37 protein-coding genes and 3 pseudogenes (1 of these 40 running past the window's edge) are annotated in these 57,671 nt (G+C 40.4%); 18 read left to right on the top strand and 22 right to left on the bottom strand.

Annotated features, from left to right (window positions below):
• Together ACM0OX_RS11785 and ACM0OX_RS11780 are read right to left on the bottom strand one after the other, a co-directional pair.
• On the bottom strand, positions 1-1,010 hold the 5' portion of the coding sequence (locus ACM0OX_RS11785) for an AAA family ATPase (protein ID WP_414515032.1). The gene continues 373 nt to the left of window position 1, outside the view; only the first 1,010 of its 1,383 coding nucleotides appear in the window; the start codon lies at positions 1,008-1,010; its stop codon lies beyond the left edge, outside the window.
• A gap of 190 nt (positions 1,011-1,200) precedes the next feature.
• Complete coding sequence (locus ACM0OX_RS11780; protein ID WP_414515031.1) at positions 1,201-2,802, bottom strand: alkaline phosphatase D family protein; 1,602 nt, start codon at positions 2,800-2,802, stop codon at positions 1,201-1,203.
• 258 nt (positions 2,803-3,060) lie between these two features.
• On the opposite strand from ACM0OX_RS11780, the gene ACM0OX_RS11775 reads away from it, so the two are divergent.
• Positions 3,061-3,963 carry an ABC transporter ATP-binding protein gene (locus tag ACM0OX_RS11775; RefSeq protein ID WP_414515030.1) on the top strand — a complete coding sequence of 301 codons (903 nt, stop codon included), beginning with the start codon at positions 3,061-3,063 and terminating at the stop codon, positions 3,961-3,963.
• A 2-nt stretch (positions 3,964-3,965) separates the two neighbouring features.
• On the opposite strand, the gene ACM0OX_RS11770 is transcribed toward ACM0OX_RS11775, so the two are convergent.
• The gene (locus ACM0OX_RS11770) at positions 3,966-4,646 is read right to left on the bottom strand and encodes a tetratricopeptide repeat protein (protein ID WP_414515029.1); all 681 of its coding nucleotides are present in this window, start codon (positions 4,644-4,646) and stop codon (positions 3,966-3,968) included.
• 651 nt (positions 4,647-5,297) lie between these two features.
• Between ACM0OX_RS11770 and ACM0OX_RS11765 the strand changes: the two genes are divergently transcribed.
• From ACM0OX_RS11765 to ACM0OX_RS11755, 3 genes are all read left to right on the top strand, one after another.
• Entirely contained in the window at positions 5,298-5,624 is a 327-nt protein-coding gene (locus ACM0OX_RS11765; RefSeq protein ID WP_094327544.1) for a YbjQ family protein, read from the top strand.
• Positions 5,625-5,960: 336 nt separating this feature from the next.
• Positions 5,961-6,593, top strand: a complete 633-nt coding sequence (locus tag ACM0OX_RS11760) for a hypothetical protein (RefSeq protein WP_414515028.1) — start codon at positions 5,961-5,963, stop codon at positions 6,591-6,593.
• A 442-nt stretch (positions 6,594-7,035) separates the two neighbouring features.
• Positions 7,036-7,365, top strand: a complete 330-nt coding sequence (locus ACM0OX_RS11755; protein WP_414515027.1) for a KGG domain-containing protein — start codon at positions 7,036-7,038, stop codon at positions 7,363-7,365.
• A 182-nt stretch (positions 7,366-7,547) separates the two neighbouring features.
• Here ACM0OX_RS11755 and ACM0OX_RS11750 read toward each other — a convergent pair whose 3' ends face one another.
• Both ACM0OX_RS11750 and sufR read right to left on the bottom strand, forming a co-directional pair.
• On the bottom strand, positions 7,548-7,808 hold the full coding sequence (locus ACM0OX_RS11750; RefSeq protein ID WP_414515026.1) for a hypothetical protein: 261 nt from the start codon (positions 7,806-7,808) through the stop codon (positions 7,548-7,550).
• 66 nt (positions 7,809-7,874) lie between these two features.
• A complete protein-coding gene (gene sufR / locus ACM0OX_RS11745) occupies positions 7,875-8,558 on the bottom strand; it encodes an iron-sulfur cluster biosynthesis transcriptional regulator SufR (RefSeq protein ID WP_414515025.1) in 684 nt (227 codons plus the stop codon).
• A gap of 411 nt (positions 8,559-8,969) precedes the next feature.
• Here sufR and sufB point away from each other — a divergent pair, with 411 nt between their 5' ends.
• From sufB to ACM0OX_RS11725, 4 genes are all read left to right on the top strand, one after another.
• Positions 8,970-10,409 (top strand): Fe-S cluster assembly protein SufB, encoded by a 1,440-nt coding sequence (gene sufB, locus ACM0OX_RS11740; protein ID WP_414515024.1) that lies wholly within the window; start codon positions 8,970-8,972, stop codon positions 10,407-10,409.
• Positions 10,410-10,510: 101 nt separating this feature from the next.
• Entirely contained in the window at positions 10,511-11,302 is a 792-nt protein-coding gene (sufC, locus tag ACM0OX_RS11735; RefSeq protein ID WP_114086126.1) for a Fe-S cluster assembly ATPase SufC, read from the top strand.
• On the top strand, positions 11,302-12,672 hold the full coding sequence (sufD, locus tag ACM0OX_RS11730; protein WP_414515023.1) for a Fe-S cluster assembly protein SufD: 1,371 nt from the start codon (positions 11,302-11,304) through the stop codon (positions 12,670-12,672). Before sufC ends, sufD begins: the two co-directional genes overlap by 1 nt.
• 14 nt (positions 12,673-12,686) lie before the next feature.
• Positions 12,687-13,949: a cysteine desulfurase gene (locus ACM0OX_RS11725; RefSeq protein WP_414515022.1), complete on the top strand. Its 1,263-nt coding sequence runs from the start codon at positions 12,687-12,689 to the stop codon at positions 13,947-13,949.
• Between the two features lie 691 nt (positions 13,950-14,640).
• Here ACM0OX_RS11725 and ACM0OX_RS11720 read toward each other — a convergent pair.
• On the bottom strand, positions 14,641-15,123 hold the full coding sequence (locus ACM0OX_RS11720) for a tetratricopeptide repeat protein (RefSeq protein ID WP_414515021.1): 483 nt from the start codon (positions 15,121-15,123) through the stop codon (positions 14,641-14,643).
• A gap of 282 nt (positions 15,124-15,405) precedes the next feature.
• Between ACM0OX_RS11720 and ACM0OX_RS11715 the strand changes: the two are divergent.
• Positions 15,406-15,573, top strand: a pseudogene (locus ACM0OX_RS11715) (uracil phosphoribosyltransferase); the annotation flags it as partial.
• Positions 15,574-15,884: 311 nt separating this feature from the next.
• Complete coding sequence (locus tag ACM0OX_RS11710) at positions 15,885-16,289, top strand: DUF2294 domain-containing protein (protein ID WP_414515020.1); 405 nt, start codon at positions 15,885-15,887, stop codon at positions 16,287-16,289.
• On the opposite strand, the gene ACM0OX_RS11705 is transcribed toward ACM0OX_RS11710, so the two are convergent.
• Together ACM0OX_RS11705 and ACM0OX_RS11700 are read right to left on the bottom strand one after the other, a co-directional pair.
• Positions 16,270-16,653: a response regulator gene (locus ACM0OX_RS11705; RefSeq protein ID WP_414515019.1), complete on the bottom strand. Its 384-nt coding sequence runs from the start codon at positions 16,651-16,653 to the stop codon at positions 16,270-16,272. The two genes, ACM0OX_RS11710 and ACM0OX_RS11705, sit on opposite strands and share 20 nt — an antisense overlap.
• A gap of 389 nt (positions 16,654-17,042) precedes the next feature.
• Positions 17,043-18,347, bottom strand: a complete 1,305-nt coding sequence (locus tag ACM0OX_RS11700; protein ID WP_414515018.1) for a CCA tRNA nucleotidyltransferase — start codon at positions 18,345-18,347, stop codon at positions 17,043-17,045.
• Between the two features lie 86 nt (positions 18,348-18,433).
• Between ACM0OX_RS11700 and ACM0OX_RS11695 the strand changes: the two genes are divergently transcribed.
• The 3 genes from ACM0OX_RS11695 (at position 18,434) to tsaB (ending at position 20,206) form a co-directional block, all read left to right on the top strand.
• Positions 18,434-18,682: a Ycf34 family protein gene (locus tag ACM0OX_RS11695; RefSeq protein ID WP_094351825.1), complete on the top strand. Its 249-nt coding sequence runs from the start codon at positions 18,434-18,436 to the stop codon at positions 18,680-18,682.
• A 173-nt stretch (positions 18,683-18,855) separates the two neighbouring features.
• On the top strand, positions 18,856-19,389 hold the full coding sequence (locus ACM0OX_RS11690; protein ID WP_414515017.1) for a 6-aminohexanoate hydrolase: 534 nt from the start codon (positions 18,856-18,858) through the stop codon (positions 19,387-19,389).
• Positions 19,390-19,549: 160 nt separating this feature from the next.
• The gene (gene tsaB / locus ACM0OX_RS11685; RefSeq protein WP_414515016.1) at positions 19,550-20,206 is read left to right on the top strand and encodes a tRNA (adenosine(37)-N6)-threonylcarbamoyltransferase complex dimerization subunit type 1 TsaB; all 657 of its coding nucleotides are present in this window, start codon (positions 19,550-19,552) and stop codon (positions 20,204-20,206) included.
• Between the two features lie 33 nt (positions 20,207-20,239).
• Here tsaB and ACM0OX_RS11680 read toward each other — a convergent pair.
• Positions 20,240-20,764, bottom strand: a pseudogene (locus ACM0OX_RS11680) (hypothetical protein); the annotation flags it as partial.
• Positions 20,765-20,866: 102 nt separating this feature from the next.
• Between ACM0OX_RS11680 and ACM0OX_RS11675 the strand changes: the two are divergent.
• Complete coding sequence (locus ACM0OX_RS11675; RefSeq protein ID WP_414515015.1) at positions 20,867-21,676, top strand: D-alanyl-D-alanine carboxypeptidase family protein; 810 nt, start codon at positions 20,867-20,869, stop codon at positions 21,674-21,676.
• 89 nt (positions 21,677-21,765) lie between these two features.
• Here ACM0OX_RS11675 and mrdA (ACM0OX_RS11670) read toward each other — a convergent pair whose 3' ends face one another.
• Together mrdA (ACM0OX_RS11670) and mrdA (ACM0OX_RS11665) are read right to left on the bottom strand one after the other, a co-directional pair.
• A complete protein-coding gene (mrdA, locus tag ACM0OX_RS11670) occupies positions 21,766-23,604 on the bottom strand; it encodes a penicillin-binding protein 2 (protein WP_414515014.1) in 1,839 nt (612 codons plus the stop codon).
• Positions 23,605-23,889: 285 nt separating this feature from the next.
• A complete protein-coding gene (gene mrdA / locus ACM0OX_RS11665; RefSeq protein ID WP_414515013.1) occupies positions 23,890-25,737 on the bottom strand; it encodes a penicillin-binding protein 2 in 1,848 nt (615 codons plus the stop codon).
• 294 nt (positions 25,738-26,031) lie between these two features.
• On the opposite strand from mrdA (ACM0OX_RS11665), the gene ACM0OX_RS11660 reads away from it, so the two are divergent.
• Complete coding sequence (locus ACM0OX_RS11660; protein ID WP_414515012.1) at positions 26,032-27,159, top strand: ABC transporter ATP-binding protein; 1,128 nt, start codon at positions 26,032-26,034, stop codon at positions 27,157-27,159.
• Between the two features lie 224 nt (positions 27,160-27,383).
• On the opposite strand, the gene ACM0OX_RS11655 is transcribed toward ACM0OX_RS11660, so the two are convergent.
• The 3 genes from ACM0OX_RS11655 to ACM0OX_RS11645 all read right to left on the bottom strand — a co-directional run bounded on the left by ACM0OX_RS11655 (position 27,384) and on the right by ACM0OX_RS11645 (position 41,321).
• A complete protein-coding gene (locus ACM0OX_RS11655; protein WP_414515011.1) occupies positions 27,384-29,282 on the bottom strand; it encodes a PAS domain S-box protein in 1,899 nt (632 codons plus the stop codon).
• A 130-nt stretch (positions 29,283-29,412) separates the two neighbouring features.
• Positions 29,413-35,298, bottom strand: coding sequence for an AAA family ATPase (locus ACM0OX_RS11650; RefSeq protein ID WP_414515010.1), 5,886 nt, complete (start codon positions 35,296-35,298; stop codon positions 29,413-29,415).
• A 158-nt stretch (positions 35,299-35,456) separates the two neighbouring features.
• Positions 35,457-41,321 (bottom strand): AAA family ATPase, encoded by a 5,865-nt coding sequence (locus tag ACM0OX_RS11645; RefSeq protein ID WP_414515009.1) that lies wholly within the window; start codon positions 41,319-41,321, stop codon positions 35,457-35,459.
• 385 nt (positions 41,322-41,706) lie between these two features.
• Between ACM0OX_RS11645 and ACM0OX_RS11640 the strand changes: the two genes are divergently transcribed.
• From ACM0OX_RS11640 to ACM0OX_RS11630, 3 genes and pseudogenes are all read left to right on the top strand, one after another.
• Positions 41,707-42,792, top strand: coding sequence for an ABC transporter substrate-binding protein (locus ACM0OX_RS11640; protein WP_414515008.1), 1,086 nt, complete (start codon positions 41,707-41,709; stop codon positions 42,790-42,792).
• Positions 42,793-42,820: 28 nt separating this feature from the next.
• The gene (locus ACM0OX_RS11635) at positions 42,821-43,714 is read left to right on the top strand and encodes an ABC transporter permease (protein ID WP_414515049.1); all 894 of its coding nucleotides are present in this window, start codon (positions 42,821-42,823) and stop codon (positions 43,712-43,714) included.
• A gap of 54 nt (positions 43,715-43,768) precedes the next feature.
• A pseudogene (locus ACM0OX_RS11630) lies at positions 43,769-44,497 on the top strand (Uma2 family endonuclease).
• Positions 44,498-44,582: 85 nt separating this feature from the next.
• On the opposite strand, the gene ACM0OX_RS11625 reads toward ACM0OX_RS11630, so the two are convergent.
• The 8 genes from ACM0OX_RS11625 to ACM0OX_RS11590 all read right to left on the bottom strand — a co-directional run bounded on the left by ACM0OX_RS11625 (position 44,583) and on the right by ACM0OX_RS11590 (position 56,945).
• The gene (locus ACM0OX_RS11625) at positions 44,583-48,203 is read right to left on the bottom strand and encodes a response regulator (protein ID WP_414515007.1); all 3,621 of its coding nucleotides are present in this window, start codon (positions 48,201-48,203) and stop codon (positions 44,583-44,585) included.
• 134 nt (positions 48,204-48,337) lie between these two features.
• On the bottom strand, positions 48,338-48,607 hold the full coding sequence (locus ACM0OX_RS11620; protein WP_414515006.1) for a four helix bundle protein: 270 nt from the start codon (positions 48,605-48,607) through the stop codon (positions 48,338-48,340).
• Between the two features lie 134 nt (positions 48,608-48,741).
• Positions 48,742-52,050: a GAF domain-containing protein gene (locus ACM0OX_RS11615; protein ID WP_414515005.1), complete on the bottom strand. Its 3,309-nt coding sequence runs from the start codon at positions 52,048-52,050 to the stop codon at positions 48,742-48,744.
• 125 nt (positions 52,051-52,175) lie between these two features.
• Positions 52,176-52,649 (bottom strand): chemotaxis protein CheW, encoded by a 474-nt coding sequence (locus ACM0OX_RS11610; protein ID WP_414515004.1) that lies wholly within the window; start codon positions 52,647-52,649, stop codon positions 52,176-52,178.
• A 122-nt stretch (positions 52,650-52,771) separates the two neighbouring features.
• Positions 52,772-53,134 carry a response regulator transcription factor gene (locus tag ACM0OX_RS11605; RefSeq protein WP_414515003.1) on the bottom strand — a complete coding sequence of 121 codons (363 nt, stop codon included), beginning with the start codon at positions 53,132-53,134 and terminating at the stop codon, positions 52,772-52,774.
• Positions 53,135-53,620: 486 nt separating this feature from the next.
• Entirely contained in the window at positions 53,621-54,820 is a 1,200-nt protein-coding gene (locus ACM0OX_RS11600) for a response regulator (RefSeq protein ID WP_414515002.1), read from the bottom strand.
• A 614-nt stretch (positions 54,821-55,434) separates the two neighbouring features.
• Positions 55,435-56,361 (bottom strand): N-acetylmuramic acid 6-phosphate etherase, encoded by a 927-nt coding sequence (murQ, locus tag ACM0OX_RS11595; RefSeq protein WP_414515001.1) that lies wholly within the window; start codon positions 56,359-56,361, stop codon positions 55,435-55,437.
• A gap of 140 nt (positions 56,362-56,501) precedes the next feature.
• Positions 56,502-56,945 carry a DUF3110 domain-containing protein gene (locus tag ACM0OX_RS11590; protein ID WP_414515000.1) on the bottom strand — a complete coding sequence of 148 codons (444 nt, stop codon included), beginning with the start codon at positions 56,943-56,945 and terminating at the stop codon, positions 56,502-56,504.
• Positions 56,946-57,671 lie beyond the last annotated feature (726 nt).

The raw sequence follows: 57,671 nt of genomic DNA, 5'->3' as shown, positions 1-57,671 counted from the left end.
TCTGACATAGTTTTAGCATCTATTAATGTCATCTCTCCAGGTTTCCATTCTTCTTCACAGTAAAGCATCGCATCAGTTTTAAGTCTACCAATTGGTTCTGCAAATACTGTTTTAATATCGCCTTCAGGGAAATCTTTTATATAGGCTGATAGAGTCGATTCGACTTCGGCTTTTTGTTTGCCATCCAATGCTGCTAGTACACCAGCAATATTAGAAGCATCGCTTTCTAAAATGTCAGATAAACGTGAATAATCGCGCATCTTAGAAGGAACGGGATTTAATATAAAAATGCTACTAATTTTATTGATTATGAGATTTATTAGCTTATTATAATCACCAACTAAACTAAAATGCTCATCATTCTTAGAGATTAGCTCAATCAGATCATTGGTTGTTTTTTTGATATCTTTTATTGTTTCAATAATTGCTTCAGTTTTTACCTCATTAGTAGTTATATTCTTTTTGAGAGCTATTTGCAATAGTTCTTGGTTGGCATTAGCATTATTTAATTTACTAACTACCAGTTTTAATTTATCATGTTCCTTTTGTTTTTGTGCAAAGAAGTGAGTGAATTCTGATAAATATGATCTTTCAGTTAAAGTATTATTATCATCTATTAAAATTTCATGACTAACTTGGGAATCTGATAATTTTTTTTGTCTTTCGAGATATTCTTGGACAATATGAACATCTGGTTTAGTTTGTATTGTAATACTATAAAAATAATCTGTATTATTATCTTCACCTTGAACTAGTAGTTTTAATATAAATTGAGTTTCAGGTTTAAGTGCAGCCCACTCTACACCACCTCGAATCGAGGAAAGAGTTTTATTTCCTTCTAAAGCTACTTCAATATCCTCACCTCTGACGATTCTTTTGAGCAACTCTAACGCTTCAGCTACATTAGATTTACCACTTGCGTTTGTACCAATCAGAACAGTCAATGGGTCAAGTGGAAGCTCCGCATAACGAAAACTCTTCCAGTTTTCTAAGATGAGTTGCTTAAGCATGATCAACTCCAAAACTCTACCTACTTAAATTTAGCTCCTATCAGTGGCGTTGGCAAAGCCCGCCGCAGGCATCGCACAATTTTTTTATCCTTCAACATCCCACCCAAAAAACAGCAAAGCCAGCAGAAAAAGTAAAAAATTGCGTAATTACTCTATCTAACTGGCTACATCTCACTATGATTTTCGCGATTTATTTTTCTGGCGGTAAATTTACACTGTAAACAGTCTTCCCAGCCAAGTTACGCAATGTTACCGTCATCACCTTTGTATTTCCATCAATTTTAACTCCTCCAAAGAATTGCAAACCTTCACTTGGCGGTCGATTTGCTTTTGTACCTGGAGGAAGACTTTGAAATACTAATTGTGGGCCAAAGGTATTCTCTAATTCGTTTGGCCCAAATGTACCAGAGTTAAGCGGTCCGGCAACGAACTCCCAAAAAGGCTTAAAGTCAGTAAACTTTGCTTTAGCGGGGTCGTAATAATGGGCTGCTGCATAATGTACATCAGCAGTTAACCAAACAACATTCTGGATATTCTTGTTTTTGATAAATCGTAGTAAATCGGCAAGTTCTAATTCTCTTCCTAAAGCTGGGCCATCTCCATTAGCCCAAGCTTCAAAATCAGTGCTACCGTCTTTAACTATCAGTCCTAAAGGCATATCACTAGCAATCACTTTCCATGTTGCTTTTGATGACAGCAATTGTCTTTTCAACCATTGCACTTGTGTTTTGCTCAAAAAGTCTGTTTTTTTACTTGCTACTGGCTGATTATTGGGAGAGTTTGGCCCCCGGTAGGTGCGCTCATCCAACATGAAAATGTCTAATAATGGGCCATAGTTGAAAGAACGATAAATTTTCGCTTTCTCTGGATTATTGCTTTCATATCCAATAGGCAAATATTCTAAAAAAGCTTGTCTTGCTCTTTGAGCTAGCAAGTTAACATCCTTAACTGTATAACGGTCATCGTTAAGGATAATTTGCCCAGGATACCAATTGTTTCTTGTTTCGTGGTCGTCCCACTGTGCCAATATGGGAACTTCAGCATTGAAACGCTTGATATTTTTATCCAGCAAATTGTAGATATAGTTACCGCGATATTCTGTGAGAGTTTCTGCTACTTTTGATTTTTCTGGTGTGGTGATATTTTTCCAAATAGTGCCGTCGTCCAAAGTTACTTCTGATTGAATCGGGCCATCAGCATAAATATTATCGCCAGAATGGATGAAAAAGTCGGGATGAAGTTGGCGCATGGTTTCGTAAATTTTCATCCCACCGAAATCAGGATTAATTCCCCATCCTTGACCAGCGGTGTCACCACCCCACACAAAGAATACATCTCGTCCAGATTTGGGGGGAGTTCGGAAAGTACCATAAAAAGGAGCGCTGCAAGTACGTTGATAATCTAAATCTTGGAAAATCACCCGATAAAATAATTTTTGGTCTGGTGGTAGATTCTTCAGATAAAGTCGTGCTGTAAAGTCGCTATTTTTTAAAGCATTAGGCCCGACAACTCGCTGCACATTGCGAAAAGATTCGCTGGTAGAATATTCTACAATCATTTTGGCAGGGCGATCGCTCCGACTCCAAATCACGATGCTATCGTTAGATATATCTCCGCTAGCTACGCCATAAGGTATGCCAGGACGCATTTTATCAGAAGTGATAATTACAGGTGCTTCGCCAAAAACTGGTGATTTAGCGACAAAATTTGTCGAAATAATTCCACCAGCCGTGATAGCTGAATGTAGCAAAAACTGACGCCGATTTAGCTTCAATGGGTGATGAGATTCCATACTAAATAACAGCAACCTTAAACTAAAGTATTACAGGATAAGTGTTTACCACACCTTGTTATGTCAACAAGTAAAGATTGAGTTATCTAAGGGTTAATAAAATATATTTAGTTTGATGTAATCAGAATGGTAGTCTTGATTATGAGCTGGTGTGAGCAAATTTATCCATGACCGAACAGAAAAGGATACAGAGCAACTAAATTTATTTATGAACTGGTTAATTTTTAATTTTTAATTTTTAATTCGGAGCGAAGCGACGTGACTGCTGCTGTCTTTCTAGAAAATGTCTACAAGTTTTACAACAATGTACCTGTAGTCAATGACCTATCATTCCAAATTGAAGCGGGGGAGATATTTTCTCTACTTGGCCCGAACGGTGCGGGTAAATCAACCACAATTCGGATGCTGACTACACTCACGAAACCGTCCCAAGGACGCATAGAAGTAGGTGGATATGATGTGACAAGCCAAGCAACGTTGGCAAAACAAAGTATTGGCGTAGTCTTGCAACAAGTCAGTGTGGATAACGATTTAACCGTCTGGGAAAATATGGAACTGCACGGGAGACTACATCACATTAGTAACCCGCAGCGACAAAAATTGATTAATCAATGGCTAGAGTATGTTGAGCTAGCAGAAAAACGTGATGATTTGGTAAAAACCCTGTCTGGGGGTATGAAACGACGGTTGCAGATTGCGAGAGCCTTATTGCATCAACCGCAAATTTTGTTTTTAGATGAACCAACGGTAGGATTAGACCCCCAGACTAGGCGACGCCTCTGGGAAATTATTCGGGATTTAAATAAACAAGGAATGACGATGCTACTGACGACCCACTATATGGATGAGGTCGAATTTTTGTGCGATGCCTTTGGTTCTACCAAGCCAGGACGCATCGGTATTATGGATAGCGGTAAGCTGATTTCTTTAGGAACTTTACAACAGCTGCGTTCTGCTCACGGTGAAGGTTTGGTGATGAAACAATTAGGTGTATCTAATGTGGGAAGTGATGGCGCTCGTAATTGGGAATATCTGTTTTTCCCATCTTTGGAAGCAGCAAATATCTACTTGAATGAACAGCCCGATAAAACCGGAATGATGGTGCGTCCCTCTAATCTGGAAGATATTTTTGTGGAATTAACGGGACGCCAGTTAGATTAACCTCATCCTCCTAACTGCCGCAGCATGGCTTCTACCCTTTCTACGCCATCTGAGTCATTGCGTCGTTTGTACAAGTCACGGGCTTTCTGAAGCAAGCTGTTTGCTTGTTTGGCTTGTCGTCGCTGTTTATACATCGAACCCATCAACTCATAAGTCTGGGCGTTGTTTTTATCCAAGTCGATTGCTTGTTGGTATGCCCAGGTAGCAGCAGTATAGTCTCCCATACGTGATTGTGTCACAGCCAATCCTAAATAAGCGTTGACGTTGTTACGGTTCAGCTGTATCGCACGACGATAACCTTCCTTTGCCCCACGTGTGTCGCCCAAATTGGCTTTGATGTAACCCACAGCGTAGTAAAAATCACTATTGTTAGGACTGATACCGATCGCTTTACGATAAGCTGCTAATGCTGCCTGGTAATTTCCCTGTTGAGCGTATAAATACCCAATACCTGAATGGATTTTAGCATTCTTCGGATCTAAACTAGCTGCTTGCTGATAAACAGCGATCGCACCACCATAATCCCCGGCATTCACTAACCTCCGTCCTTCCTCCAGTAATTGCTTTAGCTCTGGGTTTTTGGCCTGCGCCACTAATACTTGAGCTTGAGCTACTGAAGGTATGGTGAAAGTAAAACATCCTAGTAACACCACACTAAACATGAATGATGTTGGTTTGTACACAGTAAATTTCCTGAAATTTTAGAGGACTTTTTTCTTGTACATTAAAACAAAAATATGGACTTTTGAAAACTGTATTTCTTCGTATTGATTCAGATGTTAATAGTTCATTCTTCTTTCCTTTACATTTAGCACTACATAACAGAGTTTTTACTGAAGGATGAAGTGTAAGCGATCGAGCAGCAGGTGAAGATGCCATACATATAAACCAGTACTATAGCAAAACGACACATTTTTTAATCAGTAGTTATACGTGTTGCCCAGAAAAACTCAACAGGCATTTGACTTAATCCTAGATGATGATGCACCAAGCTTATAGGCTTTGACATTTATTCCTATTTTTATTTCATTTCAGAGTTTGCTGATTCTGTATCCAATTTTTCTGACATTGTTAATCCTTGATACTACCATTTGAGAAGTTATCATCTAGGCATTTACATCCTTTTTGGTCATTCAAAGATAAAATAAATTTAAACTGTCAAATGTTGCATTAATCTGTTTAGGACAACACTAAACCCCAAAGCGCAATCTAAAATTGTGTGAGAGGATGTTCGTCAAACCTATATTCTGTAATAATAATTACAATTATTAAAATATTTATCCAAATACTTTAATAATAAATATCAAGATATATCCCATATAGGAGGTTAATTTATGATTATAACTACCACTGATGTCATTCAAGGAGCCGTGATTGAGTCATATTTAGGCATTGTGACAGCAGAAGTCGTCTACGGCAGCAATTTCTTACGGGATTTTTTGGCTGGGATTCGAGATATTATCGGTGGACGCACTGCTAGCTATGAGCGTCTATTTGAGCAGGGTCAACGCAAGGCACTGGAAGAATTAGAGCAACGCGCACAACGTTTAGGAGCAAATGCTGTAATTGGGATTGAAATTGATACTGGCACAATCAATCTTGACCAGTCAGGAGTTCTTTTGCTGATTACTGCCACAGGCACTGCTGTGAGGATGCGTTAATTTTTGATGATTTTTAATTTTGACATTCATTACAAAGCTTTAGTTAGATTAAGTCCAATAGCATACATCGTTAAAGCTGGTTTCTGATAGCTAGCTAATAGTTATATTTTAAGTTAAGAGTTTTTAGATGGAAGTTTTAGAAAAAATACATAAATAAACACTAAATTATATTAAAAATTGTTAAACAAAGTTTGTTTTTTCTGGCTAAAGATAGACCTATTAAATCTTTCTATCGATAGAGATTAAAACAGAACATTTAGTTATTTAATTTGAAGCATAAAGGATGAATATACCTGAGCAGGAACTTTGCTGAAACAGCACTGGAGAACATAAGCGATGTCATACGTAAATCGGACAGGAAATGACGTTATATCTACTGATACTGTGGTAGCAGGTCGAGTAGCCGAATATCACGACCGTGTTCGCTGGGGGCCAATTATTGCTGGTTTGTTGGTTTCTTTGGCTACACAATTAATTTTGAGTTCTATCATTGCTGCGGTTGCGGCAGGCACAGTTGCAGGTTCAGGTGCACCCAGAACAATTGCTCCTAATGCTGCGGGTAGTGCGGGGCTTTGGTCAACTATCGCTTTACTAATTTCCCTATTTACTGGTGGTTGGGTTACAGCCCGCGCTTGTGGGCCGATGAACCGCAATACAGCTCTTCTTAACGGTGCAATTCTTTGGGCAACGACTTTGGCAGTTAGCTCATGGCTTTTAGCAAGTGGAGTATCTGGTGCTTTTGGTGTTGCTGCTTCTAACGCAGGAGAAGTCATAAACCAGGTACAACAGCAAGGTGGGGTTAATGTACCACAAGCAAATATAAGTGCCCAACAAGCTCGTGAAACGGCAGCTAATATACGTTCGGGATTGTGGTGGTTTGTGTTTGGTTCTTTGTTGGGTTTAATAGCCTCAATGATTGGAGCCGTAACTGGCGCTCGTAGTCCTCGGACTAACAATTACAATGCTTAAATAATTGTTTGACAAAGAAAATGTTATTTATTTTCAAATAAAAGCACCTTTTTTAAGGTGCTTTTTATTTATTATTTAAGGTTGGCGTTTCTAGTGTCCGATTAATTCTTATATCGCAATACGGTTCAGTTAAGGCTAAAACTCTGTTATCCAAGTCTATTTTTTAACGAACCGCCAAGACGCAGAGAGAAGAAAGAGAAGGAAAAAATTGCTTAACTGAACTGTATTGTCTTATATCGTAAAATTAATCTTTACTGATACCTTTAGTTGTATATCCAAAGTTAAGTATCAGTATCGAATGTTTCTTTCCAAAGAGTCATGAATATCGAATATTTGATTAGCTAATTTAAAAAGGTCAATTAATTGATGAAAGAGAAAACCTGGTCTAGGTTTTCGCTTGCTCAAAAAGTAAAAAATTTAGTTACTTACAAGGAGTACTATCATGGCAGACACAAGCAAACGTGGTTTTGCTTCAATGGATGACGACAAGCAGCGCGAAATAGCAAGCAAGGGCGGACAAGCTGCCCATGAGAAGGGTACCGCTCACGAGTTTACATCTGAAGAAGCTCGTGAGGCTGGACACAAAGGTGGTGAAGCTGTAAGTCAGGATAGAGAACACATGGCTGAAATCGGTCGTGAGGGAGGCAAGAGTTCTCACAGCGGCGGTCGGAATCAAGATAGTGATGATGGTGATAGTGAAGAGAAGGGTACTCAAGGAGGTACACGAGAACAACATGCTGAGGCAGGTCGGCAAAGTCACAAAAATCAATAAATAGACTCATCGTCGGGTACTTAAAAGGTTCCCGCTCCAATATTGGAATTTAGGCAAAATTGTCAACATATCTTATCTGTGAATATCGCGCTTCTAAGAAACATTTTTGTTCTTTAAAAGCGCGATATTTTGTATAGTTATTTTTATCTAAATAAATGTAACGAAAACTTGACTACCGCAGATCACCATTTCAGATATGAACCTTCAATTCCCTGCTCGCGACGAATTTTGCCATCTTTTTCAAACCAGGAAATTACTTGCTGTGTTGTCAAATCTTCAATAGCAACACCGTACTCTTGGGCAATATGCTTCAAAAGCTTCAGTGATGAAATTGTCAATCTTGTTAAAAACTTTTCTGGGGAAGACAACAACGCCGCATCTACTTTTGCTGACTCTTCCAGGGTTAAAAATTGTGCTGATGGTTGCTGTGGTAGTACATCCATAAATGAAAAAATGAAATGCTATCTCAAAGTTAGTTGGATATTGGGCATTAAAAAAAGGACAAATGACTAATGACGAACTTGTACTAAATAGCCACAACGATGTTCGCCATCAATAATCCAGTGGGTGCGTTCTACGGTACAATCTGGTAATACGGCAGCAAACATTTCTAATTCGTGGCCACAGATACTCGGAAAAGATTCGGCAACGTTAGAAATTGCACAGTTATGCTCCATTAAGATAAAGCGATCGCACTCAAAGGAGTCATTCACATCAACAGCGTGATACTCCGCCATGAAGCCTTCTGCTTTTCTTAACTCTACTAAGTTGGCTACACGTTCTCGCAGCGAACCATTACCCACGCGATCGCGGTATTCTTTAGCTTTACGCTGCCACTGTTTCTCTAAAATCGATTTAAATTGGTCGTGTCCTACCGTTTCGGCTAAGGTGTCTAGCAACGAAACCGCAAAATTTCCGCTTGCATCACCAAAGCGATCGTTCATTGTTCGATGCAAGCGATCGCGTCCTTGACGACTCAATTCATAAAGATGCTGCGGCCGCCCCATCCCCGCAGCCTGTACTGATGTAGAATACAAAACTAGCCCTTCCGTCTCCAAATCTTTGAGATGGCGACGAATCGCTTGGGGGGTAACGTCTAAAACTTCAGCTAGCTCCAAAGCCGTTGCTTTTTCGTGTTTGTGCAGATACTCAAGGATATCTTGCTTGGTTGAGGACTGGTGGGTAGTCGCCATCTTCATTTGGTGCGAGACGTTCAGCGAACATCACAAAAATTAATTTCTTTAAAAATTTGACCGTGCCAATTTTGGATTTTGGATTTTGGATTTTGGCTTAAAAAAGTTTTCTGGTATATGCCCCGCTACGCTATCGTCAATCTAAAATCCTTGAGCCAAGCACCTTTGTGGTCTCTTTCAATCCAAAATTGCAAATCTAAAATCCAAAATTGTTTGACTTTGACAACATTGTTGTTGTTAATTTAGCGTAAAATGAAGATAGATTAAACAACATAGCTGTTGTTTTACTCTCCACCACTATTCTAGCAGCCGTGTAACCATTCCGTAACGGTAGATGGGAATCGGCTAAAGAAACCCCGTCTCCCATCCTTATAGAGAGATTCCAGTTCCGAACACGAGAGATTATTACTGATGAGTGCCACTGTCAAAACCTTAGTCAACCAACCCTACAAGTACGGCTTTGTCACAGACATTGAGTCCGACACCATACCGCGTGGACTAGACGAGGACGTTATCCGCTTGATCTCCTCTAAGAAGAACGAGCCGCAGTTCATGCTGGATTTTCGCCTCAGAGCTTATCGCCAGTGGCAAAAAATGACGGAACCAACTTGGCCTAATGTCAAGTATCCGCCAATAAATTATCAGGATATCATTTATTACTCAGCGCCAAAACGCAAGAAAGAAAAACTAAACAGCTTGGATGAAGTTGATCCAACCCTTTTAGAAACCTTCGAGAAGTTAGGCATTTCCCTATCTGAACAGAAGCGGCTGGCAAATGTCGCCGTCGATGCAATTTTCGATAGCGTTTCTGTCGCTACTACATTTAAAGAAAAGCTAGCGGAAGATGGTGTTATTTTCTGCTCGTTTTCGGAAGCATTGCAGGAACACCCAGAATTAATCAAAAAATATTTGGGTAGCGTTGTTCCCATCGCTGACAATTATTTTGCCGCCTTGAACGCCGCCGTATTTAGCGATGGTTCTTTTGTCTATATTCCTAAAGGCGTAAAATGCCCAATGGAACTATCTACCTACTTCCGCATCAACTCTGGTGACACGGGACAATTTGAGCGGACTTTGATTGTCGCCGAAGAAGGTAGTTATGTTTCTTACCTCGAAGGTTGCACCGCACCGATGTATGACAGCAACCAGCTGCACGCCGCAGTTGTGGAACTCGTTGCCCTCGACAACGCCGAAATCAAATACTCCACTGTGCAAAATTGGTACGCGGGAGATGCTAATGGTAAGGGCGGTATTTACAACTTTGTCACCAAGCGCGGTTTGTGTCAGGGCGTAAATTCTAAGATTTCCTGGACTCAAGTAGAAACAGGTTCGGCAATTACTTGGAAATATCCTAGCTGTGTGTTAGTGGGTGATAACTCTGTGGGTGAGTTTTACTCGGTGGCGCTGACAAATCATCAGCAGCAAGCTGATACGGGTAGTAAGATGATTCACGTTGGTAAGAATACCCGCAGTACAATTATTTCTAAAGGAATCTCCGCAGGTAATTCTAGTAATAGCTATCGGGGTTTGGTGAAAGTCAATCCGACAGCGATTGGGGCGAGAAATTATTCTCAGTGTGACTCAATGCTGATTGGGGATAATGCCCATGCCAATACTTTCCCTTATATTCAGGTGCAAAATAACGGTGCGAAGGTGGAGCATGAAGCTTCTACTTCTAAGATTGGGGAAGATCAGTTATTTTACTTTGCTCAACGGGGTATTTCTTCGGAAGATGCTATTTCGATGATGATTAGCGGCTTCTGTAAGGATGTTTTTAATCAGCTACCGATGGAGTTTGCTGTGGAAGCTGATAAGTTGTTGAGTTTGAAGTTGGAAGGCAGTGTTGGATAAGTGGAAGGAAGGATAAACACAGGGACATCGGGGTTCTGTGTTTATCTTTTGGAAGAGTAACGAACCGCAGAGGCGCAGAGAGCGCAGAGAAGGGAGAGAAGATGATTATTGAAAATAGTGAAGTTGTGCTGTCGGTACGGAATCTGACGGCTAATGTTGATGGGACACCGATTTTGAAAGGTGTGAATCTTGAGGTGCGATCGGGTGAAATTCATGCGATTATGGGGCCGAATGGTTCTGGTAAGAGTACTTTTTCTAAGGTGTTGGCTGGACATCCGGCGTATGAGGTGACTGGCGGTGAGGTGATTTTTCAGGGGCAGAATTTGTTGGAGTTGGAGCCGGAGGAACGCGCCAGAAGTGGTGTATTTTTGGCGTTTCAGTATCCGTTAGAAATTCCGGGTGTGAGCAATTTGGATTTCTTGCGGGTGGCGTACAATTCTCGTCGGAAGGCGCAAGGTTTAGAGGAAATAGACGCTTTTGATTTTGACGATTTGATTGAGGAAAAGCTGGATGTGGTGAAGATGAATCCCAGTTTTCTCAGTCGGAGTTTGAATGAAGGGTTTTCTGGTGGCGAGAAGAAGCGGAATGAAATTCTGCAAATGGCTCTGCTAGAACCAAAGTTAGGAATTTTGGATGAGACTGATTCGGGTTTAGATATTGACGCGCTCCGAATTGTGGCGAATGGGGTAAATCAACTGGCAAGTCCAGAAAATTCGACAATTTTGATTACCCACTACCAACGGTTACTCGATTATATTGTGCCTGATTTTGTGCATGTGATGGCACAGGGGCGAATTATTACGAGTGGTGGTAAAGAACTGGCGCTGGAATTAGAGTCTCGCGGTTATGACTGGGTGCTAGAAGAATTTGCAGCTGCTGAGGTGGGTGTGTAATGAATATTCAAGTATCCCCTAGTCCAATACCTAATTCAAATGCAGTCAGTTTGACATCGATGTTAGATAGAGATGATTATCTGACTGGGTTGTTAAATCAAGTAACGGCAACTAAAACAGAAGGTTGGTTGCAGGAATTACGCCAAAGTTCTGCTAATTGGGTACGTCACTCGATTATCCCGACTACCCGCGAGGAAGAATGGCGATTTACTGATTTGTCGTCTCTACGAAAGGTGCAATTTAATGTAGAGGCGGGAAATTTTGCGTCTGTAGAGTTTGATATTTTGCCAGAGGCGGCTAATAGTCGTTTGGTATTTGTGAATGGCGTTTTTGCGCCGGATTTATCCGCAGTTTCAGATTTGCCATCTGGAATTGTGGTGAGTAATTTGGCTGGTTTGTCTGCGGTTGAGCAGGAAGGTGTACGGCAGTATTTAGCTCAAGCTGAGGGAGCGCAGGAGGTTTTTACTGCTCTCAATACGGCTGGGGTAACTGATGCAGCTGTGGTGTGGGTGAAGAAGAATGTGGTAGTTGAAACGCCAATTCATCTTGTGTTTATTTCGGTTGTGGGTGAGACGGCGACGATTTCACAGCCGCGTTGTTTGGTGGTGGCGGAAAGTGGTTCGCAGGTGACGTTGGTTGAGGAGTATACGAACCGCAGAGGCGCAGAGAGCGCGGAGAACGGAGTTTATTTAACTAACGCGGTTACGGAAGTTTGGGTGGGTGACAATGCCGAGGTGAGTCACACTAGGGTTGAGTGGGAAGGTGCAGAAGCTTTTCATATTGGGAAAACTGCGATCGCACAAGCTCGTGATAGTCGATATACTTGTCATGCCATAACTTTAGGTGCGAAGTTGTCACGGCACAATTTGGAGATTTTGCAAACTGGTGAGCAGACACAGACTACTCTCAATGGTTTGACGATAATTTCTGGTAAGCAGTTGTCTGATACTCACAGTGCGATCGCACTTAACTATCCCCACGGTACAAGTGACCAATTGCATAAATGTATTGTAGGCGATCGCGCTCATGCGGTGTTCAATGGTAAAGTTTTTGTACCCAAACTAGCGCAGTTAACAAATGCGTCCCAGTTAAATCGCAATTTGCTGCTATCGTCGAAAGCCAGAGTTGATACCAAACCCCAATTGGAAATTACGGCGGATAATGTCAAATGCGCTCATGGTGCTACTGTTAGCCAATTAGAAGATGACGAAATATTCTATCTGCAAAGTCGGGGAATTGATGAAAACGATGCTCGGAAGTTGTTAATTAATGCCTTCGCTGCTGAAGTTATCAACAAAATACCAGTTCCTTCTCTGCGAGAAATCCTTTTAAACACAGTGAATAATCTCAAGTCCCTGACTAATGAGTAATAACTAATCTACCAATGACTTTCACCTCTACCAAAACCCTTGCTGATAAAGTTCGCGCTGACTTCCCGATATTGCATCAGGAAGTCAACGGGAAACCCCTTGTTTATCTCGATAATGCGGCGACATCGCAAAAGCCTTTGTTGGTGTTAAATACCCTACGGGATTATTACGAACACTATAATGCTAACGTGCATCGAGGTGCCCATTCCCTGAGCGCTAAAGCTACTGATGCTTATGAAGGTGCGCGAGATAAAGTTGCCAAATTCATTAATGCTGCATCCCGTCAGGAAATCGTCTACACCCGCAACGCAAGTGAGGCGATTAACCTAGTAGCTTACAGTTGGGGAATGAATAATTTGCAGCCTGGGGATGAAATTATTCTCTCGGTGATGGAACACCACAGTAATATTGTGCCTTGGCAATTGGTAGCACAAAAAACGGGTGCAGTACTGAAGTTTGTAGAATTAACACCAGAAGAAACTTTTGATTTGTCACAGTTTAAAAAGCTGATTTCCGACAAAACCAAGTTGGTGTCGGTGGTGCATATTTCTAATACTTTGGGTTGCATTAACCCAGTGGCAGAAATTGGTGCGATCGCTCACAAATATGGTGCTAAATTCTTAGTTGATGCTTGCCAAAGTATTCCTCATTACCCTGTCGATGTGCAGCAGATAGATTGTGACTGGTTGGTAGCATCCGGTCATAAAATGTGTGCGCCAACTGGGATAGGATTTCTGTATGGCAAGTTGAAATTGTTAGAATCAATGCCACCATTCTTTGGTGGTGGTGAGATGATTGCAGAGGTGTATTTAGACCATTCTACATACGCAGAATTACCGCATAAATTTGAAGCTGGTACACCTGCAATTGGAGAAGCGATCGCACTGGGTGCTGCGATAGATTATCTTAGCAGTATTGGTATGGATAAAATTCACGCCTACGAAGCAGAATTAACGGCTTATTTGTTCCAACAATTAGAGCAAATTCCCCAAATTAGAATTTACGGCCCCAAACCAAATGCTAAAGGGGAAGGTAGAGCCGCTCTCGCGTCGTTCACAGCCGGAGAAGTTCACGCCAACGACTTATCTACATTATTAGATCAAGAAGGCGTTGCCATCCGTTCTGGACACCACTGCACACAACCATTACACCGTTATTTAGGTCTTGCTGCAACCGCACGAGCAAGTCTATCTTTCTACAACACCCGCGAAGAAATTGATATTTTCATCAAAGCACTGAAAGAAACTCTCGACTTTTTTGCAGGTTTCCTTGCTTAAAGTTACCAAATATTCAGATACTAATTGTGCCAAATATCAGCAACATATCTTGCTAATAGTTGGCACAATTTAATTATCTGGATTATTTACAGGAGCGAACGTAGGGGCGCAAGGCCTTGCGCCCCTATCAATGTACAAATAATTTGGGATAATTTATTTTTTGTCAGTCCTTTATATATAGTTAGAAAAAACTTTAGTTTAACAGAGTAAAAGATAAGATCGGCAAAAATTGTAATTGCTGAGTTGGGATGTGCAATAAGACACCAGGGGTCTTTCTTGAAAATTGCTGTAACTGTAGCTATGGCATTCACGGCATCCATACCATAACTCATAAAGAAATCTACCGTACCCTCATCAACAATTGAGTACCACTGAGCGCCTAAAGACCACTCATTTTGATAGTTACATCTAAACTGTAGCCTTTGTAAATACCAATGGCGTAGGCGCAGCCCCTAGTAGACATCGCTTAGTAAAATCCACCATGTTCCGTTTGTGCTATCTAGTTTGTACTAAAGTTAACTTTATTCAACCGAGAATTGTTAGTTGATAGTTGGTTGCTGTTAGTACAAGCAGCAATGACGCTGCTATTAATTCAGATAGAAGTGTATTGAATAAAATTATGGCGACTAAGGCGATGAATTTTTGTTGATGAGGATGATAACGGATTCATAAAACAGTATGATGCTCTCTCCTATCTGCCGTTGTAGCTGAATCTAAATGTACATTCTAGAATCAACTTTTGATTCACTAGAGAATAGGGCTGAATTTCTAAAGCACGTTGAAAAGCCCGGATAGCTTGACTATACTCTCCTAGTGCTGCATAACATAAGCCCATACCATGAAGCGCCCCAAAATGTATTGGATTTATCTGTATAACCATCTGACAATCTGCCAGAGATTTTTGATAATCGCCAATACTGTAATAGAGGAAAGCTCGACGATTCCAAGCTTCAGCAAAATCTGGCTGGTCTTGAATTAATGCCGTCAGCGATGTTTCAGCTTCAGCAATTTCACCTGCATCTAGTAACTTTTGACTGCGGTCAATTATTTCCAGCCCATAGATTCCCTTTTGCTGAAACCATATCCGCCAGATTTTTCTGGTTGCCTTGTCGCGCACTGTGGCATCTGGGTTTTTCAACTCTTCAAGTAAGGAATTGATAAATAAAGAATCCATGAATTTGAGATCGGTGAATATACCTTTGTATTAACTTTCTCACAAAATATCTCGATTAAATCATTTTTAAAGTCATCTTTAAATTAGTCGTGATTAATCGCTAATTATGAAATTTGTGTGTGACTTATTGTGTTCAACAATACGACTAATACCACACTAGATATTATGTTGTATTGGTTTTTCACAAATTGTCTCAGTGGCTAACACACTCTTTATTAAAACCTAAGTTTGTCTGCTTATTCGCTGTACTAGAAGGTATATAGAGTTTTGTAATGTACATTACATTCTGATGTGACGTTGTATGCATCTGCCATTGATGACCATTTGAATGAACATGGCTATATTATTCCTGGATTGGGAGATGTAGGCACGGTGGGCTATGCAGGAGCTTATTTGGCACAAAATAAGCTAATTATCTATGAGCAAATGACGATCAAATCCAGTTATTAGCTGAACACTGCATAAATCGTTATAGGACTTACGCAAGAGCTTTCTGAAACTCTTATTTCTCCGTGTCCTCTGCGCCCTCTGTGGTTCGTTTTTTCATGATTTTGCGTAAGTCCTGTCGTTAGTTAACAAATTTTACCTTCGCCAAAATTGGAAATATTCTTAAATAAATGCATACTAAATACATCACATTGATACACTAAGTTCATATAAAATAGTGATTGATTTTATCAGACTATTCCATAATCATCTACTATAATATTGGATACTTCAATTTGCCGATTATAGCAATAAATATTACATAGTAGGTACTAATGGTACAACCGACTATTGGACAATTAGAAACAGAAATATCACAGCGGATTATAAATTTATATAATGATAGGCTAGGTAAGTCTCCTAGCCAAATCATTTGTCATTTTTTTGATACTGAAATCGTAATTTCTCTAGAAAACTCTGTTACCCAAGCTGAACAAACTTTACTCAAAGGTGGTTATGATACTTTAGCTGAACAAGTACGATTATATTTAGAGAAAATAATTAAACCAGATTTAAAAAATTTGATTGAGGAAATTATTGGTCAACCTGTCCTCTACCTAATGACAAACACCAATTTAGCAACAGGCCGTACTGGGATTGTTGTAATTCTCAAGGAATTACCTGAAGTTCGTAATCCCGAATATATTCCTAAGATAAATGTTAGGAATTTAGCTGACTGATGTGGCGACTGATTACCACTTCTAATTGATTAAAATCATAGGGTTTAGTAATGCAATCATCAAATGCCGTGAGCACTGTGGAGCGATCGTCTTGTACCGTTCTTAGAGGTGTAACTGCAATGATTGGAATGGTAGCAGTTTTTGAGTCATGCTTGAGATCGTCAATGACTTGGTTCGCACTCAAGTTAGATAGCTTCATATCTAGCAGGATTAAATCTGGTTGATGAGTTTGTGCCAACATCACAGCCCTCACCCCTTGTTTGGTACAAATACATGAAAAATTTAATATTCCTAGATGAGAATTAAGTAGCTCTAAATCATGTAAACTCTGTTCAACAACCAAAATTAAAGGCTGTCCATTCATAAGCAGTTAGTCCTGTTCAAGAAAAGCTATTCACAAAAACTCCACTTATCAGAAAAACCTGAAAGTCTTTGTTTCTAGTAAATGTTTAATTCAATGTACGAGAGTATCTTCAGGCAACCAACTAAGGTATAAAAATAAATAGGTTAGTGTATAATTCATTCGGTTGTCCATCGGCGCTAAATTTTAAGAAATAACATAGCAAAGCAGTCATAACATCAAGCAAATATTAGCATAATTGATGTATGTAATTGCAAGGATTGACTATAAAGATCGGTATTTTATGGTAAGTAGGGGATACTTGAAGTTGCAGATTTATTAGCCTTAGCCAGGAGTGGCAAAATCGCGCAGGCATCGCCTTTGGTACATTACCATAAATTAATTAAGTATATTTAACCATCAAGTAACTTACGTGCATAAGCGATCGCCTCTGTTGGTGTTGAAAGTTTCCCCTCAGCTTGTGCTACACCAATTTCAGTTAGCAGTTGGCCGATAATTGGCGAAGCTGGAATATCTAATGTTGTAATCAACTCCTTGCCGCTTACTAGGGGAGTGGGATGAGCGATCGCATCGTTAGGGTTGAGATAGCGGTCGATCAAAGGTGCTAAAACTTGGTAGCTCATTGCTTTAGTTTCCACTGCTGTGTGTAGTGCCTTGTCACCAGATATTGCCTCTACCAAATTATTAATTGCTACAGCTAGCACTGCCGTAGCGGGGAACACAATATCTGCGTTATGAAACAAAAAGTATTGTTCTCGCAATGACATATCAACTACTTGAAATTGCGGTAACAATTTCAGAGCAGTAGTTATACCTCGGATTTCGGCGCGACTATAAGTTAGTTCTTGTAGCTCTATTTCTGCTAATTCTGGATCTGGGTTGACGAGACAAGCAAGTTTGGCAATAGCTAGCCAAGTAGTTTTAATACTATCGCGGACATGTTCTTGCAGTTGCGATCCTAGTTGTTGCCAATTTTCTGTGAGTAAGGCGGCTGCTGTGTCGACTGCTGCTAATTTGAGCAAGCTTTCACGGGTGGCATTTTTGAAGAAAGGGGCAAGTAAACCATCTTCCCAAGCCATTGTAATCCAAGGAGTACCCTGAGAATTTGCCAGTAGATAGCCAATTTCTACCCTAACTCTTTCGGCTGCAACTTTGCTGATGTGTGATGCCAAAGAACGAATAGCGGCCTGGGTAGCTGGCTCAATAGTAAAACCTAGTTGAGCGGCTTGGCGATAACCTCGCATTAACCGCAAAGGGTCATCTTCTAGGTTCGCGGGTGATATCATTCGCAAAATGCCCTGTTGTAAGTCTATATAACCTTGCAAAGGATCGATAATTTCTTGCGTATGGGGATTATAAGCGATCGCATTTACTGTAAAGTCCCGTCTGTGCAAATCAACTTCTAAACTATCTCCTTCCTGTTGGGCAAAGTCAGCCGTGGCGTGGGGAAAAACCACACGCGCAATTTGTCGTTTTGCATCAAGTAACACAAAACCAGCTTTGTAATGATGAGCGATCGCTCTCGCTACCTTTACCGCCTTGGATGGTATAACAAAATCTAGATCCCGATATTCGCGAGTTCTGCCCAGGATCGCATCTCGGACAGCGCCACCTACCATGTAAGCGGGTTGTGGTAGGAATTCCAAACTAAAAGGCCAATTTTCGGGAGCTAGGATAGAAGGAATTGATTCGTGCATTGTAATAAAAATCAACCCAGCAACTCATGAATAACAGTTGGGCTTACGTTAGATTAACAATAAAGGCCCCTGGAGTTGGTTCTATTATGTGTATTTGCGTGAATTGCCACTATGTAGACAGCTGTGTTACCTATCATGCCGTAGAAGGGCAGCACCAACAGCCTCACTTGACTGAAACACCAGATTTTGATCCCAATGAACCTTCTATCAATGTCAACATTCGGACTACAGATGATGTGATTGAAATGGAATGGGATGTTGTTGGTTGTCTGAGCTTCAAGCGGGAAACGGGTAAGTGGTCGAAATTGCGTCCTGGTGAATTAGTGCCCACTTGATAGAAATGATTGGTGTATGTTACAGGTATTTTCAGGTAAATAGACCACGCGGTAGGGGCGCAAGGTCTTGTGCCCCTACAACCGATATGGTCAAAATACATGATTTCTGCTGTAATGAGATTTTGTCCATCAGCGATCGCAGAAGATAAAGAAGCCAGCCAAGAAAAAACAGCATGACCAACGCACAGCGATTAGACCATGTTGAAGATGAACTCGAAACTGTTAAGCGATTGCTAGTTTCTACTGCAAGCTACGCAGAATCAGCAAACAGACGGCTTGATGAGTTGACCATAAAACAAGATCGCACCCAATCTCACCTTGATGAGTTGACCATAAAGCAAGACCGCACCCAATCTCACCTTGATGAGTTGACCATAAAACAAGACCGCACCCAATCTCACCTCGATCAATTAGGGGCACGTGTTGATCAGATAGGGGAAAAGGTTGACCAAGTTTCTGATAAGGTTGATAGTTTTATCACTCACACGCAACGCCTATTTACAAAGACAGGCAGTGAAATAGAGGAAACAAAGGCAAGAACTGAGCGATTAGAAGCACTTATGCTAAAGCTCGACCGCAATTTTGAGGAACAAAAATCTCAGTTTCAGGAGTTTCAACTGACTACAGGTGCTGCCTTGGAGCGAATTGACCGAGTTTTGGACTATCTATTGAGACAGCAAGGCGGAAATCCAAATCCCCCATCCTAGCCGCGATCGCTATTAGCAAGTCAACAGCATTGGCTCTCACAAACCTTGTAACAAGACTGTTTGACCGATCGTTAATCAGTATTTTTTCAATTAATCACCGCTATGTTATATGCTTAAATAAATTACGTTAACTCTATAAAAATAGATATTTTAAGTAACTTTGACAACGGAACTAAAAGACCTTGCAATAAATAAATACGCTTTAGGACTACACACCACTACTCCTGAATTAGGACTAGCAATTAGTAATTTTGCAGCCGATACTCGCTCTCAAATTTGGAATTTGGGGCGTGATTTATCTAGCTTAGTGCATCAATATTTAATTGAATTTATCAAACCACAAACTTGGTCAGATTTGTCCTTTATCGCAGTTGCAAAAGGCCCCGGTGGCTTCACGGGAACTCGGATTGGTGTTGTTACTGCTCGGACTTTAGGGCAACAGTTAGATATTCCTGTATTTGCGATTTCAACTTTGGCTGCCGTAGCTTGGGCAGAAGCTGGCAAAAGTCAAAATATAAAAACTTTTGCTGTGGAAATGCCAGCACAACGAGGTCAAATTTTTGCTGCTATTTATCAGTTTGAGCCAGATACTTCTAAACTAAAAGTGTGTTTGTCAGATCGAGTGTTGACACCAGAAGCGTGGCAGGAAACTTTAGCAAATTGGAACACTAATTATCAGCTGATTCAAGCTCAATCTGGTCTAGCAGCGACAGTGACAAGTATTTTGGAACTAGCTAATATCGATTGGCAAGAGGGCAAATTTCCTAATTGGTCAGAGGCTTTGCCATATTATGGGCAACATCCTGTAGAACTTTAACTGATATGCGTCACACTCCATAAATCCAAAATCAAAACTGGCTGCTAGCAACACACCCAGAGCATAAGTTCCTGGGAATGAACCTAGCAAATCATAAAATAACGCCCAAGCCAAGTATTCCTTGCCTAGCATTGCTAAGGTGATGGGAAAGCCAAAATAACCTGTATTACCAAACATTGCGGCTAATATCAAGCTAGCCGGAGTTGGTGGTTGAGAGACAGTATTTCTAAAATAGGCTTGTCCTTTAATCCCGAACCAAGCTAAAAATGCTCTTAGTAAAATAGCTAGGTAAGCGATGTCTGGCGACAAGCCGCTTCTCTCCGTTCGCGCAGCGTGTTGCAGACAGACGCTACGCGAATGCATCTACGTAGGTGCAATCCAAATTTGTCCTGATAAACTAGATTGACGCAAAAACGATACTATGCTTATGGGTACTCCCACCCAAAAAAGAAACAGTCCTAAACGTGTAGGAACTGTCCCAGGTAGTTTGCGTCCCAGAATAAAACCTACCAGGACTAATCCTCCCAGCTTGACGTATAGTTCTAAAAGGTTTGTCAAGATTGCGCCCAAGAACCACAGATGTAAAATGCTACCTGTTACGTTTACTTTTGTCCAGTGCAAAATCTGTTATGGCTATTCCACAAAAACAGGAGTTTACCTTTGAATAAGGCAGGGTTTTCTGGAAAACCGCAAAACTCATCGAATGACCTTGGTGATGATATTCCAGTGGCTGTACGCGATACCCCTGTTGCAGCACCTAAAATTTGGTTGCAACCCCGAATTATGCTGATTGGGGGAGTAATGGGATTTGTCTTGCTCGCTTTAATTAGCGGTTTTTTGTTTTTCGTCACTGCACCCAAAAAAACCGCAGATTCTCAACCTTTACCAGCTACTTCTACTCCTACAACTCCAACTCCGACAGCATCTAACAATTCCAGCGATACTGTATTAGGGCATTTTCCATACCCAGAAGCCCCTGAGTCAGAACTAGTAACCATCTCCGCAAATAGGGGCATTAGAATGCGAAAAGCTGCTGCCCAAAAGTTTGAGGAGATGGTAGCAGCAGCGCGGAGTTCAGGTGTAATTTTACTACCAATTTCTGGCTTTCGCTCAGTCAAAGACCAGGAGCAGTTGTTTTTTGCTGTCGGTGCCCAGCGAAATCAAACGCCAGCACAACGAGCCGCCCTCAGCGCTCCTCCTGGCCATAGCGAACATCATACGGGTTATGCAGTGGATGTTGGAGACGGAGCAGTACCAGCAACTAATCTTCAAACAAACTTTGACAATACCAAGGCTTATCGGTGGCTGCAAGCAAATGCACCGCGTTTTGGCTTTGAAATGTCATTTCCTAAAGATAATGCTCAAGGTGTGAGTTATGAGCCTTGGCACTGGCGTTTTGTAGGCGATCGCAATAGTTTAGAAATGTTCTACAAAGCCAGAAACTTAAAACCCGCTCAGATATCGCCATAAAAGACAGCAGACAGGAGTCAGGAGCAATTGGTTTTATCCCTCTCTCCTTGCTCTCTCTTTGCTAGTGGAGGCTGAAGCACTAGTTCTGCTTAATTTCGTCTGCTATTTCCTGGATTTTCAGGCTGAGGTTTTTGATACTTACCTGGATACTTACGCTGAAAGTATTCCTCCATAATTTGTAAAATCATGGGCGCAGCAATGCTACCGCCGCCACCACCGGAATGTTCAGCAAATGCCACAATCACAACTTCTGGCTGTTCAGCAGGTGCATAGGCTCCAAACCAAGCGTGATTTTGCTTAACACGGCCTTTCCACGCTTCAGCCGTGCCACTCTTACCAGCCACCGGGGGAACTGTTGGCTGCTTCAAAGCTTTACCTGTACCTTCAGCTACTACTTTCCGTAGTCCCTGACGGAGAACACTTATGGTTGTCGGCTTCATATTTAAAGATGCTCGCCAGCTTTTTGCCTCTTCATTGTCTTTAAGCAAATGCGGCTGGACTCGATAGCCACCATTAGCGGGCACAGCAAACATAATGGCGACTTGTAAAGGTGTCGTTTGTAAAGCACCTTGACCAATTGACATATTAATGCTGTCGCCTACAGTCCAAGGTATCTTCCAAGTTTTCTGCTTCCATGTCTCATCTGGGACTAAACCTTTTGCCTCTTCGTTGCCAAACTCAAAGCCAGTTCTTTTACCAAATCCATACTTGCGAGTCCATTCAATTAAAGTTGGGCCGCCGACTCCGCGACCAATTTGATAGAAGAAGGTATCACTACTCCACTGTAATGCTCCGACAAAACCCAATGGCCCGAACCCGGCGTGATTCCATTCACCAAATCGGGTGCCGCCAAAACTTAGGGAACCGTAGGTTTGCAGAACTGTGCTAGGAGAAAATTTACCTGATTCTAAACCGGCTGTGGTGGTAACAATTTTGAAGGTGCTAGCGGGTGGAAAGGCGCTGAGGGCGCGATTCACCAAGGGATGATCGGCACCTTGGACAAATTCCCAATCTTTTTGGGTGAGTTTCTGTTTCGAGAAAATATTTGGGTCAAAGGTGGGATGAGATACCATTGCTAAAACAGCACCGTTCTTGGGGTCAAGAGCCACGATCGCACCGTCGCGATCGCCTAAAGCTTTTTCTGCTGTCTTTTGCATATTTAAATCTATGGTCAAGTGCAAATCGTTACCAGGTTTTGCCTGTTTCTCACCCAAAACCCGGAGCGGGCGACCAGCACCATCTACTTCTACCTGCTGACCGCCCCATTCGCCCCGCAGAGTTTTCTCATAAGCTTTTTCAACTCCCATTTGACCAATCACATCACCTAATCTGTAGCCTTCCTGCTTCTTTTCTTTTAACTGACCGCCGGTCAGTTCTCGCGTATAACCTAATACATGAGCTAATTGCTGGGCATGGGGGTAGTAACGAACGGCTTCTGTATGAATTTCTACGTCTTTAAGTTCGGTTTGATACTCTTTCAATGCTGTGATTTGGGCTTCGTTCAAGTCACGAGCAATTCGGATGAGTGAAGAAGAGTTAGCACCTGCCTCTTCTAGTTTCTTTTCCATCTCTTCTTGGGGAACGTCGAGAATTTGAGATAGACGCGCTCCCACTAATGACCACGCTGGCTTGGTATGTGCCATCGGCCACAAATATACAGAGCGAGGATAGCGAGTACTGGCTAAAAGTTTGCCGTTGCGGTCAAAGATATTGCCTCGTTCTGGTTGTTTGGGAATCATCCGAATTCGATTTGACTCGGCTCGTTTTCGGTGGCTTGCTCCTTCAGTAATTTGCAAATATGCCAAACGAATGCTAATTCCTGTCAGCATTAATAGAGTAAATATAATTAAAAATATCGGCTGGAAACTTTGTCCAACAGTACGTGTATTTTTTTGTCCGCCAAGTGGAGATGGTTTCAGGAAAGTCATAAGGCAAAGAGGATTTCAAAATTAAGATTATCTGTAAATAACTCTGCTAAATTCTTAGCAGGTATTTAAGGGCAAACTAATTGGCAGTAATTACTTGTTTTCAATTGATATCATAAGCTCATCTCTTCTCTTGCCTCGACCAAAAGCTTCTTGAATTTTGAACTTTGCACACTAGTACAGTTCGGCGTAAATAAGCCACCCATTTGAAATGTCTAAAACCCTTACGCAATGAAAATTACGAATTACGAATTACGAATTACGAATTACGAATTACGCCTTGCGGTACTAGTCTCCAGTGCCATGTCCTGAACTTTGAGTTTTAGCTGCTGATGGGTCAGGCTGAGGTTTTTGATACTTACCTGGATACTTGTGCTGAAAATAAGCTTCTAGTACTTGTAAAACCATCGGACCGCAAATAGTACCACCATGTTCGCCAGTATTTTCCCCAAAGGCCACAACCACAATTTCTGGCTTATTACTGGGCGCATAAGCACCAAACCATGTATGGTTTGGGCGACCAACACCAGCTTCAGCTGTGCCACTCTTCCCGGAGGCTTGGGCAATTGTCGGCACGTCTAAGCGCTTACCAGTGCCTTCACTCACTACCTTCCGCAGTCCGTCGCGGAGAACTTTGATAGTTGTCGGCTTCATATTTAAGGATTCTCGCCAACTTTTTGCTTCTTCGTTATCTTTAAGCAAATGCGGCTGAACTCGATACCCGCCATTAGCAGGGACAGAAAACATAATCGCCGATTGCAGAGGTGTCACTTGCAAAGCGCCTTGACCAATTGACATATTAATGGTGTCGCCAACAGTCCAAGGCGTTTTCAAAACTTTCCGCTTCCATGTTTCATCTGGAACCAAGCCTACTGATTCTTCATCACGAAATTCAATACCAGTTCTTTGACCAAACCCGTATTTGCGACTCCATTTAATTAGAGTTGGGCCGCCGACTTTTCTGCCAACTTGATAGAAGAAAGTATCGCTACTCATAGCGATCGCTCTGGGAAATCCTAATGGCCCGAATCCGGCGTGGTTCCACTCACCAAATGTCACCCCACCCACGGTAAGAGAACCAAAGGTTTGTAGTATTGAGTCAGGAGAAAATTCACCTGATTCCAGTCCAGCTGTCGTAGTCACAACTTTAAAAGTACTGGCGGGCGGAAAGGCACTCAGGGCACGATTGACCAAGGGATGATCTTTACCTTGGACACTTTCCCAATCTTTTTGAGAGAGTTTTTGTTTGGAAAAGATATTTGGGTCAAAGGTGGGGTAAGATACCAACGCTAAAACAGCACCATTGTTTGGATCGAGTGCTGCGATCGCACCTCGGTGATTTCCCAAAGCTTTTTCTGCTGCCTTTTGCACATCCAAATCTATGGTTAGGTGCAAATCATTACCAGCTTTTGCCTGTTTCTCCCCTATAACCCGGATTGGTCTACCCGCACCATCCACTTCCACTTGCTGACCGCCCCATTCGCCCCGTAGAGCTTTCTCATAAGCCTTTTCCACGCCCATCTGACCGATTACATCTCCCAGTCGGTAGCCTAACTCCTTCTTGCCTTTTAACTGGTCGGGGGTCAACTCTCGTGTATAACCTAATACGTGTGCAAGTTCCTTGCCGTGGGGATAATAACGTACAGAATCTGTATTGATTTCCACTTCAGGAAGTTCATTTTTATACTCCTTTAATGCCGTAATTTCTGCTTCATTTAAATCGCGAGCAACCCGGATGAGTGAAGAAGAATTAGCACCAGCTTGTTCTAATTTCTTTTCCATCTCATCTTGGGGAATGTTAAGAATTTGCGCTAGACGCGGGCCGACTACAGACCAGGAAGGCTTAGTATGTGCCATCGGCCACAAGTATACAGAGCTAGGATAGCGAGTGCTAGCTAAAAGTTTGCCATTCCGGTCAAAAATATTGCCCCGTTCTGGTTGTTTAGGAATCATCCGAATTCGGTTTGCTTCAGCTCGTTCCCGGAGTTTTGGCCCTTCAACAATTTGCAAGTAAGCCAAACGAGCCTCAATCCCACTCGCCATTAATAGGGTAAATATGATTAAAAATATTGATTGGAAACCACGTCCAACTGTACGTGTATCTTTTTTGCTGCCAAGTGATGGGAATAATGACATAAGTATCAATTCAAAATTCAAAATGAATAAACGCAATTCCAGCCAGACTTTTAGCAATTGCTAATATGCAATTTTAAGGTTTGTTAACTTAATTGCAGAATCTCTAAGTAAGTGATTAAGTATATAAAGTTACCATATTTTATTCTCTTTACTTGGTATGAAAGAATCGAGCGAGTATATTCTTGAACAATTGTTTTTGGCGGATACAATAAACCAAAGTGTCAAATATAGTCTGCCCAAAAGACTAGAGCAATTGACAAAATAACGTAATATCACGGCATTCTACTGAGGATTATGGCTCAAATTGTCATGCAAAATCAGAGGGGGATAACAAGTTTTCAGCCACTTGATGTTGAACTGCGTAACGTCTTCAAGTTCTTTAACCAAGAAGCAGCGGTAAATGGAATTGATTTGGATGTCAGACAAGGAGAATTTTTTAGTATTTTAGGCCCCTCCGGTTGTGGTAAAACAACAACATTGCGCTTAATTGCTGGGTTTGAAATTGCTGACGCTGGTAAGGTGTTTATTCAGGGTCAGTCCATGACTAATGTGCCCCCTTACCGCCGACCCGTCAATACTGTATTTCAAAGTTACGCTCTATTTAACCACCTGAATGTCTGGAATAACATCGCTTTTGGACTGCGGTTAAAAAAAATACCCAAATCTAAAATTGAAGCTAGAGTCGAAGAAGCTTTAAAACTGGTGAAAATGGAAAGTTTGCGATCGCGCTTTCCCAATCAACTTTCTGGCGGTCAACAGCAGCGAGTAGCTTTAGCAAGGGCTTTAGTCAACCGTCCCACCGTGGTACTTCTGGATGAACCTTTAGGGGCGTTAGATTTAAAACTACGTAAAGAAATGCAAGTTGAGTTATCAAATTTACACAAAGACTTGGGGTTAACCTTTGTGATGGTGACACACGACCAAGAAGAAGCATTGTCTTTGAGCGATCGCATTGCCGTGATGAATCAAGGCAAAATTGAACAAGTTGGCACTCCCAGCCAAATTTACGAACGTCCTTGTACATCCTTTGTTGCTGATTTTATTGGTGATACTAATTTATTCAGTGGTGAAATCGTCGCGGTAGACTCCTCTAATATTAAAATCTCCACAAAAATGGGGCTATCAATTGTTATTAGCCGCGCTGAAGATACACCAACTGAATTATCACAAGCTGTAGTAGTGAGTGTGCGTCCAGAAAAAATACAGCTTTCGCTGTATCCACCTAATTTGCCAGTTAACTGCTTTGAAGGACGGCTTGTTAACATTATGTATTTGGGCACACATGTTAATTATGTTATGGAATTAACAAATGGCATTAGTATTAATGTCTTGCAACCTAATACTCTTGGTACTTTACCAGACCGCGACACACCTATTTACGCCTGGTGGGCAGAAACTGATTGTTTAGCTATTAGTCAATAGTTAATGGTCATATAGCAATCCGCTTTGATTCCTGAAATTATTTGCGTAGGGAGGGAACAGAGAACAGGGAACGGGGAACAGGCAAGAAGGAATAAAAGTGTACTGAGTTTTTTTCAAAAATCAAATACGAGTCCTATACAAAACGGTGGCAAATTATTACAACTTCATGGAAAAGGAGGATAACCGCCCCATAAGAGATATAACGTTACAGTTGCAAAAAAACTTTAATGCTGAATTGGAATTGTAATTACAAACTCTGTTCCTACTGCTGGTGTTGAATGACATTCCAGTTTGCCGCCATGTGTTTCTGTGATGATTTGATAACTGATAAACATTCCCATACCTGTTCCCTTACCTACAGGCTTGTTGGTGAAAAACGGATTAAAAACTTGTTTTTGAATCTGTTCTGACATCCCTATTCCATTGTCAGCGATCGCAATTTTTACCCAACCATCATCTATCACTGAGGTACGAATGGCGATCGTGGGAGTTAACAACCCCGATGTTAAATTGTCTATTCTTAATTGTGCATTCTCAATTGTCCATTCTTCTAAAGCATCAATGGCATTCGCTAATATATTCATAAACACCTGATTGAGTTCTCCGCCATAGCATTCCACTAAAGGTAATGTGCCGTAGTCTTTGATGACTTGAATGGCTGGAAGCTTTGTTGTTTCTTGGAAGCGATGTTGCAATACCATTAGAGTACTGTCGATGCTTTCGTGAATATCTACTGCTTTAAACTCGGCTTCATCTATGCGTGAGAAGGTTCGTAACGACAGCACAATCTGACGGATGCGCTGAGTGCCAACCTTCATCGAACTCAATATTCTTGGTACATCTTTCTGGATGTACTCTAGGTCAATTTCCTCACACAAAGCCTGAAATTCCAACTTATTACCAGATTGCTGCTGATGGTGAATTATTCGTAACAGGTCTTGAGTATATTCCTCAAGATGGCTGAGATTACCGTGAATAAAATTAACGGGATTGTTGATTTCGTGGGCAACTCCAGCCACAAGTTGACCCAAACTAGACATTTTTTCTGCTTGAATCATTTGTGCTTGAGTTTGTCTGAGTTCTTGAAGAGTTTGTGCTAAATTTTCTGTTTGTTGTCGCAATTGGTCTTCCATCTGTTTGCGCTCATTAATATCCCTGGCGACACAAACAACGGTGTTTTCGCTCATACTGGCAATATTCGCCTCAAACCAAACCTCTTGTTCACCTATAGGCAAGCTATATTCTACCTTCACAGTTTTTTTAGTTAAGAGTGCTTGTTGAATAGAGTTGAGAAAATAGTCGGCACAAGTAGAGGGTAAAACCTCATGTATTTTTCTGCCCAGCAGTTCCGCAGGAGGTTGGTAGAGTAAGGGCGCACCACTAGGAGCGATTTTTAGGTATCTTCCTTCGGCATCTAAGACAAGAATCACATCCTGCATAGCGTTGAACAAGGCGAGTAATTCTGATTGCGAGGCTTTGATTAATTCTTCAGCTTGTTTGCGACTGCTGATATCGCTAATAGCGCCATGAAGACCAATAATTTCACCGTCTGAGTCGAAAATTGGCGAAGCCACTGATCTCATCCAGCACCAATTTCCATCTTTTTTTAGGTGGCGAAATTCTATTGCAATCCGCTGCCCCTTGGTTTCCACCATTTCTTGGATCTTTCTCTGGGCTAGAGGAAAATCATCAGGATGAAGCAGGGGGGCAAAGGTTTGACCAAGTAGGTCTGAAGGTTCCCATCCTAAAACGTTTTTATACTGTGGTGAGACATAAGTAAAAAGACCTTGTACTGACATGGAAAAAATCAGGTCGCTGATATTTTCTACGAGTTGGCGATACTTAGCCTCACTCTCAGCCAAAGCAGTTGCCGCCGATTGGTGATGCTGTCCGCGAATTTTCTTTGCTGATTCTACAAAGACAGAATTATTTGCCAATTTCGACTGTAATTCTATCACTTGTAAATCTTGTGGGACTTCATCAGTAACTAATTCCCAAATTTGATGTTGTTCGGCTAACAGCGTAGTTGAATAAAGGTCTTGCAATGCTTCTAGCTGTTGCAGCAATTGGGCATTTTGCTGACGTAAAAGCAATATCTCTTCATTGATTTTTTCAGTACACATGTTCAACTCCGATTTACTCCGAACCTTATTGCAACTGGGGTGACAGAATCTTCTTAGCTAAAGTTGGTCTACTCAGCACTGTTTATCGAACAGAATTCTGACTCCTGAATTCTGACTTCTGAACTCTTCTTCAATGCCGCACTGGAATTACGATCGCAAACTCTGTACCTTTTCCTGGGGAGGAGTTGCAGTCTATTGAACCCCCGTGTTTTTCCACAACAATTTGACGGGCGATGGCTAATCCTAAACCCGTTCCTTTTCCCACAGATTTCGTCGTAAACAAATGGTCAAATATCTTTTGCTTGACTGCTTCATTCATGCCATTAGCATTATCAGCAATCGTTATTTTCACTTGATTATCTTTCAATGAGGTTTGAATTGTAATCTTGTTAGGGTTTTCTTGGATTTCCTCAAAATTCCGCCCAGTATTCGACTCATCTAAGGCATCAATGGCATTAGCTAGAATATTCATAAACACTTGGTTTAATTGTCCAGGAAAACATTCAACTTGAGGCAAACTGCCATAATCGGTTATTACTTCAATTGCTGGACGTTGCTCATTAGCTTTGAGGCGATGTTTGAGAATTAAAATTGTACTTTCAATCCCTTCATGAATTTTAAATGGCACTTTGTAATCTTTATCAGCGCGGGAGAAAGTTCTTAAACTAGTGCTGATATTTTTCAGGCGATCGCACGCCATCACCATTGAATCTATGGCCTTGGGTAAATCTTCTAAACTATAATCTAAGTCAATTTCTTCTGCATGGTCAATAATTTCAGCACCCGGATTAGGTAAAGTTTCTTGATAAAGTTTCAAGTGTTGCACAACATCAGCAATAGTAGGTTTAGCTTGTTTGAGACTTGCAGCAATAAACCCCAAAGGATTATTCATTTCATGAGCTACACCAGCAACTAAATTACCCAATGCAGACATTTTCTCACTTTGAACAATTTGTAATTGGGCTTGCTGTAAATCTTCTAAGGCTGTTCCGAGTGCTTGAGATTTTTCTGTCACCGCTGATTCAGCTTGTTTGCGATCGCTAATATTAATAGTTGTTACAACTATGCGATAAACTTTGTCCGTCCGATCTTTTAATGGACTGAGTGTGGTTAACCACCAAGTTTTCTGGTCGTTAAATGTTAGACATTCTTCATAGGTGATGGGTATTCCGCTTTGGAAACAACGCAGATGATTTTGATATACTGCTGCACCTTCATCACCATGCAAATCTTGGGGAGTTTTACCTAGTACTTCCGAAGCAGGTATACCAACTGCTAATTCGCACGATTTACTCCATCCTGTGTACTCAAACTTACCATTATCCCGGACATCAATCACACAGATCAGACAGCCAACACCTTCGTAAATACTACTGAGGAACTTTTCTCGCTCCTGGAGATGATTATATAACTGGGCATTTTCCAAAGAAATTGCGGCTTGAGTGCAGAGGAAATTTACCACAGAAAGGCGATCGCTAGTAAATACCCCTTGAGTCAGTTGATTTTCTAGGTAAAGAATCCCTACTAAACGCCCTTGATTAAGAATCGGGGTACATAATACACTTTGGGGTTGTGTTCGGTGCATATATTCCCCAATCAACCCAATAATATCTGTTTTGCAATTGTCTATAACAACTGTTTGTTGAGTATTTTTGACGTAATTGATAATTTTTGCGGGAATCTCTTGACAATCGGCGAGTGATTGTGGTTTCAGAATGGTTTGTATTTGGTCATGATTAATAAAAGTAATTGCCCTAACTTGCCAATTATCATCAGACACTTTCTTCAATAAGGGTTCCCCCCGGACGGTAGTATCTTCATCTTGGGGAAGAATGAGTACAGCTTTCTTGGCGCCAGAGTTTTCTAGGATAATGTGGGTCAAGCTGGCAATGAGTTGCTCTAATTCCAGAGAACTGGAGATAGCTTGAGCGGCTTTGAGGACAGAGGTAAAATCTAATGTCTGGGAAATACTAGTGCTGCCAGTGGTAGAAGTGCGAGTAGATGAGGAAGTGCTACGAAAGCTAATAGTTTCTAGGGTATTGAAGTTGATTCGTTGCTGTTGCAGAATGGATTGGAGTAGTTGGGGATAGCGTTTTTCTAGGTCTTCTATTTTGGCTTTTGCACCCCAACGAGCGTAACAGTAGTATGCTTCTTGCATATATGCTTGGGCAACTCTTTCTTTACCCCAATCGAAATAAAATTTGGCTACTAATTCATTGCTAAGTGCTTCTTCTTGGATGTAGCCGTTGGCTTTAGCTAGAGTTATGGCGCGATCGTAATTTTCCAGTGCTTCTGCTTTATTGCCCAAAACTCTTTGTTTCTCAGCCTCAACTAAATGCCATTTATGCAGATGATTTGTGGGAGCATTTTGCGCACAACGGTACAGAGTGGTTTGATGGATTTCTACCTGGGCGAGAATTATGGAAAGTTCAATTTCTGGCTGGGTGGAAAATTGGGCTAGGTGCGTCAGGGCTGCGTAGAAATGGGAAATCGGAACAAAAATCAATCCTGATACGGCGAGTAAATACTTTTCCCCTTCCTCAATGTAAGCGATCGCAGCTTTGTAATCACCAAAAGAATAGGCAAGCAATAGTTTGTAGATATACAACTCAGCCATCACCGTGAGTTCATTAGCCTGACGATGTTTGGCAATCATCACCGTTTCATCGTAGATACTGCCGCTCAAACAATCGGGCTGAATTTGGGTTTCTCTGAAGTTCTGTGCCGCCTGCCGCATAATACTCACATAAGTCTGGGCAGAATGTTGCTTCGCCTGAGTTAAGGCGGCGTTGTAACTTGCGATATCTAATTCCAAATTGCTAAGTTCAGAGCCACTCCAAAAGACCGCATAGCTGTAACAACATACGTTATAGCCAGCGTGTAAAAAATCGCCAGTTTCCATACCAGAGGTAAAACCAGCTTTCAGCAACGGTATTGTTGCCGAGAGAGCTTCTTGGTGATGCTGAATAAAGCCACCAAACAACATGGAAATTATAGATTTGAATTCCCGCACATTGAACCGATCTAGCAAATTCAATGCCAATTGCCCAAAATCGTAGCCCCCTTCAACCTCTCCCAAAAAGGCACACAGCACCATTCCGTGCAGCGCATACCCCACAGTTGAGGCGGGCGTATTCCCAAACTGAAGCGATAGGCTGACCATTGTGCAGCTAATTAGGGGCAATAAACCCGGCATTCCTTGGAAAACAGGTGCAAACAACATTCCTAACAGTTGCATGGCTGCTTGTGCTTGGGGATCGGTCATCACTGGTAAGTCAGCTAGTTCCTCAATTCGTTTGCCTGCGAGTTGACTAGCAAGGACTTGTAAAGCTTTACCAATCTCAGCATTGTTTGGCTCAATGGGTAGCTCAACTCCCAATTGCTTTAAGGCATCTCTGCCAACTGCGATCGCTTCTAATAGTCTGCTCTGGGCTGTCTGGGCAGCAATTTGAATTTCGTAAATTTTAACTTTGTCTAAAATTGTTTGGGCTGATTGCAACACCTGTACTGCTATCTGTTCCATGCCATCAAAGTCAGCATTTAAGTAGGCGGCTTCGGCGGCGGCAACATAGAGACTCAAGGTCAATTCATATCGATCTTGCCAGCAATTCACTGTGAGTAGCTCAATCCCGGTCTGTAAATAGACTCTGGCCGCAGTGTATGCGGTGGAATTTTTGGCTTTACCTCCTGCTGCTAAGTTAAGTCGAACCAAGGCTTCTCGCTCGTATGATTGGGCGAGCAACTCTTGCCCTAAATTCAAATGCCCAACAATATCAAACAGTTTTTCTTCTTGTTCTATTTGAGAGGAATTTTCTAGAAGTAATTGACCAATTTTGAGATGAGTGGCTTGTTTCTGGTTATCAGGAATTAGAGAATAGGCAGCTTGTTGTACTCTGTCATGTAAAAATCTATATTTGGCTAATTGTTTATTGGTATTACCAGTTGACAGCGCCAATCGATCGTGATTTTCTCCCTGATAAAATTTATAAACATCACTAATTGGTAAAATCAACCCTTCTTGTAAAGCTTTCCATAAACTAGCAGCTGTTTCAATTTCTGATGACTCCCAAACAATCGCCAAGGTTGCTAAATCAAATTGATTGCCAATGCAAGCAGCTAACTGCAATACATTTTGAGTTGATTGAGGCAATCTTTGTAATTGAAATACCATGAACTTAACAACATCATCTGTCACCGCTTGCTGATTTATTTGGGTGATATCACATTGCCACCCCCCCGTAGCCCTGCCTTGGTAAGGAGGGGTGAATTCAATTAATCCATCTTGGTGTAATGCCTTGAGAAACTGTATGGCAAAAAACGGATTACCTTGAGTTTTCTGAAATACCAATTGAGAAACAGGTAATGCCGAATCTTTTGTACATTTCAGTGTGTCAGCGACTAATTGATTTACTTGCGATTGACTTAGAGGTGCTAAAGTAATCGTATTAATTGTAGCTGCTGTTTTTTGGATATCATTCAAAGTCAACATTAATGGATGCGCTGAATTGACTTCGTTGTCACGATAAGCACCAATTAAGAAAAGATGTTTTGTATCAGCCATTAATAACTGTATTAACATCAAAGATGCTGAATCGGCCCATTGCAAATCATCTAAAAACATCACTAATGGATGTTTTTCACTGGTAAAGACTTGGGTAAATTTCTGAAATAATAAATTAAACCGATTTTGGGCGGCAGTTCCTGATAATTCTGTAACAGGTGGTTGTTGACCAATAATTCTTTCTAATTCGGGGATAACTTCAATAATTACCTGTCCATTATCACCTACAGCCGCTAAGATATTGGTTTTAAATTGCTGGATTTGAGCATCGCTTTCGGTTAATAATTGCCCCATTAAATCGCGAAAGGCTTGCACAAAAGCACTAAAGGGAATATTTCGTTGAAATTGGTCATATTTCCCTTTGATAAAATAACCGCGTTTTTTGACTATTGGTTTATGAACTTCGTTAACTACAACGGTTTTACCAATACCCGAAAAACCAGCCACCAGCATCATTTCTGTCGCACCTGTACTAACGCGCTCAAATGCTTGCAGGAGAGTTTCTACTTCTGTTTCTCGTCCATAAAGTTTATCAGGGATAATAAAGCGATCGCACAGATCCCGTTGAGCAATTGGGAAACTCTTAATTTCACCAGTTTTTTGGAGTTGAGATAAACAATGTTCTAAATCAAACTTCAGTCCCAATGCACTCTGATAGCGGTCTTCAGCATTTTTCGCCATCAATTTCATCAAAATATCACAGAGAACTTGAGGAATCTCTTCCCTGTTCCCTGTCCCCTGTCCCCTATCCCCTAAAAGTGGTGGAAGTTTTGCTAGATGACAATGTACCAACTCCATCGGGTCATTTGAATGGAAGGGTAACTCACCCGTAAGTAGTTCATAAAAAGTGACACCTAAAGAATAGAAATCAGTCCGGTAGTCAATCCCCCGATTCATTCTTCCTGTTTGTTCGGGAGAAATATAACCAAGTGTCCCTTCCAAAACATTGGGATTCATCAGTGTTTGAGTTTCCCGTGGTAGTAGGGATGCAATACTAAAGTCAATTAATTTAACTTGTTTGGTTTCTGGATTAATTAAAACATTGGCGGGTTTAATATCTTTATGAATAATCCGATCGCGATACAATATATCTAAGGTATTGCACAGTGCGATCGCTATTTCTAAAAACTCCATCAAAGATTCTAGGTTTCCTCTCACTCCCCAATCCTTGAGAGAAATTCCCCCAAAATCTTCCATTACCAACGCATAACCATTTTGATACGGTTCTAGGCTATAGGTTTGGACTATTAGCGGTGAGTTGAGATTTTTCGCTATGGTGTACTGATTCCGAAACGACAAGAGTTCGCTGAAACTCGGATAAGGATTTTTCAGCAACTTAATCACTACGGGTAATGAGTCAGTCTCTCGATACCCTCGATAAACGATGGTTCTAGAACCATTGTAGAGTTCTTCGCTAACCTTATATCCGGGAATATTAACTCTCGTACTAACCATACTGCTAAATCTTTAAGACTCCAGATATAGTGTTCCCAGATATAAAGCGAACCCGTCGCTCCACAACTTGAAATTTTGAGGATTTAGAGTCAAAGAAAATCGGCGCTAATCCCATCGCTTCTCTACGAGACGCGGTGCGAACAAGGAGTGTCCGAGATTCATACCGGAATTTCAATCGTAAATTCTGTACCCTGACCCAGAACCGAGTTAAAACTTAATTTTCCACCGTGGGTTTCTTCAACGATTTGACGAGCGATCGCTAATCCCAATCCTGTGCCTTTACCAACAGCTTTTGTCGTAAATAAATGGTCAAATATTTTTTGTTTAACTTCTTCGCTCATCCCCTTGCCATTATCAGTAATGGAAACTTTAACTAGATTATTTTCGACTGAGGTTGTAATTGTAATGCAGTTAGGATTGGCTTTAATTTCTTCAAAGCTGAGTCCATGATTAGATTCATCTAATGCATCAATAGCATTAGCAAAAATATTCATAAATACCTGATTTAATTGACCTGGGAAACATTCTACTTGAGGTAAATTACCGTAGTTTGCAACAACTTGAATCGCCGGACGGTGTTCATTGGCCTTGAGACGATGTTTGAGAATGAGAATAGTGCTATCAATGCCTTCGTGGATATTAAAAGGTACTTTGTAGTCTTGATCGGCACGAGAGAAAGTTCTCAAACTGGTGCTGATGTTCTTTAGCCTGTCACACGCCATAGACATAGAATCAATCATCTTGGGTAAGTCTTCTAAGCTATAATCCAAGTCGATTTCTTCGGCGTGATCTGCGATTTCATCGCTTTTGTTGGGTAAACTTTCTTGATATAGTCTGAGATGTTCAACAATATCAGCGATAGTAGGTTTCGCTTGTTTGAGACTAGCAGCAATAAAACCAAGGGGATTATTCATTTCGTGAGCTACACCAGCAACTAAGTTGCCTAGTGCAGACATTTTCTCAGTTTGCACCATTTGTAATTGTGCTTGTTGCAGGTTTTGTACAGCAGTTTCTAGCTCTTGTGCTTTTTCTTGAAGTTGGACTTCGGCAACTTTGCGTTCGCGTAGCGCAGCTTGTTGTTCTGTAATATCATCTGCTAAAGAAGCAACTCCGATTAACTCGCCATCTGCATTTACAAGTGGATTGTTATACCAAGCACAAATGATAATTTTACCATCCTTTGTCACATTTTCATTGATACTGTAATTGCCGCCCTCCTGCGATATAATTTCGACGCTGACTCGCTCCATTTCTGTTTGAATCTTTTGAGGAATGATGAATTTGAATCCACAACCCAAAGCCTCTTGTTTGCTGTAGCCAAAGATTCTTTCTGCGGCTGGATTCCAGTCAGTAACTTGATAATTGGTATCCCACTCTATAACTGCCAGTGGAGTTTGCTGAACCAATAGCTGGAGTCGTTGCTGGGATGCTTGAAAGATAGACTGGGCGGTGCTTAACTCCTCAAGCGATCGCTCTAGCTGTTGGGAATACTCTAGCGATCGCTCATAAAGTCGAGCATTTTCCAAAGAAATTGCGGCTTGAGCGCAGAGTAAATTGAGCAGTTCGACGCGATCTTTTGTGAACGCCCCCGTTGCTAGATTATTTTCTAGATATAAAATACCCATCAACTTCCCTTGATGCAAAATCGGGCTACACAAGATACTTTTCGGCTGCTGACGGATGATATAGGGGTCATTGGCTAAGGTGCGATCGACACTTGCATTCACCAGCACAGTAGTTTGCTTATCATGCTTGACTTTGTAAATCAGTCTGTGGGGAATGTCCTGGCTATCTTCAATAGGAATACGCTGCAAGACAACTGGCTTTGAACCTGTGGTAATTGACCCTTTGATTAACAGGCGATCGTCTCGCAAGAGCATTAACACGCATTTATCAGCCCCCGCATTTTCGATGACGATGGTCATCAACGATGAAAGTAGATTTTCCAGTTCGATTTCACCAGAAATAGTATGAGAAGCTTTGAGAATAGTAGCTAAATCTAAAGCCACAGAAACATTACTACTGGATATGGCCGAACTGGTGGAGGTGACACTACCCAATGTGAACAGAGTTTCGTGAGTGGAGAGAGGAGAACGGGTTTGCTCTAATATAGGTGTAAGTAGTTGCGGATAGCGAGCTTCTAGGTCAGCAACTTTGGCTTTTGCACCCCAACGAGCATAGGCATAGTAGGCTGCGATCGTGTATTCCTCGGCTATGCGCTCTTTGCCCCAATCTAGGTAGAATTTTGCTGCCAGTTCGTTAGCAAGTGCTTCTTCTTGGGTATATTCGTTGGCTTTGGCTAGAGTTATCGCCTTGTCGTAAAACTCAATTGCTTCGGCTTTTTGTCCTAATACTCGACATTTTTCCGCCTCTACCAAATCAACCTTATGTTGATAATTCATGGGTGCATGATCCGCCCATTGCTGTAACTTGGTTTGATTTTCTATGACACCCTGCAATGCTTCTGATGTTTCATCTAACTGTGGATTTAATTGTGCCAGAGTTAGCAGAGAATCATAAAGATAAAATACTGGTTCGCTGACTAATCCCGCACCAGCCATAAAATAGCGCCTGACTTCAATAGCATGATTTTTCGCTGGCTCAATTTCTCCAAACAAGAAACAAAGCATCAGTTTATACAAATGGAAAATATACAATCCATATCCATCTTTGGCAGACTGTAGCTGCTGGAGAAATTCTGTTTCTTCAAGGGCTTTCCCAGACAAAAGGGTGGTATGTTCTGCAAGACCTAGCAGATTTAAAACAGGTTGCCAATAGATCCGGCAATAATTTGCGGTTGTCAATTGATTTAATTGCATCAAACTATGGCAGTAGGCGCAAATATCCTGCTCTAAGGTAGCCAAGGATTGACTGCTCCAAAAAGAATTGAGACAAAAACTGTGGCCATTGTACCCAGCAAGTACCAAGTTCCCAAATTCTATGGCAGTAGTGTAACCTTCTTGCAAGAGGGGTAGTGTTTCTTTAATGTGAGATTTGCGGTGTACAACAAATAACCCCAACATCATCAAAACATCTGTTTTACTTGCTTTGGCATCGAGTTTTGAAATAATCTGGAGTGCCAGGGAAGCAAACTGCGATCCTGTATCCACGACTTGGAAGAAATTGCAGAGAATATTGGCATAGTTCGCATAGCCGAAAGCAGAAGTCGATGTGTTACCGTACTGAATTGATAGTTTAACGGACAAAGTATTCAGCAATGGGTACAGCGCAGAGCCAGTGAGGTAAGCCGCTGGGCTGATGATATTGACAATTTTAAGAGTACCAAGTTTTTCTGCATCGGTCATTTCAGGCAAGTGAACCAAATCAGCGATTTCCCGATCTCCAATGAGTTCCTTAATCTGTTGGATTTCCTGTTGAATATCTGATGGTGTCGGTGTTTCAGGAAAGGTGACACCAAGCTGTTGTAAGATTGGTTGGGCGATCGCGATCGCTGATGTCAGTTTACTTTGGGAAATATGAGATTGAATTCTAATACAGTAAACGTTGACTTTTTCAGGTAAGGAGCGTGCCTTTTGAATAACAATATCAATGAACTGTTCCATCACCTCAAAGTTACCGTTTAGCATTGCTACTTCCGCAGCTAATTCATATAAGGCGAGGGTCATTTCATACTGCTGCTGCCAAGTATTTTCTGCCAACAAAGACAATCCCACTGTCGCATATTCACGCGCTGCTTGATAGGCGGTTGAACTTTTAGCTTTGCGACAGGCAATTAAATTGAGCCCAGCTAATTCTTCTCGTTGAGTTGGTTGGGTAATTAAAGCAGTTCCGTGATTTAATTGATTGACGATTTCAAAAATCCGGTCAACTCTAGCTTGTGCGGAAATCTGTTGTAGAAGCAGTTGTCCGATTTGGTAATGAGTCGTTTGTTTTTGGTCATCGGGAATTAGGGAATAAGCTGCTTGTTGAACGCGATCGTGCAAAAATTTGTAGGTAACATTTTGAGACTTTTCTGGCGTAACGGCTTGACTTTCTGCCCCTACATAAAATTTATAAACATCACCAATCGGTAAAATCAAACCTTCTTGCAATGCTTTCCATAAATTGGCTGCGGTTTCTACTTCTGAGTGTTCTGAAACAATTGCTAATGTTGCTAGCTCGAACTGATTGCCAATACAAGCGGCTAATTTGAGAATATTCTGGGTTGCTAAGGGTAACTTCTCTAACTGCAACGCCATAAATTCTACAACATCATCGGTCAAGGCTTGTTGATTAATTTTGGACAGATCGCATTGCCAACAGCCTAACTCCAAGTTAAATTGAATGAGATTTTCTTCGTGTAGGGCTTTGAGAAATTGGGTGGCAAAAAATGGGTTGCCTTTAGTTTTTTGATAGACTAATTGTGAAAGGGGTAATGCCAAATTTTCTGTACTTTTTAGGGTATCAGCGACTAATTGATTGATTTGGGATTGACTCAGGGGTGTTAAAGTAATAGTATTAATGACTGCTTGATTTTTTTGAATTTCGCTCAAAGTCAGCATTAATGGATGGGCTGGATTGACTTCATTATCTCGATAAGCACCAATGATGAAAAGATGACCTGTATCAGCCATTAATAGCTGCATCAACTTTAATGATGCTGAATCAGCCCATTGTAAATCATCTAAAAACATCACTAATGGATGTTCGGCGCTAGTAAAGACTTGGGTGAATTTTTGAAACAATAAATTAAAGCGATTTTGGGCTGCCGTTCCTGATAATTCTACTGCTGGTGGTTGTTCGCCAATGATTTTTTCTAATTCGGGAATGACTTCAATAATTACCTGACCGTTTTCTCCAACAGTTTCTAATATTTGATTTTTCCATTGCTCTAGTTGGACATCACTTTCGGTTAACAATTGCCCCATTAAATCCCGAAATGATTGTACAAAAGCAGAGAAGGGAATATTGCGTTGAAATTGGTCGTATTTTCCTTTGATAAAATAACCGCGTTGCCGAACAATTGGTTTATGAACTTCGTTGACAACGGCGGTTTTCCCAATACCCGAAAAACCTGCTACCAGCATCATTTCTGTTGCACCAAGACTGACTCGCTCAAATGCTTGCAGTAAAGTTTCTGCTTCGGTTTCTCGTCCGTAGAGTTTGTCGGGGATGATGAAGCGATCGCATACATCCCGTTGTGCAATCTCAAAACTTTGAATTTCACCAGAAACTTGTAGCTGATATAAACATTTTTCTAAATCCAATTTTAGTCCCAAGGCACTTTGATATCTGGATTCTGCATTTTTCGCCATCAGTTTCATCACGATATCGCACAAAACTTGCGGAATTTTTCTTCCCTTTATTTCACTTAAATTTGGTGGATTTTTGGCAATATGACAATGGACTAACTCCATCGGATCTTTGGATTCAAAAGGTAACTTTCCTGCCAGTAATTCATAGAAAGTTACTCCCAAAGAATAAAAGTCACTTCGATAGTCAATCCCCCGATTCATTCGACCAGTTTGTTCCGGGGAAATATAAGCGAGTGTCCCTTCTAATCCATTGGGATTTATCAAAGTTTGTGTTTCTCGTGGGAGTAAGGATGCGATACTAAAGTCGATTAATTTAATTTGTTTGGTTTCGGGATTAATGAGAATATTGCTAGGTTTGATATCTTTATGAATAATCCGCTCTCGGTAGAGTACATCTAAGGTATTGCAGAGTGCGATCGCAATTTCTAAAAACTCTTTTAAAGACGAGATATATTGCGTTTCTACAGAGGTAAAATAATTTTTGAGAGAAATCCCCCCAAAGTCTTCCATCACCAGCGCATAGGCATTGTGATAGGGTTCTAGGCTATAAGTTTGGACTATTAGCGGTGAGTTGAGATTTTTAGCTATGGTGTACTGATTCCGAAACGACAAGAGTTCGCTGAAACTCGGATGAGGATTTTTCAGGAGTTTAATAACTACAGGTAATGAGTCAGTCTCTCGATACCCTCGATAAACGATGGTTCTAGAACCATTGTAGAGTTCTTCACTAACCTTGTATCTGGGAATATTGACAAGAGTGCTAACCATACTGCTCAATCTTTAAAACTTCCAGATTTAGTATTCCCAGATGTCTAAAATTATTTACCAAAAATAGCCAAAAATTACCCCGAAATTTCAATAATAAATTCCGTACCCTCACTGAAAACCGAGTTAAAACTCAATTTTCCGCCGTGGGTTTCTTCAAAGATTTGCAGACTGATTGCTAGTCCTAGACGATCGCTCGTTTTGTTAATTTTTATAACTCAAGCTTGATTAAAAACCATGCCTAACACTGGCTAACAGGAGTAACTTATTAACAGTTGCACAGATAGATACACTTAAGTTAATCTTGAAACTACCTATGGGCACTCCAATCAAAGGCATATTTAGAATCAATCGGTAACAATACAAAAGATGATTAACTATTAACTTAATGACTAACAGACGCCAATTTTTAAAAGGGGTGACAGCACTTTCTAGCTTATCTTTAGGTGGTTGTGGCTGGAGGCTGGCTGAAGTACGTGCTAATTCTAATACCAGTAGTCAGCGTGACCAACTTTATATATTTACCTGGACACAATATACTGACAATCAATTACTGAAAACTTTTAGCAGCCAAACTGGCATAAAAGTCCTAGCAGATGTGTATGATTCCAATGATGTCATGCTGGCTAAATTGCAAGCTGGAGGCGGTGGCACTTATAGCATCATCAACCCATCTGACTATATGGTGCAAAAGATGGTAGACAAAGGTTTGTTAACAGAAATAAATCACGATCGCTTAATCGGTCTAGAGAATTTATTTCCCCGGTTTCAAAATCCTAGTTATGACCCCAATAACCGCTACAGTATCCCTTTTAACTGGGGGACAACAGGTTTACTTTACAATTCCGAAAAAATCAAAGATGCACCACAAGACTGGGATTACCTTTGGCAAAATCAAGAGCAACTGAATCAGCGAATGACTTTGCTCAATGATGTTCGAGAAGTTATGGGTGCAACCTTACGAATGCTTGGTTATTCTTATAACTCAAAAAATGAACAAGAAATCAAACAAGCTTATGAAAAGTTGAAGGTTTTAAAACCTGCGATCGCCCGTTTTGACACCGACGCTTGGCAAAATCAAATTCTGGCAGGAGATTTACTACTGGCAATGTGTTATTCGGCAGATGCGGTGAAAATCTCTCAAGAAAATCCTAAACTCAAATATGTGATTCCTCGCAGTGGTTCTTCATTATGGACAGACACTATTGTAATTCCCAAAACAGCCCCCAACCAAGCTGGAGCTTACGCTTGGATTAACATGATTTTGCAACCAGAAATCGCAGCTAAAATCACTCAACGCCTGAATATTTCTACGCCGAATAGCGCCGGATTTGAGCAATTACCAAAAACAATCCAAAACAATACTAATTTGTTTCCGCCAGAGTCACTGTTAAAAAATTGTGAACGTGTTACACCTGTAGGAGAATTTGAAGAGGTTTACGATCGTTATTGGACTCAATTAACTAGCAGTTAATTGAGTTAGGAGTTAGGAGTTAGGAGTGATTAATTTGGAAAAAAATGAGATTTCTAAAATAGAAAAATTGCAGAACCCCGTCAGAAATTGGCTGCAACCTTTGGTATTGCTTGCACCATCTGCGATTTGGTTATTACTTTTGTTAGTGCTGCCATCTTTGATCATTTTCGAGTTAAGTTTAGTTACAGATATCCGACCGGGAGATTTGGTCAATCCCAACGGATTCAAAAACTACATCAGAATATTTGACTCCCTTTACGTGCAAGTAATTTGGCGATCGCTATTTTTTGCCTTTGGCACTACGATAATTTGTTTAATTTTGGGCTTCCCTGTCGCCTATTGGATTGCTCAAATAGCGCCGCAGCGTTGGCGAAATTTGCTGCTATTAGGCTTTGTTCTACCTTTGTGGACTTCTTCCTTACTCCGTTCTTATGCTTGGATTACAATTCTTCGTCCTACTGGTTTATTGAACAGTTTATTCAGCAGTTTAGGTTTACCTACTTGGGAATTACTCAACAATAGTCAAGCTGTATTAATTGGCATGAGTTACAGCTTATTACCCTATATGGTTTTGATTTTATATGCTTCTCTTGAAAAGCTAGATAAGCGATTGCTAGAAGCTGCGGCTGATTTAGGTGCAAATCCGGTGGAAACTTTTTTCCAAGTAACCGTACCGCAAATTTTTTCGGGAATTGCGGCTGCTTCCATGCTTGTATTTATCACAGGCTTGGGGGATTTTGTCGATCCAGAATTACTCGGTGGTGCTTCTAGTATGACGGCGGCGCGGTTAGTTTATAACCAGTTTCTTGGAGCCACCCAAAATTGGGGATTCGGTTCAGCATTAAGTATGACGTTAATTTTGCTAGTTAGTATTGCGATCGCACTTTTAATTAAGTTTGGGGAAGCTGCGCCCAAACGCTAAACTTTTGTTGGCTCATTTATAATAAAGGCATCAAACGCCAGCGAGACAACGGTTATGCTCTCACCCGATCTCAAAAATGCGTTACCAACTACCGACGAACTTCCCTGTTCAGACGATACCCCAGTGGATAACGAAGATCAAAACTTTTTGCCCAATATTTTACTCTTCTTACTTAACTCCATTTAGGCAAATCGCATGGATTGGTACTTCGGAGTAGATATGGCAGTGTATCACACCACAGGAGTAAATCCTAGAGTACCTGTAGTCCCAGATGCTTTTTTAAGCCTGGGAGTAGAACGGAAAAAGGGTGGTAAATCACGCAAAAGTTATGCGGTTTGGGAAGAAAATGGCATAGTTCCAATATTCACATTAGAAATGATATCCCATACTCCAGGAGGTGAATACGACGAAAAGCTAGATATATATAGAAAACTCGGTGTATTGTACTACGTAATTTATAACCCTGAGTTTTGGCGACGCGACCAACATCAACCCTTGGAAGTGTATAAGTTGCTCGATGGAAACTACCAATTACAAATAGGTGAACCCTATTTAATGCCAGAGGTGGGTTTAGGTATAGGACGACACCAAGCTGTAATTGGCGGGATACAACAGGAGTTTTTATGTTGGTATGACGAGCAAGGAAGCCGCTATTTTACAGATGCAGAACAGGCACAACAAGAGCGATCGCGGGCTGAACAAGAACGGCAAAGGGCTGAACAATTAGCCGAGTATTTACGCTCTTTAGGAGTAGATCCAAATAATTTACCTGATAATTCGTAATTCGTAATTCGTAATTCGTAATGACGCTCTCTACGAGACGCTGCGCGAACGCGGACTCGCTAACGTAATTCGTAATTAAAAATTGTTAATTATTTTTCACTATGATTAAATGATCTAAATCACCTGCATTACTGTTCATTAATTCTTTTATTTTAGAGATAAACTCATGCTCTAAAAAAGGCTTGGTTAAGTAAGCTTTTGCACCTAATTCTTGGGCAAGCTGGCGATGTTTTTCAGCGCTGCGAGAAGTAAGAATCACAACAGGTATTTTTGCTAAATTGGTGTATTGGCGGAAATTGCTCAACAACTCAAAACCATTCATTCGTGGCATCTCTAAATCGGAGACGACAACTTTAATTTCAGGATGTAACTGCAATTTTTCTAGAGCTTCTACACCATTTTGAGCTTGTATTACTTGATAGCCAGATTTTTGGAGAGTCAAAGAGAGAGTTTGCCGGAGGCTAATTGCATCATCTACTACTAAAACAACTTTTGGTGATTTATAATCTGGCTCTTGAGAATAACTGGATTGGGTTTCTATAGTTGTTGTGGAAGTCGATGCCGCAAGTAATGGTGTAGATGAAAAATTATGTCCTGATATCGGCAAGGCTTTTTTATGTGACGGAGAAGCTACTGGTAGCGCCCTGATATCAAGTGTTGTTTGTTGGATTTCGCTAGATTTTACCAGCAACAAAGCATCAATTACTAAGATGAGATTACCATTAGCTAAACTACTACAACCATAAATGTATTTTGGCGGTGCGATCGCATTTCCTAAAGGTCTGATTACCAGTTCTTGTTCGCCGATTATTTGGTCAACTTCTAAAGCAACCTTTCCCTGATTTCGCTGTAGCAAAAGCACCGGATTTTTCGCTACACTTGGGTCGTGAATATTTGAAGTGTTGTATGGAGTCTCATTATTAATGAATGAACCATTATAATTAATCAACTTTGAAAGTTGACGAAGGCTAACCATAGTCTCATCATTGTCTATATTCCAATACAAGACTTTTTTCCCTTCAATTTCTTTAATCTGTTGTTCAGAGGGAATCAATATTTTTTCGATGCTGTCCAATATCAGACCATAAACAACACCTTTGGCTTGAACAAGCATTAACTTTTCTGTAGTCATAGAAAAAGGAATTTTGAGTATGAATATTGTTCCTTGGTTGGGTAAGGATTGAACTGAAATCGAGCCGTTGAGTGCGTGCATCTGAGTACGCACAATATCTAAACCCATGCCACGCCCAGAAATTTCACTTACTTTATTTGCAGTAGTAAATCCAGGCGAAAATATCAAATCTAAAAGTTCAGGTTCAGCCAGACTAGAAGCATATTTTCTAGTTTTTTCTTCAGTTTGTATGGGATAAAGTTCAGCAGCTTTTCTGCGAATTCTGTCTAAATTCAATCCTTGACCATCATCACGAACTTCGATAACAGTTTGGCTACCCTGGTGATAAGCGCAGATTTCGATTAACCCTTCTTCTGGTTTACCAAGCTCTCGGCGAACTTGCGGAGCTTCAATACCGTGGTCAAAAGCATTACGCACTAAGTGTAACAAGGGATCGTAGAGCTTTTCTGCGATCGCTTTATCTACTAGTACTTCACTACCAGTAAGTTTCAATTCTACAAGTTTGGCATGAACATTCCCCAATTTATTTACCATGTGAGGGAAACGATTCAGAATATTGCCTAAAGGCGCCATTCGTGCTTCGACTAAGCTATCTATAATATTAAGAGTTAAATTCTCTTTTTGATCGCTAATTTGAGTAGCTTGTGTCAGAAGCAAATCGAGAGACTCTGTGGTTTCTTGTAGTTGCAGTGTTTCTTCTATTGCTTCATGCAATGTCATGTGAAATTCTGTATATACATCCATTTCTAGAGAGTCAAAATCCACTGCAAAACTTTGCGTTTGTTGTGAGGTAATATTTTGTATTTGTAAAGGTAGATCGCGTAAATCGTTTAAAGTTGTTTGATGTCTAGTTAGTTGCTGTACTAGTTGCTCAATTATTTCTTTGACCTGTTCATCTTGTAAACTACGCCGTTTTTGGTAAATCAGCAATTCTCCTGCTAAATAATTGAGGTGTTGCAGTCTCTCTGTATCTACCCGAATAAATGAAGGTTGACGAAAGTTTTTAGTTTGAACATACTCTGATTTATCGTCTATTTCTTTGTTGATTTGTGTAGCTATATCAGGGATGACTTCAATAGCTGTTTTCGGAACGTCTATAACTACCTGCTCGCTGACAGTTAATGAATCAAGCTTTTCTGAAGAATTATCAGCTTGGTTTGTCACAACTTCAACAGTAAGGTTCTGCCTTGCTTCTTCTCCCCATATTGCTTCTAGTAAGTTATCAGTTGATTGCGAAGATACAATCTCTTTAATAACTAACAGTTTTTGTAACTTGGGACTATCAAGCCAATTTTTCTCTTCACTAGTAACAGGAGGATAGCTTTTATATTCTTTTGCTAATTTATGAATTTGGTTTTGTAATATTTTAATTCCTGAGAGGTAGCTATCAGATGGCTTCAGAGAATATTGAAATTTTGCAACTGCAAATAGAATGATTAAGATCATGCCACGTCGATAAATACAAAGGCTTTGACTATCTTCTTCATCTTGAACAAAATCAAGAAAGTCTTTCAACCAGTTTTCGATATAATTCAGCAGACTTCTTCTTTCTAATCTGGGAACTAGTAAAGTTAAATTTAGTTCCGCATCTGGTATTTGCATCTGGTGATTAAACCAGCCAAAAATGTAGCGAATTACTTTTAAATAGAACTTGGCAGTTGTTGGCTTTACCGATTCGTTTTTATTGTTATCAGATGTAGTAAGAAAATGATAAAATTGTTCTAAATTGATGATAAATTTGTCAGTGAATGAATTATTTAGCAATTCTTCAGATAACTCATTATTTGCCACTATTGTGAGTTTTTGTAAGTCTGAAGACGGTTCTCCACCAGATGTGCGATCGCCTTCTAATACTAATTTTTTTGCTTGTTGTAAATCTGTAAGGGCAATTTTTGCAATTTGCTGTACCTGGCTAGGATTTGCTTGCAGCGCTGAGAGAATTGTTTGGGAAATTTCTCCCAATCCAGGTAAATTTAGAGATTCTGCCAAGCCAAGAAATACTTCAGCTTGAGAGTGTAAAAACTCGATAAATTCGTCATTATTTGGTGGATTGTTAATAACATCAGCAATACTGTTTAGACGTTGTTCTACTCCTACTTCAAAAACAGATTGCACAATATCAAATCCCAATTCTTCAGAAGTGGGAATATGAGATTCAGCACCAAATGCATCACCCAGACTTTCTTGCAACTGTGCAAACACTGAAGTCGCTCGATGAAGCAGTTCTTCATCATTAACAGTACTGCCTATTAGCTCAGTATTTAATGCTATACTCAAACACTCGTAAGCTTGTAATAACAGTGTTTGTAATTCTGCATCTACGACTACTTTTGGATTGTATAAAGCCTTAAATACATCTTCTAAAAAATGGGAAATTGTCTTAATTAATTCCAGTCCAACGTTAGCTGCACCACCTTTAAGTGTATGAGTAGCCCGCATTAAGTTGTGAATTTTAGTAATGCTATAATCTTCCGATAAGCTAAATAGTTCTTGTTCAATAATTTGGACTAATTCCGGGGCTTCAGCCAGAAAATAGATGTACCCTTGTTCGCGGATTTCGTTATCTGTAATCATAATTAGAGAGTGGAGAGTGGGGAGTTAGGAGTTAGGAGTTAGGAGTTGATCGACCAATTGATTTTTCAGTTGTCTTGACTATTGAACTCAAAATCCGAATGATTTCGTCTGCATAGATTAGCTCATTAGTTAAATCAATATTTACTAGTTTGGACTGTTGTAGTAAGTAGACGTAGCCAGTATTTGGTTTCCCTAGCTTCTTTGTATGCAATATACATTTTTGCCAAAAAATCTTTTATACTCTGACCACCGCTAGCCTCTTCAACATTCGCGCCAATACTTGTCCCACTTCGTAGTAATTGCTTAGAAAGCACATATTCCCGTTGATCTTGCAGTTTAATATATAGGTGAATAATTTCTAAAGCAAATTTAAAACTCTTCTGTTGAATAATACTTTCTGCCAATTACTCTTCTCCTATATTTAACTCAAAAGTTATAAGTAATTAAGGTCAAAGCATTTTTATTTGAAATCAAATGGTGATTTATATAATGAATGCTTTGACCAAATAACTCCTAACTCCTAACTCCTAACTATTTTTCATTTCACTTTAAACTTACTAGCAGTTGTTAATAACTCTTGCGCCATTCCTGATAAATCTTGGAACACAGTCGCAATTTCTTGAGATTCAGCAAAAGTTTTATCGGCAATTTCTGCGACATCTTGCATTGATTTAGTGACTGTTACAGATTGCGCCATTTGTTTTTGAGTCGCTGCGGTAATTCGCTCGATTAGCTGACTAATTTCGGCAGTTGCAGAAACGATCGCATTTAAGTTTTGGCGAGTGTCGCTAACAAGATTTGTACCTTCTACTACCTGCTGAATACCAGTTTCCATCGCTACTGCAACTTCTCCGGTTTCTGCTTGAATCTCCTGAACTAATTTTTCAATTTCGATGGTTGCTGCTGCTGATTGGCGAGATAAAGAACGGACTTCATCAGCTACAACTGCAAAGCCTTTGCCATATTCACCGGCACGAGTAGCTTCAATGGCTGCATTCAAAGCGAGTACGTTTGTCTGTGTGGCAAAATTACCAATCAAATTCACCACTTTAGAGATTTTTTGCGAAGATTCGCTGAGGCGTTTAATCTTTTTGCTGGTTTGAGCAACGGTTTCACGAATTCCTTGGATTGCTTTTACAGTCAGGTTCATGGCAGTATCGCCAGACTCTACAGTTTGATTGGCTTTTTGCACTGCTAGTTGTACTAACTCAGCATTCGCCACAACAGCTTGAGTAGAGTCCACCATCTGTTGAATATCATCTAAGGCTGCGGTAATCTCCTCAGATTGTTGTTGTGCCAGATTAGTCAGTCCCGCTAATGAAGCCTCGCTGTTGCTAGAAGTTTGGGCAACTTGTTGAGCAGCCCCTTGTACCTGAACAACAATTTGCCGCAGTGCTTGCAGAGTATTATTGTAAGCATCAGCGATCGTGCCTAGCTCGTCTTCTGTAATCGGTGCGCGTACTGTTAAGTCGCCGTTAAGGGCGGGTCTCAGGGCTTTTAAGAGTTGAATGGATCGTTGTTGTAGTAACTCCTTAGCTGCCTTTTCCCGTGTTGCGGCTTCTGCTAATTTTGCTGACTGCGCTTGTACTTGTTGCAAGTATTCGGTGTGTTGTAATGCCAGTCCTAACTGGCTGCCAATACGTGCTAACAAAGTAACTTCTAATTCTTCCCAATCACGAGTTCCCGAATTTTGATAAGCTGCCAGTAGTCCCCACAATTGTTCCCCAGCAAATACAGGAACAATTACATAAGCTTTGGCTTCAAATTGCTCTAAAATTTCAATGTGACAAGGTGAATGACCTACCTGATAGATATCATTTACAACAAAGTTTTCGCCTTGGGCATATCGACCTCCCTGAGTTTCTTGTAAGTGGGTATCTTCCCAGACGGTTTTGATATCGGGGCCTACCAGTTTTACCCAAAGATGACCTGCTGACTCTGCGACAAATTCACCACTCCAGTTAGGATTGAAACGATACACGGCAACGCGATCACATCGTATTAATTGCCTGACTTCTTGAGTCGTTGTTTTGAAGATTTCTTCTACATCTAAAGATTGGCGGATGCGGTTACTGATTTTGGTGACAGCTTTCTCTTGTTCTGCTATCTGAGCTAGTTTCTCAGATTTGACTCGCACTAATTCTAAATAGTCTATCTGTGATTTAGCTAAACTAAATTGCAAGCTAGTCTGAACCAAAAAGTTCACTTCCCAGCTTTGCCATTCACGGGAGCTAGAGTTTTGATAAGCTGCCAGCAATCCCCACAATTTATCCCCGAAAAATATCGGAACAATCATGTAAGCTTTGGCTTCAAACTGCTCTAAAATCTCAATATGACAGGGAGCTAATCCTACTTCATAGATATTATTAACGATAAAGTTTTCACCTCTGACATACCGACCTCCCTTAGTTTCTTGCAAGTAGGTATCGTCCAAAACTGTTTTGATATCAGGGCCGACCAGTTTTGTCCAACCATTACTCACAGACTCAGCCACAAATTCACCACCCCAATCAGGGTTAAAACGATAGACAGCGACGCGATCGCATTGTAGTGATTGACGCACTTCTTGAGTAGTTGTTTTAAAGACGCTTTCTACATCTGAAGATTGTCGGATGCGGTTGACTATCTTAGTGAAAACCTTCTCTTGTTCAACTATTTGAGCTAGTTGGTCAGATTTTGTTTGCACTTGTTCCAGATATTCCCCTTGTGAGATAGCGACACCAAATTGCAATCCAATTTGAGTTACAAAGGTTTCTTCCCAAGGTTGCCAATCACGAGGCCCAGAATTTTGATAAGCTGCCAACAAACCCCATAATTTTTCTCCAGCAAATATGGGTGCAATGATGTAAGCCTTCATTTCATACTGCTCTAAAATGTCAATATGACATTGAGAATGGCCCATTTGATAAATGTCATTAACTACAAAGCTTTCACCCTTGGCATAACGTCCTCCTTGAGTGTCTTGTAAGTGGCTATCTTCCCAGACCATGTAAAAATCAGGGCCGACCATTTTTATCCAGCCATTACCCACTGACTCAGCGACAAACTCGCCACTCCAGTCAGGTTTGAAGCGATAGACACCGACGCGATCGCATTTTAGTAATTGACGTACTTCTTGAGTGGTTGTTTGAAAAAGCTTATCGACATTTGATATCCGCAAAATTTTGTCGATGACTTTAGCTACCGATTTTTTTGCTAGTAGCCGCTGTTGCTGTTCTTTTTGAAATTCAAAGCTCTGTAATTTGTAAATTAGTTCTGTTGTCAGTTGAGATAGTAGGCTAATTTCTACTTCTTGCCACTGCCGCTTTGAGTAGCAATTATTGACTACTAGTAAGCCCCACACTTTACCTTCTACTACAATCGGTAAACTCAAACTGGCTTTAATTTGAAATTTATCTAGCAGTTGCTTTTGATAAGGGGTAAGTTGAATCTGATTGATATCGTCAATAACTACAGCTTCTATATAGTCTTGATTGGTATATAAACCAAAAATAATTCCAGGAATATTTTCGCCTAAAGTTGGTGTCCAACCTAGTGTTCTCGATTCGGCTAAAACATTACCTGATTCCCGCGAAGTAAACTGATAAATTAAGGCGCGATCGCAGCCAATCTTTTCTCTAATTTGTGCTACAGTAATTTTCAATAATGTATCAAGGTCTGGCGCTTGGCGCATGTGAGTTGCGATGTCTTTCAACTGTCGCCGCCAAGTTTTAAATTCTAGAGCGATCGCACTTAATAAAGATATTTCACTACTAGCAATATTTGCTATATGAGCGTTACCATTCTGATTTTCTAATTCAGATATTAGATGCTCATTTTCATGGCTATTGTTATACAAAAATGTCATTTAATTAACCTCAAGATTGTGATTGGTAATAACTGGATATGTGGCAAGCGATATTTATCTGGTATTTACTCATTAAGGATTAGAAGTTTTCAAAAAAATCTACCTAATCGCACCTTACTAAATATTCAATTATGAATTCCCCATGCTGGAGATTGCATAATAGTTGTGGCATCCAAATTAAAAATTATCTCCTCCGAATCATTAATAAAGTATCCCTGTAAAAAAGATGATATTTTCGGATAAAATAATTCAGCACTTGCGGGTTTCATTTCTTTAGTATCCAGCCATTCAATATCTATAAGTTGTCGCACCAATAGTCCCAAATACTTACCTTTATTTTCTAGAACAATTGCCATCATTTTTGAAACTAAATTTGACCCTTGGGAAATTGGAGGATAACCTAACATTGCCTCTAAATCGACTAACCAAAGCATCTCACCGCGCCAATTATAAATACCAAAGACACTACTTGGCATCTGAGGAACGCCACATATTTCTGGTAACGATACTTGCAAAACTTCTGCGATGTGTTGTAAAGAAATTACGGCTGTATCAGTTACTCCCAAATTAAAACTTAAAAACTTTTCCTGGGTTTCCAAAGCTATCAATCCTTTGTCCTTGATTATTTATCTTTAGACACTATTTGCAGTTATTGTTTATTCTTGGAGAGATTAATCTAAAAAATAGTGACTTCTAGGATTTGTTTATTTATGATATTTTACTAATTAAGTAACCGCTTTAAAATTATCACTAGTTCGTCGCGATCGATCGGTTTTGATAGATAACCATCAGCGCCTAACATATTACCCCAAATTTTATCTACATCACTATTTTTTGTAGAGCAAAAAACTACAGGTATATTGCTAGTGTCAGGATTATTTTTTAGTTCTCGGCAAATTTCAAAGCCACTTTTACCCGGTAAAATTACATCGAGAAATATTAAGTCCGGCTTATTTTGATCTATTTTGTCTTGAGCCTCTTCACTACTAGTGGCGCTAATCACAGAATAACCTGCCTGTTGCAAGTAACGGCTGATTATTTCCATATCTGTTAAGCCATCTTCAACAACTAAAACAGTATTCATGGCAATTACTCGTTAACTTTTTCTCAAAATGTAAACAAAATAGACAAATCCTAAATGATTCCTCAAAAAGACATGGAAGGGACTAGAGACTAGCCCTAACCCCTTTGCCCTAAACAATATTCACAAATCAAATAGGACTGCTATAAATACAAAAATTTGTATTTGTCTAATTTTGATTCAATCTTTATTTATCAACCTCAGAGAAAGTACTTAATAAACATAACTTAATATAAGTTTTTTGAATATAAAATAGGTTGATAACCTAATTTTAGATTTTACATTTTGGATTGAAGATTCAAAATGTAAAAATGACTGATAGCAAAAGAATTTAAAGGTGAGAATATATCTAAAAATCGCAAATACATGATTTGAATAATAAAGGTTAATTTGAAATTGTTTAACCTCAATAATTTAATTTTTACTGAGGTGGAAAATTCTACAAAATTTGAGGAATAATTCAGAACCAAAAATTGCCTCTAACTTTCCCTAATTACAAACCTCTAAATTAGATTTACTCTTTTCATTGGATACGCTCTGTGTAGGTAAATATTTACGTACTATACTCATTACCTTATCAGCTATTACAGGTTTAGTGAGAAAATCTGTAGAACCAACTACTTTGGCACGAACTCTATCTAAAAGACCATCACTGCCTGTTAATATAATTATTGGTGTGTTGGAAAATGTAGATATTCTTCGTAACTGAGTACAAATTTCGTAACCACTAGCAACTGGCATAATCAAATCCAAAAAAATCAGGTCTGGTTTATCCTGAATCAGAGTTGGTAGAGCTTGTACAGCATCTTGAATTTTGACAAACCTAAATCCATTGGAAGTGACAATATCCTCTACCATTTTACATACTTGAGGGCTATCATCGACGCAAGCCACTAGTGGAGCAATCCGCTTCTTGGCTTGTGTGGTGGTAGAGTTATTGTTGACTTCAGTAATTCCTAAAGGCAAGTCAGGTACTTCTACCAATTCAATGATTCCTTTAAGGATATAAGGAAGCAAGGAACGGGTGAGTGGTAGTACACTCTGCTTCATTTTCATGGCTAAATCCCGCAGAGTGAATTTGCCATTGATTAAATTTACAAAGTTTTTGTAGACAGATGGACTTACCATCTGCTCAAGTTGTTCTGGTCGCCGTAGAATTGGTGCTAAGTCAGGAGAAAAATTTGCTAAACCTGCTTCTGACCAAATTTTCCATGAGTCTTGCATGTGCTTTACAGACATTTCTGCACTCGTGAAGCTCATTGGGGTTTCTAAGATAACTTCTTGGTTGCGATTGCAAGTTAGAGAAGCAAAGTTTCCTTGCAAAGCTAGGTCAAATAATAGTTCTGCTATCGTATTTTCCGCAATAGATTGAATCTGTTCTCTCTGAATTTTCTGTTTTTTATAAAATACTTCTATCAGTTTATAGTCCCAGTAATCAATTGATAGGTCTTGCCCACGTAACTGCAACTTATCAACATCAATCTGGGGACAATTCTGGGCTATATGTCTACGCCAACGTCGGAAGGGATGAGTTCCTCCTGTTGCCCAAACTATCCGTCCCAATCGATAGTAAAAAGTCCATTGGCTGCCCTTTGAACTCTTAATATTTAATTTGCCATTGTATTGCAACTGAGTACAAGTTTTAAATTCATTTACTAGATTATTTGAAATAAGTTCTTGATGAGGCATAGTTTGTTCCTTTTATTAAAAAGCTAGCCATTAAAAACCGATACTAATAGAGCACGGCGTAAATCCACCTACCACCTCAATTAACCAGACAAATTTCTGAAGTCACTTGTTAAAGATAGGCAACACTTTTGTGACAGTGTTCTAGCTATATGAAGATCGGCAGATATGTGAATAAGTGCAAATGCATTTGATATATAGCAGTCTAAATCAAGATTATTAAAAGCAAGGCAGATGTTAAGATAGCAAAACTATTGCTAGTAAAGAATTTATCTAGCATAAAGTCTTTATTGGCAGAGTTTACTTTTCTGCTAATATTTATGACTAAAGTAGGTTGCCATAGTCGACATCATGGTGTATTAATATATCATTTTAAGAATTTTCATACCGAATCATATCCGTATAAGTTCTGAATTTTTGTTTAAAAAAGATTAGCAGTCTCCAAAGAGACTTGCTTGAGTTATTCACATTCACAATATAGGTTAACAATATTTATTTAACTTTACTATTCTTAATTCTGCTAATTAATATCAGCTTTTCTAGGGAATATAAAAAAAAAGGCGTGCTACTAAAACAAGTAACAGCCAGATTATAAAGTATTTATTTAGAAAATTTCTTCAAGGTTGCTTATGGTTTTGATAGCTGACAACAGCTGCCCTGAGATTACTTTGGTGTTCTGAAAGTAGCCGATCGCCTTCGTCTTTTTCCAAACCAGTCCAGTGCATCAATAGCGCCAGCTTAACCCATTTACCACTACGTTCTAGTAAAAAACCAGCAGTTTCCCGACTTAAACCTGTGAGGTCTTGCAAAATTCGCAAAGCGCGATCGCGTAATTTTTGATTTGTTACTGCTACATCGACCATGCGATTGCCATAAACTTTGCCTAGCTTAACCATCACGCCGCTAGAAAGGATATTTAAAGCTAATTTAGTGGCTGTACCAGCTTTCAGGCGAGTTGAGCCGGCGATTATTTCTGGCCCTGTTAATAGGCGAATGTCAATATCGGCATCAAAGCTAACTTGTTCAGCAGGAACGCAGGCGATAAAAATAGTTGTAGCTCCTCGCTGACGAGCAGCATGAAGCGCACCGTGGACATAAGGCGTTGTGCCGCCAGCGGTAATGCCAACTACGACATCTAATTGGGTAACGTGCCGCCCTGCGATCGCCGCCTCGCCATCTTCAATGCTGTCTTCTAAATCTTCAGAACTACGTACTAGTGCGCCAGCACCACCAGCAATAATCCCCTGTACCAACTCTGGAGGTGTACAAAAAGTAGGTGGACACTCCGCAGCATCTAAAACCCCTAATCTGCCACTTGTACCCGCACCGATATAAAATAAGCGTCCTCCGTGGCGCAAACGCTCTGCGGTGCGTTCAATTGCCTCTGCCAACTGAATTCTCGCCGCTGCAACTGCTGCAACAGCCTTTTGGTCTTCGTCATTAAACAACTCCACCAATTCCAGAGAACTGAGCTGGTCTAAGTTCAGACTATTAGGGTTTACCAGCTCAGTTAAAAGATGCCCGCGTTCTTGCAAATTTGTCATTTATCATTTGTCCTTTGTCATTTGTCCGTTGTCATTTGTCCGTTGTCATTTGTCATTTGTCAGTTAGCGACCAGTGACCAATGACCAATACTTCGATTACGCTCAGTACAAGTGACTAATGACTAATGACTAATGACTACTTACAACAACCCTTCCAATTTGCGACGCATCTTCTCTAATTCAGAATCAGACAATTCTGGTTCTTCTAGCGGCTGTTGATTGAGAGGGAAAGTGTCTTCAACAGTATCCTCCTTCTGGGCATCTTCTTGCCAGTCAGTTTTTTCGACGTTAAGTTCTGGGGGAGTTACAACTAAATTGCTGTTTTCTGGGATGATTTCCCATCCATATCCAGCACTTTCGCAAAATTCCTTGATTTCTTCAGCATCCATCGGCTCCGGTGTGGGTGCAGGGAAATCCTGAGCTTCTAACATCAGGGCAAAGCGTGTCGCATCGTCTTCTGACTCGAACATCAGAATTTTATTGCGTAGCTTGCCGTAGGCATCGCCTTCGCGAATCGTGTGAATCCCCTCATTTTCCGTTCGAGCATTAAAAATTAACACAAAAACACGCATAGGCGTAATCATAATGTTAAACCAATACTTTCAGGTTGTATTTTACTATCTTCTATTAATTTTCTAGTACCTAACCTTTTTTAGTACATTTGAACTACTACTTACCTGATTTTTACTCTAGTAATTTTCTCTTAATAATATTCATATACCTATTATTCCTTTATTTCTCTAACTAGTACTCTGAGTCTATCTCACACATTACCACACAAAGATTACAGCTATTTTTGACGCTATGCCCTCTATTCTCGCTTGCTGATAGGTTTTCATCATTCCCTTATCACTAACCGGTTATAGGGCATTTCTGGCATTAATTAAAGTATCGTGAGAGTCATTATCGCTTGCTATTGAGAATGAGTATAAAACTAGTACAAAAATATTATTTTTATATCTATATGTCTGTTATCTCCTGAAAACTCCAAGTAGTACTCTAAGTATTTCCAAAATATGCACAAAAAAAGGACTCTATCTAGAGTCCCAATACTGCTCGGTTAAGTATTTTTAACTCGGCATTGGGTTTGGGGAAAAGGTTAAAGGGTAAAGGTTTTTTCTTTCCCCTTTCCCCTTTACCCTTTTCCCCTTAACCGACAAGTATTGTCTAGAGTCCTTGCTATTAACTAAGCTTTTGAGTTATCTATTCCCCCAACAAGTACATCACCTCTTCTAGCTTTTGTTTAGCTATGTAGAGATTGAGAAGCTTTTGCTGTTCCCATGATTGAGGCGGATGAAGTGAACGTCTTT

This window comes from Nostoc sp. PCC 9305 (assembly GCF_963920915.1).
In the GTDB taxonomy this organism is placed as follows: Bacteria; Cyanobacteriota; Cyanobacteriia; order Cyanobacteriales; family Nostocaceae; genus Nostoc.
This window is presented reverse-complemented; position numbering and strand designations above follow the sequence as displayed.

What these genes read in the sequence shown, in the direction of transcription:
- ACM0OX_RS11720 (WP_414515021.1), bottom strand. Translation starts at nt 15,123, where the DNA reads ATGGATTCTTTATTTATCAATTCCTTACTTGAAGAGTTGAAAAACCCA.
- sufR (WP_414515025.1), bottom strand. Translation starts at nt 8,558, where the DNA reads ATGGCGACTACCCACCAGTCCTCAACCAAGCAAGATATCCTTGAGTAT.
- ACM0OX_RS11705 (WP_414515019.1), bottom strand. Translation starts at nt 16,653, where the DNA reads ATGAATGGACAGCCTTTAATTTTGGTTGTTGAACAGAGTTTACATGAT.
- ACM0OX_RS11600 (WP_414515002.1), bottom strand. Translation starts at nt 54,820, where the DNA reads ATGCCTCATCAAGAACTTATTTCAAATAATCTAGTAAATGAATTTAAA.
- sufB (WP_414515024.1), top strand. Translation starts at nt 8,970, where the DNA reads ATGAGTGCCACTGTCAAAACCTTAGTCAACCAACCCTACAAGTACGGC.
- sufD (WP_414515023.1), top strand. Translation starts at nt 11,302, where the DNA reads ATGAATATTCAAGTATCCCCTAGTCCAATACCTAATTCAAATGCAGTC.
- ACM0OX_RS11750 (WP_414515026.1), bottom strand. Translation starts at nt 7,808, where the DNA reads ATGGATGTACTACCACAGCAACCATCAGCACAATTTTTAACCCTGGAA.
- ACM0OX_RS11590 (WP_414515000.1), bottom strand. Translation starts at nt 56,945, where the DNA reads ATGATTACGCCTATGCGTGTTTTTGTGTTAATTTTTAATGCTCGAACG.
- ACM0OX_RS11640 (WP_414515008.1), top strand. Translation starts at nt 41,707, where the DNA reads ATGACTAACAGACGCCAATTTTTAAAAGGGGTGACAGCACTTTCTAGC.
- murQ (WP_414515001.1), bottom strand. Translation starts at nt 56,361, where the DNA reads ATGACAAATTTGCAAGAACGCGGGCATCTTTTAACTGAGCTGGTAAAC.
- ACM0OX_RS11765 (WP_094327544.1), top strand. Translation starts at nt 5,298, where the DNA reads ATGATTATAACTACCACTGATGTCATTCAAGGAGCCGTGATTGAGTCA.
- mrdA (WP_414515013.1), bottom strand. Translation starts at nt 25,737, where the DNA reads ATGTCATTATTCCCATCACTTGGCAGCAAAAAAGATACACGTACAGTT.
- ACM0OX_RS11655 (WP_414515011.1), bottom strand. Translation starts at nt 29,282, where the DNA reads ATGTGTACTGAAAAAATCAATGAAGAGATATTGCTTTTACGTCAGCAA.
- ACM0OX_RS11780 (WP_414515031.1), bottom strand. Translation starts at nt 2,802, where the DNA reads ATGGAATCTCATCACCCATTGAAGCTAAATCGGCGTCAGTTTTTGCTA.
- ACM0OX_RS11660 (WP_414515012.1), top strand. Translation starts at nt 26,032, where the DNA reads ATGGCTCAAATTGTCATGCAAAATCAGAGGGGGATAACAAGTTTTCAG.
- sufC (WP_114086126.1), top strand. Translation starts at nt 10,511, where the DNA reads ATGATTATTGAAAATAGTGAAGTTGTGCTGTCGGTACGGAATCTGACG.
- ACM0OX_RS11690 (WP_414515017.1), top strand. Translation starts at nt 18,856, where the DNA reads ATGACCAACGCACAGCGATTAGACCATGTTGAAGATGAACTCGAAACT.
- ACM0OX_RS11625 (WP_414515007.1), bottom strand. Translation starts at nt 48,203, where the DNA reads ATGATTACAGATAACGAAATCCGCGAACAAGGGTACATCTATTTTCTG.
- ACM0OX_RS11695 (WP_094351825.1), top strand. Translation starts at nt 18,434, where the DNA reads ATGTGTATTTGCGTGAATTGCCACTATGTAGACAGCTGTGTTACCTAT.
- mrdA (WP_414515014.1), bottom strand. Translation starts at nt 23,604, where the DNA reads ATGACTTTCCTGAAACCATCTCCACTTGGCGGACAAAAAAATACACGT.
- ACM0OX_RS11645 (WP_414515009.1), bottom strand. Translation starts at nt 41,321, where the DNA reads ATGGTTAGCACTCTTGTCAATATTCCCAGATACAAGGTTAGTGAAGAA.
- ACM0OX_RS11760 (WP_414515028.1), top strand. Translation starts at nt 5,961, where the DNA reads ATGTCATACGTAAATCGGACAGGAAATGACGTTATATCTACTGATACT.
- ACM0OX_RS11615 (WP_414515005.1), bottom strand. Translation starts at nt 52,050, where the DNA reads ATGACATTTTTGTATAACAATAGCCATGAAAATGAGCATCTAATATCT.
- ACM0OX_RS11725 (WP_414515022.1), top strand. Translation starts at nt 12,687, where the DNA reads ATGACTTTCACCTCTACCAAAACCCTTGCTGATAAAGTTCGCGCTGAC.
- ACM0OX_RS11650 (WP_414515010.1), bottom strand. Translation starts at nt 35,298, where the DNA reads ATGGTTAGTACGAGAGTTAATATTCCCGGATATAAGGTTAGCGAAGAA.
- ACM0OX_RS11605 (WP_414515003.1), bottom strand. Translation starts at nt 53,134, where the DNA reads ATGAATACTGTTTTAGTTGTTGAAGATGGCTTAACAGATATGGAAATA.
- ACM0OX_RS11755 (WP_414515027.1), top strand. Translation starts at nt 7,036, where the DNA reads ATGGCAGACACAAGCAAACGTGGTTTTGCTTCAATGGATGACGACAAG.
- ACM0OX_RS11710 (WP_414515020.1), top strand. Translation starts at nt 15,885, where the DNA reads ATGGTACAACCGACTATTGGACAATTAGAAACAGAAATATCACAGCGG.
- ACM0OX_RS11700 (WP_414515018.1), bottom strand. Translation starts at nt 18,347, where the DNA reads ATGCACGAATCAATTCCTTCTATCCTAGCTCCCGAAAATTGGCCTTTT.